This is a genomic window from Streptomyces sp. Root1310 (genome assembly GCF_001426425.1).
GTDB lineage: Bacteria > Actinomycetota > Actinomycetes > Streptomycetales > Streptomycetaceae > Streptomyces.
This window is the reverse complement of record NZ_LMEQ01000001.1, coordinates 1856353-1912634: the sequence shown is the minus strand read 5'-3', so window position 1 is coordinate 1912634 and position 56282 is coordinate 1856353. Positions and strand designations below refer to the sequence as shown.

Annotated in this window: 52 protein-coding genes, 1 tRNA gene and 2 pseudogenes (1 of these 55 running past the window's edge); 34 read left to right on the top strand and 21 right to left on the bottom strand. The window is 70.8% G+C overall.

All coding sequences use genetic code 11. The features are described from left to right. Nucleotides 1-48: 48 nt before the first annotated feature. Nucleotides 49-552: a glutathione peroxidase gene (locus ASD48_RS08265; RefSeq protein ID WP_057600702.1), complete on the bottom strand. Its 504-nt coding sequence runs from the start codon at nucleotides 550-552 to the stop codon at nucleotides 49-51. A 164-nt stretch (nucleotides 553-716) separates the two neighbouring features. Then, nucleotides 717-1688, bottom strand: coding sequence for a winged helix-turn-helix domain-containing protein (locus tag ASD48_RS08260; RefSeq protein WP_057600701.1), 972 nt, complete (start codon nucleotides 1686-1688; stop codon nucleotides 717-719). A gap of 96 nt (nucleotides 1689-1784) precedes the next feature. Between ASD48_RS08260 and ASD48_RS08255 the strand changes: the two genes are divergently transcribed. After that, nucleotides 1785-2987: an MFS transporter gene (locus ASD48_RS08255; protein ID WP_057600700.1), complete on the top strand. Its 1203-nt coding sequence runs from the start codon at nucleotides 1785-1787 to the stop codon at nucleotides 2985-2987. Between the two features lie 82 nt (nucleotides 2988-3069). On the opposite strand, the gene ASD48_RS08250 is transcribed toward ASD48_RS08255, so the two are convergent. Beyond that, a complete protein-coding gene (locus tag ASD48_RS08250; RefSeq protein ID WP_057600699.1) occupies nucleotides 3070-3504 on the bottom strand; it encodes a MarR family transcriptional regulator in 435 nt (144 codons plus the stop codon). Nucleotides 3505-3633: 129 nt separating this feature from the next. On the opposite strand from ASD48_RS08250, the gene ASD48_RS08245 reads away from it, so the two are divergent. Continuing rightward, complete coding sequence (locus tag ASD48_RS08245; RefSeq protein WP_057600698.1) at nucleotides 3634-4149, top strand: hypothetical protein; 516 nt, start codon at nucleotides 3634-3636, stop codon at nucleotides 4147-4149. Between the two features lie 87 nt (nucleotides 4150-4236). Here ASD48_RS08245 and ASD48_RS08240 read toward each other — a convergent pair whose 3' ends face one another. After that, nucleotides 4237-4782, bottom strand: coding sequence for a DUF4396 domain-containing protein (locus tag ASD48_RS08240; RefSeq protein WP_057600697.1), 546 nt, complete (start codon nucleotides 4780-4782; stop codon nucleotides 4237-4239). A gap of 127 nt (nucleotides 4783-4909) precedes the next feature. Here ASD48_RS08240 and ASD48_RS08235 point away from each other — a divergent pair. From ASD48_RS08235 to ASD48_RS08225, 3 genes and pseudogenes are all read left to right on the top strand, one after another. Further along, nucleotides 4910-5296, top strand: a pseudogene (locus ASD48_RS08235) (BlaI/MecI/CopY family transcriptional regulator); the annotation flags it as partial. Nucleotides 5297-5422: 126 nt separating this feature from the next. Continuing rightward, nucleotides 5423-6355 carry a M56 family metallopeptidase gene (locus ASD48_RS08230; protein WP_057600696.1) on the top strand — a complete coding sequence of 311 codons (933 nt, stop codon included), beginning with the start codon at nucleotides 5423-5425 and terminating at the stop codon, nucleotides 6353-6355. A 135-nt stretch (nucleotides 6356-6490) separates the two neighbouring features. Then, nucleotides 6491-7699, top strand: coding sequence for an acyltransferase family protein (locus ASD48_RS08225; protein ID WP_079073658.1), 1209 nt, complete (start codon nucleotides 6491-6493; stop codon nucleotides 7697-7699). Between the two features lie 6 nt (nucleotides 7700-7705). Here ASD48_RS08225 and ASD48_RS08220 read toward each other — a convergent pair whose 3' ends face one another. Together ASD48_RS08220 and ASD48_RS08215 are read right to left on the bottom strand one after the other, a co-directional pair. After that, nucleotides 7706-10090 carry an ABC transporter permease gene (locus ASD48_RS08220; protein WP_057600695.1) on the bottom strand — a complete coding sequence of 795 codons (2385 nt, stop codon included), beginning with the start codon at nucleotides 10088-10090 and terminating at the stop codon, nucleotides 7706-7708. Continuing rightward, nucleotides 10087-10770 carry an ABC transporter ATP-binding protein gene (locus ASD48_RS08215; protein WP_242432558.1) on the bottom strand — a complete coding sequence of 228 codons (684 nt, stop codon included), beginning with the start codon at nucleotides 10768-10770 and terminating at the stop codon, nucleotides 10087-10089. The genes ASD48_RS08220 and ASD48_RS08215 overlap by 4 nt, the downstream gene beginning before the upstream one ends. Nucleotides 10771-11010: 240 nt before the next feature. Between ASD48_RS08215 and ASD48_RS08210 the strand changes: the two genes are divergently transcribed. The 5 genes and pseudogenes from ASD48_RS08210 (at nucleotide 11011) to chvE (ending at nucleotide 17408) form a co-directional block, all read left to right on the top strand. Further along, on the top strand, nucleotides 11011-12411 hold the full coding sequence (locus ASD48_RS08210) for a histidine kinase (RefSeq protein WP_057600693.1): 1401 nt from the start codon (nucleotides 11011-11013) through the stop codon (nucleotides 12409-12411). Next, entirely contained in the window at nucleotides 12408-13112 is a 705-nt protein-coding gene (locus ASD48_RS08205; protein WP_057600692.1) for a response regulator transcription factor, read from the top strand. Before ASD48_RS08210 ends, ASD48_RS08205 begins: the two co-directional genes overlap by 4 nt. Nucleotides 13113-13255: 143 nt before the next feature. Beyond that, nucleotides 13256-14445: pseudogene (locus ASD48_RS08200) on the top strand (FAD-dependent oxidoreductase). A 104-nt stretch (nucleotides 14446-14549) separates the two neighbouring features. After that, the gene (locus ASD48_RS08195) at nucleotides 14550-15446 is read left to right on the top strand and encodes an RNA polymerase sigma-70 factor (RefSeq protein ID WP_057600691.1); all 897 of its coding nucleotides are present in this window, start codon (nucleotides 14550-14552) and stop codon (nucleotides 15444-15446) included. An 864-nt stretch (nucleotides 15447-16310) separates the two neighbouring features. Next, nucleotides 16311-17408, top strand: coding sequence for a multiple monosaccharide ABC transporter substrate-binding protein (gene chvE / locus ASD48_RS08190; protein WP_057600690.1), 1098 nt, complete (start codon nucleotides 16311-16313; stop codon nucleotides 17406-17408). A 102-nt stretch (nucleotides 17409-17510) separates the two neighbouring features. On the opposite strand, the gene ASD48_RS08185 is transcribed toward chvE, so the two are convergent. Beyond that, nucleotides 17511-19235, bottom strand: a complete 1725-nt coding sequence (locus ASD48_RS08185) for a phospholipid carrier-dependent glycosyltransferase (RefSeq protein WP_199875675.1) — start codon at nucleotides 19233-19235, stop codon at nucleotides 17511-17513. Between the two features lie 368 nt (nucleotides 19236-19603). Here ASD48_RS08185 and ASD48_RS45075 point away from each other — a divergent pair, with 368 nt between their 5' ends. Both ASD48_RS45075 and ASD48_RS45915 read left to right on the top strand, forming a co-directional pair. Next, nucleotides 19604-20635, top strand: coding sequence for a peptidoglycan recognition family protein (locus ASD48_RS45075; protein ID WP_057600689.1), 1032 nt, complete (start codon nucleotides 19604-19606; stop codon nucleotides 20633-20635). A gap of 58 nt (nucleotides 20636-20693) precedes the next feature. Next, complete coding sequence (locus tag ASD48_RS45915) at nucleotides 20694-20816, top strand: hypothetical protein (RefSeq protein WP_282438177.1); 123 nt, start codon at nucleotides 20694-20696, stop codon at nucleotides 20814-20816. Between the two features lie 90 nt (nucleotides 20817-20906). Here ASD48_RS45915 and ASD48_RS08175 read toward each other — a convergent pair whose 3' ends face one another. Continuing rightward, the gene (locus tag ASD48_RS08175; protein ID WP_057600688.1) at nucleotides 20907-21233 is read right to left on the bottom strand and encodes a GYD domain-containing protein; all 327 of its coding nucleotides are present in this window, start codon (nucleotides 21231-21233) and stop codon (nucleotides 20907-20909) included. Between the two features lie 475 nt (nucleotides 21234-21708). On the opposite strand from ASD48_RS08175, the gene ASD48_RS08170 reads away from it, so the two are divergent. Then, nucleotides 21709-22467, top strand: coding sequence for a hypothetical protein (locus ASD48_RS08170; RefSeq protein WP_057600687.1), 759 nt, complete (start codon nucleotides 21709-21711; stop codon nucleotides 22465-22467). A gap of 1217 nt (nucleotides 22468-23684) precedes the next feature. After that, complete coding sequence (locus ASD48_RS41630) at nucleotides 23685-24500, top strand: GTPase (protein ID WP_079073657.1); 816 nt, start codon at nucleotides 23685-23687, stop codon at nucleotides 24498-24500. Between the two features lie 448 nt (nucleotides 24501-24948). On the opposite strand, the gene ASD48_RS45070 is transcribed toward ASD48_RS41630, so the two are convergent. From ASD48_RS45070 to ASD48_RS08150, 3 genes are read right to left on the bottom strand one after another with little or no spacing between them, the layout of a single operon-like run. Then, nucleotides 24949-25332: a hypothetical protein gene (locus ASD48_RS45070; protein ID WP_057600685.1), complete on the bottom strand. Its 384-nt coding sequence runs from the start codon at nucleotides 25330-25332 to the stop codon at nucleotides 24949-24951. Next, entirely contained in the window at nucleotides 25326-25754 is a 429-nt protein-coding gene (locus ASD48_RS08155) for an ATP-binding protein (RefSeq protein WP_057600684.1), read from the bottom strand. The genes ASD48_RS45070 and ASD48_RS08155 overlap by 7 nt, the downstream gene beginning before the upstream one ends. A gap of 46 nt (nucleotides 25755-25800) precedes the next feature. Next, a complete protein-coding gene (locus ASD48_RS08150) occupies nucleotides 25801-26208 on the bottom strand; it encodes an NUDIX domain-containing protein (protein ID WP_057600683.1) in 408 nt (135 codons plus the stop codon). A 110-nt stretch (nucleotides 26209-26318) separates the two neighbouring features. Here ASD48_RS08150 and ASD48_RS08145 point away from each other — a divergent pair, with 110 nt between their 5' ends. After that, complete coding sequence (locus ASD48_RS08145) at nucleotides 26319-27107, top strand: GntR family transcriptional regulator (protein ID WP_057600682.1); 789 nt, start codon at nucleotides 26319-26321, stop codon at nucleotides 27105-27107. Nucleotides 27108-27143: 36 nt separating this feature from the next. On the opposite strand, the gene ASD48_RS08140 is transcribed toward ASD48_RS08145, so the two are convergent. Continuing rightward, complete coding sequence (locus tag ASD48_RS08140) at nucleotides 27144-27485, bottom strand: hypothetical protein (protein WP_242432527.1); 342 nt, start codon at nucleotides 27483-27485, stop codon at nucleotides 27144-27146. 177 nt (nucleotides 27486-27662) lie between these two features. Here ASD48_RS08140 and ASD48_RS08135 point away from each other — a divergent pair, with 177 nt between their 5' ends. From ASD48_RS08135 to ASD48_RS08095, 9 genes are all read left to right on the top strand, one after another. Then, nucleotides 27663-28019: a hypothetical protein gene (locus ASD48_RS08135; protein ID WP_057600681.1), complete on the top strand. Its 357-nt coding sequence runs from the start codon at nucleotides 27663-27665 to the stop codon at nucleotides 28017-28019. Further along, a complete protein-coding gene (locus tag ASD48_RS08130) occupies nucleotides 28019-29401 on the top strand; it encodes an FtsK/SpoIIIE domain-containing protein (protein WP_057600680.1) in 1383 nt (460 codons plus the stop codon). Before ASD48_RS08135 ends, ASD48_RS08130 begins: the two co-directional genes overlap by 1 nt. Nucleotides 29402-29484: 83 nt before the next feature. Further along, the gene (locus ASD48_RS08125) at nucleotides 29485-30111 is read left to right on the top strand and encodes a DUF2637 domain-containing protein (protein WP_057600679.1); all 627 of its coding nucleotides are present in this window, start codon (nucleotides 29485-29487) and stop codon (nucleotides 30109-30111) included. Between the two features lie 11 nt (nucleotides 30112-30122). After that, the gene (locus ASD48_RS08120) at nucleotides 30123-30314 is read left to right on the top strand and encodes a mobile element transfer protein (protein WP_010985414.1); all 192 of its coding nucleotides are present in this window, start codon (nucleotides 30123-30125) and stop codon (nucleotides 30312-30314) included. 16 nt (nucleotides 30315-30330) lie between these two features. After that, nucleotides 30331-30525, top strand: coding sequence for a hypothetical protein (locus tag ASD48_RS08115; protein ID WP_057600678.1), 195 nt, complete (start codon nucleotides 30331-30333; stop codon nucleotides 30523-30525). Between the two features lie 22 nt (nucleotides 30526-30547). Then, a complete protein-coding gene (locus ASD48_RS08110) occupies nucleotides 30548-30799 on the top strand; it encodes a hypothetical protein (protein ID WP_057600677.1) in 252 nt (83 codons plus the stop codon). Nucleotides 30800-30909: 110 nt separating this feature from the next. Then, a complete protein-coding gene (locus tag ASD48_RS08105) occupies nucleotides 30910-32238 on the top strand; it encodes a replication initiator (protein WP_242432556.1) in 1329 nt (442 codons plus the stop codon). Continuing rightward, entirely contained in the window at nucleotides 32231-32443 is a 213-nt protein-coding gene (locus ASD48_RS08100) for an excisionase family DNA-binding protein (protein WP_057600676.1), read from the top strand. Before ASD48_RS08105 ends, ASD48_RS08100 begins: the two co-directional genes overlap by 8 nt. After that, nucleotides 32443-33576, top strand: coding sequence for a site-specific integrase (locus ASD48_RS08095; RefSeq protein ID WP_057600675.1), 1134 nt, complete (start codon nucleotides 32443-32445; stop codon nucleotides 33574-33576). Before ASD48_RS08100 ends, ASD48_RS08095 begins: the two co-directional genes overlap by 1 nt. Before the next feature lie 105 nt (nucleotides 33577-33681). Here ASD48_RS08095 and ASD48_RS08090 read toward each other — a convergent pair. The 3 genes from ASD48_RS08090 to ASD48_RS08080 all read right to left on the bottom strand — a co-directional run bounded on the left by ASD48_RS08090 (nucleotide 33682) and on the right by ASD48_RS08080 (nucleotide 37107). Beyond that, nucleotides 33682-33754: transfer RNA gene (locus tag ASD48_RS08090), tRNA-Arg, on the bottom strand. 63 nt (nucleotides 33755-33817) lie between these two features. Then, nucleotides 33818-35434, bottom strand: coding sequence for a helix-turn-helix domain-containing protein (locus ASD48_RS08085; protein ID WP_057600674.1), 1617 nt, complete (start codon nucleotides 35432-35434; stop codon nucleotides 33818-33820). A gap of 347 nt (nucleotides 35435-35781) precedes the next feature. Then, nucleotides 35782-37107 (bottom strand): M6 family metalloprotease domain-containing protein, encoded by a 1326-nt coding sequence (locus ASD48_RS08080; RefSeq protein WP_057600673.1) that lies wholly within the window; start codon nucleotides 37105-37107, stop codon nucleotides 35782-35784. A 470-nt stretch (nucleotides 37108-37577) separates the two neighbouring features. Between ASD48_RS08080 and ASD48_RS08075 the strand changes: the two genes are divergently transcribed. Both ASD48_RS08075 and ASD48_RS08070 read left to right on the top strand, forming a co-directional pair. After that, entirely contained in the window at nucleotides 37578-38225 is a 648-nt protein-coding gene (locus ASD48_RS08075; protein WP_199875667.1) for a TetR/AcrR family transcriptional regulator, read from the top strand. A gap of 256 nt (nucleotides 38226-38481) precedes the next feature. After that, nucleotides 38482-40020 (top strand): MFS transporter, encoded by a 1539-nt coding sequence (locus tag ASD48_RS08070; protein WP_057600672.1) that lies wholly within the window; start codon nucleotides 38482-38484, stop codon nucleotides 40018-40020. 13 nt (nucleotides 40021-40033) lie between these two features. Here ASD48_RS08070 and ASD48_RS08065 read toward each other — a convergent pair whose 3' ends face one another. Continuing rightward, entirely contained in the window at nucleotides 40034-40543 is a 510-nt protein-coding gene (locus tag ASD48_RS08065; RefSeq protein ID WP_057601068.1) for a MarR family transcriptional regulator, read from the bottom strand. 433 nt (nucleotides 40544-40976) lie between these two features. On the opposite strand from ASD48_RS08065, the gene ASD48_RS08060 reads away from it, so the two are divergent. Further along, nucleotides 40977-41786 carry a class III extradiol ring-cleavage dioxygenase gene (locus ASD48_RS08060; protein WP_199875665.1) on the top strand — a complete coding sequence of 270 codons (810 nt, stop codon included), beginning with the start codon at nucleotides 40977-40979 and terminating at the stop codon, nucleotides 41784-41786. 161 nt (nucleotides 41787-41947) lie between these two features. Here the strand turns inward: ASD48_RS08060 and ASD48_RS08055 are convergent, their stop codons facing one another. Next, nucleotides 41948-42487, bottom strand: a complete 540-nt coding sequence (locus ASD48_RS08055) for a GNAT family N-acetyltransferase (protein WP_057600671.1) — start codon at nucleotides 42485-42487, stop codon at nucleotides 41948-41950. Nucleotides 42488-42672: 185 nt separating this feature from the next. Between ASD48_RS08055 and ASD48_RS08050 the strand changes: the two genes are divergently transcribed. Both ASD48_RS08050 and ASD48_RS08045 read left to right on the top strand, forming a co-directional pair. Continuing rightward, nucleotides 42673-43671, top strand: coding sequence for a sigma-70 family RNA polymerase sigma factor (locus ASD48_RS08050; protein ID WP_057600670.1), 999 nt, complete (start codon nucleotides 42673-42675; stop codon nucleotides 43669-43671). A 1143-nt stretch (nucleotides 43672-44814) separates the two neighbouring features. Then, a complete protein-coding gene (locus tag ASD48_RS08045; RefSeq protein WP_057600669.1) occupies nucleotides 44815-45654 on the top strand; it encodes a TetR family transcriptional regulator in 840 nt (279 codons plus the stop codon). 26 nt (nucleotides 45655-45680) lie between these two features. On the opposite strand, the gene ASD48_RS08040 is transcribed toward ASD48_RS08045, so the two are convergent. Next, the gene (locus ASD48_RS08040; protein WP_199875663.1) at nucleotides 45681-46721 is read right to left on the bottom strand and encodes a YafY family protein; all 1041 of its coding nucleotides are present in this window, start codon (nucleotides 46719-46721) and stop codon (nucleotides 45681-45683) included. A 173-nt stretch (nucleotides 46722-46894) separates the two neighbouring features. Between ASD48_RS08040 and ASD48_RS08035 the strand changes: the two genes are divergently transcribed. The 5 genes from ASD48_RS08035 to ASD48_RS08015 all read left to right on the top strand — a co-directional run bounded on the left by ASD48_RS08035 (nucleotide 46895) and on the right by ASD48_RS08015 (nucleotide 53522). After that, nucleotides 46895-48343 carry an MFS transporter gene (locus ASD48_RS08035; protein ID WP_242432555.1) on the top strand — a complete coding sequence of 483 codons (1449 nt, stop codon included), beginning with the start codon at nucleotides 46895-46897 and terminating at the stop codon, nucleotides 48341-48343. A gap of 219 nt (nucleotides 48344-48562) precedes the next feature. Continuing rightward, nucleotides 48563-49324, top strand: coding sequence for a DeoR/GlpR family DNA-binding transcription regulator (locus ASD48_RS08030; protein ID WP_054244058.1), 762 nt, complete (start codon nucleotides 48563-48565; stop codon nucleotides 49322-49324). Then, nucleotides 49321-50268, top strand: a complete 948-nt coding sequence (gene pfkB, locus ASD48_RS08025; RefSeq protein ID WP_057600666.1) for a 1-phosphofructokinase — start codon at nucleotides 49321-49323, stop codon at nucleotides 50266-50268. The genes ASD48_RS08030 and pfkB overlap by 4 nt, the downstream gene beginning before the upstream one ends. 535 nt (nucleotides 50269-50803) lie before the next feature. Beyond that, the gene (locus ASD48_RS08020; protein WP_057600665.1) at nucleotides 50804-52951 is read left to right on the top strand and encodes a fructose-specific PTS transporter subunit EIIC; all 2148 of its coding nucleotides are present in this window, start codon (nucleotides 50804-50806) and stop codon (nucleotides 52949-52951) included. 280 nt (nucleotides 52952-53231) lie between these two features. Next, nucleotides 53232-53522: a hypothetical protein gene (locus ASD48_RS08015; RefSeq protein ID WP_057600664.1), complete on the top strand. Its 291-nt coding sequence runs from the start codon at nucleotides 53232-53234 to the stop codon at nucleotides 53520-53522. A gap of 29 nt (nucleotides 53523-53551) precedes the next feature. On the opposite strand, the gene ASD48_RS08010 is transcribed toward ASD48_RS08015, so the two are convergent. From ASD48_RS08010 to ASD48_RS08000, 3 genes are all read right to left on the bottom strand, one after another. After that, nucleotides 53552-54298, bottom strand: coding sequence for a DUF6227 family protein (locus tag ASD48_RS08010; RefSeq protein ID WP_057600663.1), 747 nt, complete (start codon nucleotides 54296-54298; stop codon nucleotides 53552-53554). Nucleotides 54299-54475: 177 nt separating this feature from the next. Next, nucleotides 54476-55702, bottom strand: a complete 1227-nt coding sequence (locus ASD48_RS08005; RefSeq protein WP_057600662.1) for an Ig-like domain-containing protein — start codon at nucleotides 55700-55702, stop codon at nucleotides 54476-54478. A 144-nt stretch (nucleotides 55703-55846) separates the two neighbouring features. Further along, nucleotides 55847-56282 carry the final stretch of a P1 family peptidase gene (locus ASD48_RS08000; RefSeq protein WP_057600661.1) on the bottom strand. Its footprint extends 593 nt past the window's final position, so 436 of the gene's 1029 nt are visible here — the last part of the coding sequence; the start codon falls outside the window, past its right edge — the gene reads right to left on this strand; the stop codon is at nucleotides 55847-55849.

Sequence of the window (56282 nt, the reverse complement as noted above, 5' to 3'; positions counted from 1 at the left end):
GCCCCAGGGGCAAGGTCAAGCCGGACGGTCCCTTCGGCCGGGGACCGCCTAGCCCAGCTGGCTCTCGATGGCCGCGACGACCTCGGCGGCCTCGGGCTCGGTCTGCGGGGAGAAGCGGGCGACGACGGATCCGTCCCGCCCGATCAGGAACTTCTCGAAGTTCCAGCGGATGTCACCGTCGTGGCCCTCGGCGTCCGAGAACCCGACGAGCCGCTGGTACAGCGGGTGCCGCTCCGCGCCGTTGACCTCGACCTTCTCGGTCAGCGGGAAGGACACGCCATAGGTGGCCGAGCAGAACTCGGCGATCTCCTCGGCGGTGCCGGGCTCCTGCCCGAGGAACTGGTTGCAGGGCACGCCGAGCACCGTGAAGCCCTGGGCGGCGTACCGCTCCTGGAGCTTCTCCAGGCCCGTGTACTGCGGGGTCAGGCCGCACTTGGAGGCCACGTTCACCACGAGCACGGCCTTGCCCGCGTACTGGGAGAGCTCGGCGGAACCGCCCTTGAGGGCGTCGATCGAGACGTCGAGGGGAGAGGCACCTGCGTCAGTAGTCATGCTCCGGATGCTAGCCCCGGTCGGTGAACCCATCCCTTCCGGGGCCACCCCCCGGTTCCGGTTCCGGCCGGAACAGCCGGAACAGCCCGGCGCCTGCCCGGCGTCTGCCCGGGGCCTGCCCGGCGCCGGGCAGGGAGGTGCCCGGTACCGGCCCGGGCCAGGTCCTACCCGGCCGCGGCGCGGGCCAGGACCTCGCCCGCCGCGGTCCGCGAGTACAGCACCGACCGCCCCGCGCGCCGTCGCTCCACCAGCCCCGCCTCCAGCAGCACCCGCAGATGGCGGCCGACCGAGCCGAGGCCCTGGCCGGTCAGGGCGACCAGCTGGGTGGTGCTCAGCGGGCCGGCGAGGAGGACGAGCACCGCGGCCCGGCCGGGCCCCAGCAGGGCGCCCAGCGCGGCCGGAACGGCACGGGCCCGGTCCCGGTGGTCCTCGGCGAGCGCTCCCGTGCAGGGATAGACGACGGCGTACCGCTCCCGCTCGTCCCACGACACCCACCCCGCCTTCGGGGTGACCGGCACGAACACCAGCTCGGCGCCGGAGATCTCGCGGGGCGGATACTCGTGCAGGTTGACCTGAAAGCGACTCCCGCCGAGCCATCGCGTCCCCGGCCGCAGCGAGTCCAGTACGGCGGCCCAGCCACCCCGGCTGACCTGCGCGGTCCGCGCGACGACATCGGCCTCCAGGACGTGCCGCCGCCGTTCCCAGTACGGTCGTACGCCCGTCTCCCACACGTACTCCAGCAGCCCGGCCGCCCGGTCCGGCAGGTCGTCCCGGTCCAGGGCGGCGGGGAGCGGGCCGGCCAGGGACATCCGCAGATGGGCGCGGGCCGCCGCCGGATCGGCCGACCGTACCCGGGCCACGCCCTCCTCGAAGCTCTCGCCGTCCCTCGGGGTGGGGGTGAGGAAGTCGGCGACCCAGCTCCGACCCAGCCCCGCCCGTACCAGCAGCGCGGTCACCGGGTCCGCCGCCAGGACGGCGCGGTAGCCGGGGAGGTGGTCGCGCAGCCAGTCGCGCTCGCCGGGATGCGTCCCCACGCCCGCGTGCAGCAGCTTCAGGCTCGCGAAGGTCTCGGCGAGCGGCGAGAGCACGAACCGGCTGCGCGCCAGGGTGTCCGCGTTCACCTGCCACCAGCCCATGCCCAGGCGCCCCCTCCCGTGCCCGTCCGACCGACGACGTTTCGCGGTCCCGCGAAACAGTAACCACCCCTCCACGGCCCGTCGCAGACTCCGCCCATGACCGGCCACACATACCGACAGCTCTTCCGCACCCCCGAGTTCACTCCTCTCTTCCTCTCCGCCGCCGCTCAGACCGCAGCCGGGACGGTGAGCGGGCTGGCCCTCGGCACGCTCGTCTACCGGGCCACCGACTCCCCGCTGCTGTCGGCGGTGAGCATGTTCGGCCCGTCGCTCGCGCAGGTGCTGGGCGCGACCTTCTTCCTCTCGGGCGCCGACCGGTTGCCCCCGAGGTCGGCGCTGACCGGTCTCTCCCTCGCCTTCGCCGCCGCGACGACCGTCCTGGCGCTGCCCGGACTGCCGGTGTGGGGTGTGTTCGCGGTCGTGCTCCTCCAGGGGCTGATCGCCTCGCTCGGCGGAGGCGTCCGCTGGGGCCTGCTGAACGAGATCCTCACCAAGGACGGCTATCTGCCCGGGCGTTCGCTCTTCAACATGCTGAGCGGACTGATGCAGATCATCGGCTTCGCCGCCGGTGGCGCGCTCGTGACCGTGCTCTCCCCGCGTCCGGTGCTGCTGCTCGCCGCCCTGCTCTACACGGCCGCCGCCGTGATCACCCGCCTCGGCCTGACCGTCCGCCCGCCGCGGGCCGCCGGACCTCCCTCGGTCGCGGCGACCCGGCGCACGAACGCGGTGCTGTGGTCCTCCCGGCCCCGCCGCCTCACCTATCTGGGCCTGTGGCTCCCCAACGGGCTGGTCGTCGGCTGCGAGGCGCTCTTCGTGTCCTACGACCCCGACGCGGCGGGCACGTTGTTCGCGTGCGGGGCGCTGGGGATGCTGGCCGGTGACCTGACCGTGGGCCGCCTCGTCCCGCCGGCCATGCGCTCCCGTCTGGCCACTCCCCTCCTCCTGCTGCTGGCCACCCCCTACGCCTTCTTCGCCCTGCGCCCCGCACTGCCGCTCGCCGCGGTCTGCGCCGCCCTGGCCTCCGTCGGCTTCGGTGCGAGCCTGGTCCAGCAGGAGCGGCTGATGTCCCTCACCCCGCCCGAACTCAGCGGTCACGCACTGGGGTTGCACTCGGCCGGAATGCTCACCATGCAGGGCGTCGGCGCGGCGCTCGCCGGAGCGGTCGCCCAACTCACCTCGCCCGCGACGGCGATGACACTGATGGCGCTGACATCGATCGCGGTGACCCTGACACTGGCGGCAGCCGGACGAGCCGACGCGGAGCGCGAGGCGAAGGACTTCGGCCGGGTGAGTGGGTGAGCGGGTGAGCGCGTGACCGGGATGGCCGTGGGGGTCGGCGTGGGGCGTCGGGGCCGGCGTGGGGCGTCGGGGCGGGACCGGTTCAGGCGTCGGGGTCGGTGAAGACCTCGGGCACCTTGTTGTCGACGACGACGCGGGCGAGCAGCGCGGCGAGCCGGTCGCGTTCGCTCGTGTTCAGCCCCGAGGGCAGGTTCTCCAGGCGGCGGCACGTCTCGTCGTAGAAGCCGTGCGCCAGCCGGTCGCCTTCCTCGGTGAGTCCGACGCGGACGGCCCGTCCGTCCCGCGGATCCGGCTCGCGCCTGACCAGTCCGCGCTGGACCGTGCGGTCCACCAGTCCCGTCAGGCTGGACCTGGCGAGCCCGAGCATCTCGCCGAGTTCGCTCATGCCGTACGGCTGCGGCATCAGCACGCACAGCAGTTGGCCCTGCTGCGGTGTGATGCCGTGGGCGCGGCTCGACTCGGCGTACACGGCGTTCACGAGGAACGCCGACCGCACCAACGCGGCCACGACCGCCATCTGCCCACCTGCGGTTTTCCCCATGAGGGGAAAGACTAGCGGCGGGCGTGGGGACGGCTCGACCCTCTGCCGGACGAGATGTCCGGGCGGCCCCGGCGGTCCCGGCCGCCCTTGCCCTAGGTTGATCGAATGGGCTTTTTCGACAGGCTGACCGGAACCAGACACCCCCGAAGCGGTCTCGTGCCGCGCTCCGCCGAGGAGGTCCGGGCCGCGCTGTTCGCGGTCAACGGCCCGGAGGTTCCGTACCGGGTACGCGACGCGCTGCCCGAGGAACGTGCCGATCTGGTGGCGGAGTGGCGGGTCCGGGAGCCCTCCTGGCACGCGCACTTCGTCCGGGTGCGGATGCAACAGACGCTCACGACACGGATGCGGCTGCTGCCGGGGACCCACGAGGTGCGCAGTGTCGACGAGTTGCGTGAGGTGACGTGGGCGGGCGGCCGTCCCCGGCTCGCCGTGGCGCGGGAGTTCGGCCGCGGCCAGGTGACCATGGTCTCCCGCCGGTGGACGGTCGAACGCGGTCCCGACGGCCGTCGGCGACTCCAGGAGACGTACCGCTTCGACCCGGCGGAGATGAAGGATCCGCTGCGGGAGGCGGTGCTGGCGGCCGGTTGGACCTGGCGCGGGGTGGCGTTCGGCCGGCTGTGAGCAGAGCCGGGGGAGCGGCGAAAGGGGGAGCGGTGAAGGGGGAGGGGTGAAGGGGGAGGGGTGGGGCGAGGGTGGTGGCGAGGGGCCTCAGGCGTGCTGGGCGTGGGCGACGGCGTGGCCCTTGCCGCGGCCGATCATCCACTTGTTCACGGGCGTGGTGATCAGGAAGGCGATCACGAAGCCGCCCAGGAGGGCCGCCCAGAACAGCCCGTCCGACAACTGGGCCTCCATCGCGCCCGGGGTGAGGGCGACGACGGCGTTGTCGACCAGTTCCATCACGGCGATCGACACGGTGTCGGCGGCCAGCGCCACCTTGACCGCGGCCCTGAGGCCCAGGCCGGCCCGGCGCACCGCGAACAGGGTGAAGGAGTAGCCGAACAGGAACGCGAGAACGATCGCGACGATCATGGTCGGCACATTGCCCCAGCCGAGGGCGGTACCGATGACCATCCCGAGGATCTCGCCGATGGCGCACCCGGTGAGGCAGTGCAGCGTCGCCTTCATCGCCATGGCCCAGGAGACGCCCCCGTGCTGCGCCGCCGGTGAGGACGGGGAGGCGTGATCGTCGTGCCGGTCGTCGTGCCGGTCGCCGTGCCGGTCGTCGTGCGGAGAGTGGTGCTGGTCGTGGTCCATGGGTTCTGTATACCCCCTGGGGGTATGGTAGGCAAGGGTCCGGTCGAGCGATGAGGGGCGGGTGCGGCGGGCGGCGTCTATACGATGTCCGACCGGGAAACGGACGGCGGCGGAGAGGAGACGGGGCGTGACGGATCACCGGCAGCGTCCCCGGCGGCGCGGACAGGGCGAGCTGGAGGCGTTGGTCCTGTCGGCGCTTCGGGAGGCGGACGGTCCGGCCACCGCCGGATGGGTGCAGGAACGCCTGGGCGGCGGTCTCGCCTATACGACGGTGATCACGATCCTCACCCGGCTGCTCGCCAAGGGCGCGGTCACCCGCGAGCGCGGCGGGCGGTCGTTCGCCTGGCTGCCCGCGTCCGACGAGGCGGGTCTCGCCGCCCACCGCATGCGCAGGGTGCTGGACGCCGAGCGGGACCGCGAGGCCGTGCTGGCCAGTTTCGTCACCGGCCTGGGCCCCGATGACGAACGGCTGCTGCGCGAACTCCTGGGCCAGCCCCGCGGCGAAGAGGAAGACGAAGAGCAAGAGCAAGACGAAGACGAAGAGCAAGAGCAAGGCGAAGAAGAAGAGCAAGAGGAGCACGGCAAACGGGAAGGCGGAGAGACAGCCGCGGACCCGGACGCGGAGGGAGGCTGACCTCTCATGGGGGTCTTCGTGCTTCTGCCCCTGGTGCTGCCGCTCACCGCGTGGCCGGTCGCGCGGCTCGCCGAACAGCATCTGCATCCGCGCACCGCGACCCGGCTGCTGACCGGCGTGGCCGCGGTGATGGCCGTGTGCAGCACGGTGTGCCTGGGGCTCCTCATGGTCGTCGGCACCGCCCAGCTCCCCGGCAACCCGCTGCCCGACGGCTGGTCGGACCCCGAGGTGCGCCGCGCCGTCCCCTACGACGAGATCGCGGGCCGGGCCGCCATCCCCGCGCTGTGCGCGGTGGCCCTGGTCTGCGGCCGGACGCTGCTGCGGCACCGCCGGGTGCACCGCCGGGCCCACCGGGCGCTCGCCGGGCTGCCGGGCACGCAGGTCGTGGTCCTGCCCGACGGGACGCCGTACGCGTACGCCCTGCCCGGCCGCCGCCGCGACCGGATCGTCGTCACCACCGCCCTGCTGGACCGGCTCGAACCGGCCGAGCGGCGGGCCCTGTTCGCCCATGAGCGGGCCCACCTGGCGGGCGGCCACCACAGGCACCTGCTCGCCGTCCGGCTGGCCGCGCGGGCCAACCCGTTCCTGTGGCCGCTTCGTGCGGCCGTCGCGTACACGGCGGAGCGCTGGGCGGACGAGGACGCGGCCCGGTCGGTCGGCAGCCGCCGTACGGTGGCCCGGGCGATCGGCAGGGCGGCCCTGGTATCCGGACGCGCGCCCCTGCCGGGTCTCGCCGGTTTCGCCGCGCCGGGCCCGGTGCCGCGAAGGCTGACGGCCCTGCTCGGCCCCGCCCCGGCGGCGCGGCGCCGGCCGCCGGTGTTCACCACCGTCGGTCTCGCGGTCTGGGGTGCGGCGGCGGGAACGGCCGTGTCGGCGATGTCCTCGGTGAACTCGGCCGTCACGATGCTGTTCATCCTGCACGCCGCGACGCGCCTGTGACCCCTCTGCCGCGTCGGGAGGTTTATCCGGCCGAAAGCCGGTAAGCAGCGCCCGGGTAATGGTGTCGGAGCTTCCCCCCAGCCGGTCCCGGGGCAGGGAGCACGGTCGTGTGAGAGGTGTTCTGGTCTGTCCGGGTTGCGCCAGGAGGGCACAGGGCAGGCCACACTGCCCACGAGCGGCACCGAGCCGATCACCGAAGCGACACGGTCGGGGGTGACGCAGGCCGATCCTCCCCGGGGCGAACCGGCGCACGTCGGGCCGTCATCCGCGGAGCCTACGCACGTCGGGCCGGCACCCGCCGAGCCGGACCAGGCCGCGCCCGCGAAGAAGCGGGACGCCTTCTTCGACAACGCCAAGTACCTGGCGATCCTGCTCGTCGCCGTCGGCCACGCCTGGGAACCCCTGCGCGAGGGCAGCCGCACCGTCACCGCGTTCTACACGCTCGTGTACGCCTTCCACATGCCGGCGTTCATCGTCATCTCCGGCCACTTCTCCCGCGGCTTCGACGGCAGCCCGCAGCGCGTCAAGCGCCTGGTCACCGGTGTGGCCGTGCCGTACGTGGTCTTCGAGGTGGCGTACACCCTCGTCACGAGGTGGACCGACGACGCCCCGGGCCGCGACATCAGCCTGCTGGACCCCCTCTACCTGACCTGGTTCCTGGCCGCCCTGTTCATCTGGCGGCTGACCGCGCCGCTCTGGCGCCTCGTCCGCCGGCCGCTGCCGCTCGCGCTGGCCGTCGCGATGCTCGCGACCCTCTCGCCCGCCATCGGCAAGGACCTCGACCTCCAGCGGGTCCTGCAGTTCCTGCCCTACTTCGTCCTGGGCCTGCAGCTGAAGCCGGAGCACTTCCGGCTGGTGCGCCGCCGCGCGGTACGCGTCGCCGCGGTGCCGGTCTTCGCGGCCGCGCTGGCCGTGGCGTACTGGGCGGCCCCGCGCGGCCTCCACCGCTGGTTCTTCCACAACGACAGCGCCGTACAGCTGGGGGCGCCCGCCTGGTACGGCCCCGTGATGACCCTGGCCGTCTTCGGCTGCTCCCTCGTCCTGGTGGCCTGCTTCCTGGCCTGGGTGCCGGGACGCCCCACCTGGTTCACCGCCCTGGGCGCGGCCACGCTCTACGGCTATCTCCTGCACGGCTTCGTCAAGCAGGTCGCCGGCCCCGCCCACTGGTACGACCACCCCTGGATCCACCAGCCGCTCGGCGCCCTCGCCGTCACCCTCGTCGCCGCCCTCACCGTGACCCTGCTGTGCACCTCCCCCGTCCGGCGGGTCTTCCGGTGTGTGGTGGAGCCGAGGGCGGAGTGGGCGTTCAGGCGGGGCGGCGAGGGCGGGCGCGCGGCGGCGTAGGCACGGTCACTCGGCGCGCAGGGCGGTGGCCGTCCTCGTCCTGGCGGCCCAGCCGGCCGGGAGCAGGGCACCCGCCACCGCGATGACCAGCCCGCCCAGGGCGAGCAGGGCCAGCTCGGGCGCATCGTAGACGGCGATGTGCGCGGCGGGCAGGGTCATCCCCACGGCGTCGCCCATGAACGGCGTGACGTAGTGGTGCAGGGCCACGCCGACCGGGACGGCCACCGCTCCGGCCACCAGACCGATCCCGGCGACCGAGGTGACGACCATGGTCACGGTCTGCCGCGGGGCCATGCCCAGGGCCTTGAGGACACCGAGGTCGTGCACCCGGTCGCGGGTGTCGAGGACGACCGTGTTGAGCACCCCCAGGCCGGCGACCACGACGAGCATGAGGGTGAGGGTCCCGATCAGCGCGTCCATGGCGACGATCACGCTGGATTCGTCGCCGGTGTTCGCCAGGGCGACGGCGCCGAGCGGGTCGAGCCGGTCGTTGAGCGCGGTCAGGTAGCGCGGCAGATCCGTGCCCGGCTTCGTCTCCACGTCGTACCGGCCCGGCGTCGCGTCGAGCCCGAGCGCGGTGAGGGTCGACGCCGGGGTCAGCAGCTCCATGCCCTCGCCCTCGGTGAAGAACGCCTCGCCGACGATCCGTACCGGGACGTGCCGCCCCTGCTCCGTCAGCGTCACCGTGTCCCCGACCCGGACTCCGGCGGCCTTCAGGAACCGGGCGGTGACCACTGCCTGGCCCGGCCCGTCCAGCCAGTCGCCCGAGACCATCGGAGGGCCGGCCCACGAGGCGTCGCCCTGGTACGCGACCACGGTGGTGGCGCCGGTGATGCCGGACGCGCTCACCTCCGCCCGGGTCGTGCCGTAGAAGCGGCCGGTCCCTTGCTCTGCGCGGAGCGCGGCGGCGATCTCGGCCGGATCGGCCTTCGGCTCCTCGGGCCCGCCGCCCACGTGGACGGCCTGCGCGCCGGGCGGCGCCTGCCCGCCGCCCGTCCCCACGACGACCGACCCGCCCGAGTTCAGCATGCGGCCCGACTGGACGGCCCCGAGCGTGAGGGCGAGCCCGACCCCGAAGGTGACGGCGGCGGCGCCGAAGACCACCGCGGCCGCCATCGTCGCCGAACGCGCCGGCCGGGCGAAGGGGCCGGCCAGCCCGAGGCTGACCGCCCGCGGCACCGCCAGCCGCCCCGTGAGCCGCCGCGCCAGGCGCCCCCGGCCGGTGCCGGGCGTACGTCCTGTGGTGATCGCCGCCACGGTGCGCAGCCGTCCGGCGCGCAGCGCGGGCACCACAGCGGCGCAGGCGACCAGGGCGAGGGCCGCGGCGGGCACGGCGAAGTCGATCCACAGCGGGATCGACGCCGACGGACCGTCGAAGGCCTCGCCGACCTCGGCGAGCACGGGGACGGCCAGCAGATGGCCCGCCACCAGCCCCAGGGCGCAGCCGACGGCCGCGGGGACCAGCGCCTGCCCCACGTAGGCCCGTACGACCTGCGCGGGGGTGAAACCGAGGGACTTCAGGATCCCGATGCGCCGGGTCGCGGCACCCACCGCGCCGCTCACGACGATGCCGATGACCAGGACCGACAGCAACAGCCCGAGGACACCGAAGGCGGCCAGGAAGGGCACGAACGCCATCGCGTTGGCGGTCTCCTCCTGCTTGACCGTCAGATAGGACTGCGACCCGGTCAGCGCGCCCTCGGGCACCGCCGCGGTGACCGCGGCCCGGCCGGCGGCCACCTGGGCGTCCGTCCCGGCGGCGGCGAGGCGGTACAGCATCTCGTACTCGGGGGTGCCGCCCGGCGCGGCCAGCGACGCGGCCCGCGCGGGGGCCACCCAGGCGTCCGCGGTGCCGGTCACCGACCGGGCGACCCCGACCACGGTCAGCGTGGGGCTGCCCGGCGCGTCGGGGAACGTCAGCCGCGCGCCCGGTTCGACGGGCAGCAGGTCCTTGGCGACCACGATCTGTCCCGGGCCGGTGAGCCAGGTGCCGGCGACGAGATCGACCCGGTCGACCCCGCCTGCGGCGTCCGCCCGGCCGGCGACGGTCATCGGCGGCAGATCGACACCTTCCGGGAGGATGTCCGAGGACGAGGCGGTACGCGCGCGGACCGCGACGGTCCGGAACGGCCCGGCCGCGGCGGTCACGCCCTTCGCCCGGGCGGTCGCCGTGAGCTCCGCGGCCGTCACCTTCGCGCCGTCGAACCGCGCGGTGAGGTGGGCGCCGCGCTGCTGGGCGAAGGCGTGGTCGAAAGGCGCCCGGGACGCGACGAGCAGCCCGGCGGCGAGGAACGACGCCGTGACGGCCATGAGCGTCGTCATGATCATCACGGCGGTCTGCACCCGCCGCCGCCCGACCCCGGCGCGCACCACCCGGCCGAGGGCGCTCATCGGGCCACCGTCGTGCCCCGGGCGCTCCTGGTGTCCCGGACGACACGGCCGTCGACCAGCTCGACGGTCCGGGTCGCGCAGGACGCCGCGAGGCTCAGATCGTGCGTGACCAGGACGATCGTCTGCCCCGACGCGTTGAGTCCGGCGAGCAGTTCCCGGACGTCCGCGCCCGAGGCGGTGTCCAGCGCGCCGGTGGGCTCGTCGGCCAGCAGCAGGGCCGGACGGTTCATCAGGGCCCGGGCGACCGCGACGCGCTGCCGCTCCCCGCCGGACAACCTGCCGGGGTAGGCGTCGGCGTGCCGGTCGATGCGGAGGTCCGCCAGCAGACCGGCGGCCCGTGCGCGGGCCTCGGCCCGGGGCATCCCCGCCAACTGGGCGGGCAGCAGCACGTTGTCGGTGACCGTCAGATCGTCCAGCAGATTGAAGAACTGGAAGACCATGCCGACCTTCGTACGCCGGTACCGCGCCGACCCGGCCTCGCTCAGCTCGTCCACCCGCAGCCCGTCCACCGTGACGCTGCCCGTGCTCGGCCGGTCGAGTCCCGCGATCAGGTTGAGCAGCGTGGACTTGCCGCTGCCGGACGGCCCGAGAACGGCGAGCGCCTCCCCGGCGGCCACGCTCAGCGTCACCTCGGCGAGGGCCGGCGGCCCCTCCCCGTACGTCCTGCTCACAGCCCGCATGTCGATGACGGGCGCGGTCGCTGCCACGATGCCTCCAGGGTCGGCGGTCGACGGTTCGGTCCGAAGCTAGGGGCGGACCCCCGCCGGGGTCGTCGCCTGCTGTGCCGAGACCGGCTGCCGCCCCGGGATGACCCGCCGGGCATGTCATCCCTGCGATGTACGCGCCGGATGCAGGCCGTGCGCACCGCCGTCCGCAGCGGGACGGATGTGGGAGGCCACCCGGGTTGCCACACTGTGCGCATGGGCGGGGTGGGCGGGGCTGTGCGGGCGGAGATCGTGGAGCGGTGGCGGACGGGGGCCGCGGCCCTGCTGCGCCGGAGCCCGCTGCCCCGCCCGTCCCGGTGGATGTGGACGGCCGACGCGATCCTCGCCTTCGTCCTGGCCGCCTGCACGGTGGGCGCCGCCTACCGGCGGGGCGACGGCGCCGTGCACGTTCCGCCGGGTCTCGTGCCGGTGCCGCCGCGGCTGCCCGCGCCCGACGCCCCGCCGGTCGGCCCCTTCCCTGACGTCGGGGTGGGTGTGGCGCAGTTCGCCGGAGCCGTCCAGCCCTGGCAACTGGTGCTGGCCGCGCTGACCGCGCTGCCCCTGGTGGTGCGCCGCCGGTTCCCGCTGTCCGCGTTCTGGGCGGTGGTCGTCGCGAGCCTGCTGTTCAACCAGTATCTGAGCGGCGGCGACCCGACCCTGTACACGTTCCTGTCCTGTGTGGTCGCCGCCTACAGCGCGGCCGTGTACAGCCCGTACCGGGCGCGGGCGCTCGCCGGCCTGGTGGTGGGCGCCGCCCTGCTCGCCGTACTGCGCGACGAGAACTTCCCGTCGTTCGCTCCCGGCCTCGTGCCGTTCCTCGCGCTGCTCGGGGTGGGGCTGGGAGCCAACGCGGTCCACATCTGGAAGCAGCGGCTGACCGCGCTGGAGGGGGAGCACGAGGCCGCGATGCGGCTGGCCGTCGACCGCGAGCGTTCCCGGATCGCGCGCGAACTGCACGACGTCGTCACCCACAATGTGAGCGTGATGGTGATCCAGGCGGGCGCGGCCCGCAAGGTGATGGACACCGCGCCCGACCGGGCCCGCCAGGCGCTGCTGGCCGTCGAGGCGGGCGGTCGTACGGCGATGGCCGAACTGCGGCACGTCATGGGCCTGCTCACCATGACCGGTGCCGGGGACGACGGGACGGGGCACGAGGCGGGCGCCGGGGCCGGGGGTCCCTCCGATCCGGCCGCCGGGGCCGATCTGGCGCCGCAGCCGGGCCTCGCCCAGGTGCCCGCCCTCACCGACCGGGTCCGCGAGACGGGCGTACTCGTCGAGCTGACCGTCACCGGAACCCCGGCCCCGCTCGCCGCCGGCGCCGACCTGGCCGCGTACCGGGTGGTGCAGGAGGCGCTGACCAACACGGTCCGGCACGCCGTCGGCAGCCGGGTGCGGGTCGTCGTCGAGCACGTCCCCGGCGCGGTGCGCATCGAGGTGTCCGACACCGGCGGCACCTCGGCGGCGCCGGACGGCCTCGGTGGCGGCCTCGGTGGCGGCCGCGGACTGAGCGGCCTGCGCGAGCGCCTCGCCGTCTACGGAGGCACCCTCCACGCGGGCACCCGCCCCACCGGCGGGTTCGAGGTCCGTGCCGTCCTTCCCGTGGAGGAGATCGCGTGACCGAGGAGCCGCCGCGCGTGGTGATCGCCGACGATCAGGCGCTGGTCCGCACCGGCTTCGGCATGATCCTGGCGGCGGACGGCATCGACGTCGTCGCCGAGGCCCGCGACGGGGACGAGGCCGTCGACGCGGTCCGCCGCACCCGGCCCGACCTGGTCCTCATGGACATCCGGATGCCCGGGACCGACGGCCTGGAAGCCACCCGGCGGATCCTCTCCGGCGCCGAATCCGCCGAGCGGCCCCGCGTCATCATGCTGACCACCTTCGACCTCGACCGTTACGTGTACGCGGCCCTCACCGCCGGGGCGAGCGGCTTCCTCCTCAAGGACGTCACCCCCGAGCACCTGGTCGCCGCCGTCCGTCTCGCCCGCACCGGTGACGCGCTGCTCGCCCCGGCCATCACCCGGCGCCTGGTCGAGCGCTTCGTCGCCCGTGAGACAGCGGCCTCCGTCGCCCTGCACCGCGACCTGACGGTGCTCACCCCGCGCGAACTCGAGGTCCTGCGCTCGCTCGGCACCGGCCTGAGCAACGCCGAACTCGCCGCGCGCTTCCGGCTGAGCGAGGCCACCGTGAAGACCCACGTGGCCCGGATCCTCGCCAAGCTCCGCCTGCGGGACCGCGCCCAGGCCGTCGTCGTGGCCTACGAGACCGGCCTGATCGCCCCGGGAGCAGGCATCCGAGCGGACGACCACCGGCCCTGAACCTCCGCCGGGCTTCCCACCGGTCCCTCCCGGGCCTGTTTCCGGGTCCCTTCCCGCGAGCGGAGTGACCTGCCTCACGTGCTGTCACAGGGACCGACGACGCGGTGTCTTGAGGTCGAACCACCGAACACGGAGGAGACGACATGGCCGAGAACACCGAGGTTGTCGTGATCGGCGGCGGATACGCCGGCGTCATGGCGGCCAACCGCCTGACGCAGCGCGACGACGTGACCGTGACGCTGATCAACCCCCGCCGCACCTTCGTCGAGCGGATCCGGCTGCACCAGCTGGTCGGCGGGTCGGACGACGCGGTCGTCGACTACCCGAAGGTCCTGGCCGACCGCGTCCGGCTGACGGTCGACACCGTGACCCGGATCGACGCGGCCGGGCGCCACGTGGAGCTGGCCTCGGGCGGCACCGTCCACTACGACTACCTGATCTACGCGGTGGGCAGTGGCAGCGCCGATCCGCAGGTGCCCGGCGCGGCGGAGCACGCCCACCCGCTCGCCGACCTGGAGGAGGCCGAGCGGCTGCGGCGGCGCCCGCCGAGGCCGCGGTGACGGTGGTCGGCGCCGGCCCGGCGGGCATCGAGACCGCCGCGGAACTGGCGGAGAAGGGCCGCACCGTGACCCTGGTCTGCGGCGGCGTGCTCGGTCCGTATCTGCACCCCCGGGGCCGCCGCGCGGTCGCCGGGCGGCTGGCCGGGCTCGGGGTGAGCGTGCTCGACGGCCCCGACACCCAGGTGACGGAGGTGACCCGCGAGACCGTGCGGCTCGCCGACGGCCGCGAGCTGCCGAGCGAGGTGACCGTCTGGACCGCCGGTTTCGGTGTGCCGGACCTGGCCGCCCGCAGCGGACTGAGCACCGACGCCCTGGGCCGGCTGCGCACCGACGAGACCCTGACCAGCGTGGACGACCCGCGCATCGTCGCGGCCGGGGACTCCGCGGCACCGTCGGACCTGCCGTTCCGGCAAGGCTGCCAGTCCGCGGTCCAACTCGGGCCGCAGGCCGCCGAGACGGTGCTCAGCCGCATCGCCGACGAGGTGCCCGCCCGCCTCGGGGTGGGGTTCGCCGGCCAGTGCCTGAGCCTCGGACGGCGCTCGGGCGTCTTCCAGTTCTCCCGCAGGAACGACACGGCGATCGCCCTGTACATCGGCGGCCGCCTGGGCGGAAGGGTCAAGGAGATCGTGTGCAGGAGCACCGTCTGGCAACTGGCGTACGAGGCGCGCAAGCCCGGCGTGCGCACCTGGTGGAGCAAGGACGGCAGGCGCGGGGAACTGCTCCGGGCCAAGCAGGGCGCGGCCCCCGACACCGCCGGCCGGGTGGCCCGGTGAGCCGGGGAGCGTCCGCACGGGAAGAATGGCCCTCGCCGTGCGCGCGCGCCTGAAGACCGTCGGCGGCCAGAATCCGAACGCGAGGAAGAGGGAAAGGCAAAGCCATGGGCGACGACACCGCTGATCCGGCGACCGACACGTTCGTCGCCCACCGCAACCTCCTCTTCACGGTCGCGTACGAGATGCTCGGATCGGCGGCGGACGCCGAGGACGTCCTCCAGGAGACCTGGCTGCGCTGGGTCGACGTCGACCTGGCCCAGGTGCGCGACCGGCGCGCCTACCTGGTCCGGATCACGACCCGGCAGGCGCTCAACCGGCTGCGCACCATGACGCGCCGCAAGGAGGCGTACGTCGGCCCCTGGCTGCCCGAACCGCTGCTCACCGCCCCGGACGTGGCCCAGGACGCCGAGCTCGCCGAGAGCGTGTCGATGGCGCTGATGCTCGTCCTCGAAACCCTGTCGCCGACGGAGCGCGCCGTCTTCGTGCTGCGCGAGGCCTTCGACGTCGGCTACGACGAGATCGCGGCCGCGGTCGACAAGAGCCCCGCGGCCGTCCGCCAGATCGCGCACCGCGCCCGTAAGCACGTCGACGCCCGCCGTCCGCGCGAGGTGGTCTCCCCGCGCGAGACCCGGGCGGTGCTGGAGTCGTTCCGGCGCGCGCTCGACACCGGGGACCTCCAGAGCCTCCTCGACGTGCTCGCGCCCGAGGTGGTCCTGCTGAGCGACGGCGGCGGCGTCAAACAGGCCGCGCGGCGGCCCGTCGTCGGCGCCGACAAGGTGGCCCGCTTCATCATCGGCGGCGCCGGCAGGATCGATGCCACCCTCACCGGTGAACTCGCCCTGGTCAACGGCCACCCGGCACTCCTCGTCCGGCTCGACGGCGAGAACGACGGCGTCATGGCGATCCGCGTCGAGGGCGCCCGCATCACCGGCATCTATTACGTCCGCAACCCCGAGAAACTGACCCGGGTGGCCAGCGAGACCCCTCTCACACTGCACTGAACACCACGAGGGGCGGTCCTCGCCGCCTCCGGACCGTTTTTCATGGCGTATTCACAGCAAGGGCCGCAGCGCGCCCCGGTAGGGCCCGGCCCCGGTCGGGTCAAGGCGCTGACCAGGGCAAACGCGGAAGTCCGGCGGGGTTTTCCGGCGCCGCGACGAAGGTCTCGCCGCGCATAGAAAGCGATATCCACCACTTTCCGGAACCGTTTCTGTTCGGAGCGTTGACACCCCGCGCACCCCCTCTTATTGTCGCGCCACCATTCCGACCACGTGACGATATTTCGAACGGCTGAAAGGCAAGTGCCCTGCGCGCCACCGAAATCAGTACATACGTGGCAGGCGCGCCCCGGCGCCGCCCGGCGTCTGAACAGGTGCGCCCCGGTGACGCGATCACGGGAGCCGGCGAGGCCTGCTTACAGGTCCGTACCGCCGCACCGATCGACGATCCACCGGTCACCGAGGCGCCCGAGCGCCGGCCCGAGCGACGCGCCGGGCGATCCCCCCGCCGGTCGGTTCAGCGTGACCCTCCGCCCGTTCCCCGTCCACGAACAGGCGCGCCAGGCCCCTGACGGCCTCGCGGCCGCGCGCGGATCCATCAGGCCTCCGAGCGGATCGGCCCCGCGGGGCCTCCCGCTCCACCGCACGTCCGGCCGGTACGGAGCGCCCGAAACCCACCCGCGCGGCGCCCTCCTGAGGGGTCGTCACCCGACCCCGCACCGACACCGAGCGGAAGCGGACACGGCGCGCCCCCACCCCGGACCGCCGGCCCCCGCTCCTCGGCCGCCCGGCCCGCCCCACCGGTTCCCCACAGCCTTCCGACACCCCCCATCCTCTCAACGACGAGAAGAACGAGGAACGATCACCATGCGCAACCGAAGAGCCGCCCTCGCCGCCACCGCCGGAGCCGTCTCTCTCGCCCTCACCCTGTCCGCCTGCGGCAGCAACATCGGGGGCAGCTCCGAGGGCGCTTCCGGGGACGACACCATCGGCATCGCCATGCCGACCCAGGCCTCCGAGCGCTGGCTCACCGACGGCAAGAGCGTCGTCGACGACCTGAAGGCCGACGGCTACCAGACCAAGCTGGTGTACGGCCAGGACGACCCGAAGACACAGGTCGCACAGATCGAGGCCCTGATCAAGCAGGGCGTCGACGCGCTGATCATCGCGGCCATCGACAACAAGTCGCTGAACGGCGTGCTCCAGAAGGCCGCCGACGCGGACATCCCGGTGATCTCCTACGACCGGCTCATCCTCGGCACCGAGAACGTCGACTACTACGTGTCCTTCGACAACGAGCAGGTCGGCCGCTTCCAGGCCCGCTACATCGTCGACAAACTCGGCCTGGAGGACGGCGCGGGCCCGTTCAACATCGAGCTGTTCGCCGGTTCCCCCGACGACAACAACACCAAGTTCTTCTTCGACGGGGCGATGCACCTCCTCCAGCCGTACCTGGACTCCAAGCAGTTGGTGGTCCGCTCCGGCCAGACCGGGCTCAAGGACGTCACCACCCTGCGCTGGGACGGACCCACCGCCCAGAAGCGCATGGACGGCATCCTCTCCGACGCGTACGGCGGCAGGAAGGTCGACGCGGTCCTCTCGCCGTACGACGGCATCTCCATCGGCGTCCTGAACGCCCTGAAGGCGGACGGCTACGGCTCCGGCAACAAGCCCCTGCCGATCGTCACCGGACAGGACGCCGAACTCGCCTCGGTGAAGTCGATCATCGCCGGTGAGCAGTCGCAGACCGTCTACAAGGACCTCCGCCAACTCGCCGGTGTCGCGGCCGAGATGGCCGACGACCTGCTCAACGACAAGACACCGAAGGTGAACAACAGAAGGGCCTACGACAACGGGGTCAAGGCCGTGCCCGCCTACCTGCTGCAGCCGACGACCGTCGACAAGTCCAACTACGAGTACGTCCTGGTCGCCGGCGGCTACTACACCGAAGCCGAACTCAAGTAGCCACGGCCCGGATCCGCCGGAGCCGGGCCACGGCCGACGATGACCACGCCGACCGCGGTTCGCCGCGGTCGTCGTCGCGGGCGCGTCCGCCCGGCCGCAGCACTAGATCCACGTGTCCAGCCACATCCGTGCCCGCCAGTCGCCGACCGGGATCGCCTGGCCCGTGTACACGGGCCAGAAATAGATGAAGTTCCAGGCGATGAGCAGCACGAGCCCGCCCGCGACGACCGCGCCCAGCGTCCGGCGTCTGCCGTCCGCCCCCGGCGGGCCCAGCAGCGCGCCCAGCATCATCGCCACGGCCAGGCACAGGTAGGGCACGAAGGCGACCGCGTAGAAGGAGAAGACCGTGCGGTCCTGGTACAGGAACCAGGGCAGATAGCCGGCCCCCACCGCGCACAGCACGGCGCCCGCGCGCCAGTCGCGGCGCAGCGCCCACCGGTAGAGCAGATACACGAGTGCGCAGCACGCCGACCACCACAACAGCGGCGTGCCGAGCGCGAGGACCGCCTGCGCGCAGTCGGCCGTGGCGTGACACCCGTCCCGCCCGGCCTTCGGCGACCGGTAGTCGAACAGCACCGGCCGCCCGAGCACCAGCCAGCTCCAGGGGTTCGACTCGTACCGGTGCCAGGTGTGCAGCCCCACATTGAACTGATAGACGCCGTACTCGTAGTGCCACAGGCTGCGGAGCGGGGCCGGTATCCACGACCAGGTGCCACCGCGGCCGTCCGCCCAGTGCCGCCCGTAACCGCCGTCGGACCGGAACCAGCCGGTCCACGTCACCAGGTAGGTCACGACGGCGACCGGCACGACCGACAGCAGGGACAGGCCGAGGTCCTTGCGCAGCACCGCCCGGTACGGGCGAGCCGCCCCGGCCACGCGGCGGGAGCCGACGTCCCACAGCAGGGTGAGGACCACGAAGAAGGCCAGGAAGTACAGGCCGTTCCACTTGGTAGAGGCCGCAAGCCCCAGAAAGACGCCGGCCGCGAGCCGCCACGGACGCGGTCCCGTCCCGGCACGTTCGCCGGTGACCCGGTCCGGACGCGCCCGGCCGTCGCCGTCCACCGGGAGGGCCGCCGCGAGCCGGGCCCGCGCCCCGTCCCGGTCGAGCAGCAGACAGCCGAACGCCGCCAGCACGAAGAACATGACGACGAGGTCCAGCAGCGCGGACCGGCTCATCACCACGTGCAGACCGTCCAGCGCCATCAGCGCGCCGGCCAGACAGCCCAGCGCCGTCGACCGGAACAGCCGGCGTCCGATGCGGCACAGCATCAGCACCGACAGCGTGCCCAGGACCGCGGTCATGAAGCGCCAGCCGAACGGGGTGAGGCCGAACATCCACTCACCGGCGGCGATCACCCACTTGCCCGTCGGCGGATGCGCGACGAACGCCCCGGTGTCGGAGAGCGGGATCACCTGAGGGTCCGCGAGGATCCCCGGGTCGGCGGTCCTGCGGTCCGGCCAGGTGCCCTCGTAGCCGAGCCGCAGCAGCGCCCAGGCGTCCTTGGCGTAGTAGGTCTCGTCGAAGACGAGGCCCCGCGGCTGCCCGAGACGCCGGAACCGGATCGCTCCGGCCAGCACGGCGACGAGCACCGGCCCCAGCCAGCCCATCACCTTCGCGGCGCGGTACGCCCCGGCCGGACCGAGCCGTATGAGCTCCCCCCAGCGGGCCGACGGCCCGGGAAACGGCGGAACCAGACGTTCCCGGACGCCGGTCCCGGGACGCCCTGCGTATCCGAACAGGCGCAGCCGGCCCTGCCAGTCGCCGGACACCTTCGACGGACGGACCCCGTCGAGGACGGGGGAGCGCCGCACACTGCTACTCGTCACCGGACGACCCTAGACGCCGACCTGCGCGAACGACCGCGCGATCCCGACTTCCACCGCCCCTCGGTCCGGACACCGGGTGGGTATCCGCTGGATATCCATATCGAAACCCATACAAACACCCATACAAATGCTGGCACAGAGACCGACACGAAATATCAATACAAATATCAATGCAAATATCGATGCGCACACCGATGAGGAAACCGATGGCCGAGCCGTACCTTTCCCTCCCTTTGACGGGTGAGCCGGGAAAGGGGTGAACTGCCCTTCTATGGACGTCGGAAGCCGGGCGGCGGCGGCAATTTCGACGATGGCGAACCGATTACGGGGCACCCGGACATGCACGGCTTCTCCGAAAGGAAACCAGCATGGCAACTCCCCTGACCGCAGCCAGGGTTCTCGCCGCCCTGAGAGCCGAGGGCGTCACTGTCGTCGAAGTCGGCAGCTGGCGCACCCACAACAGGGCTGGGCACGGCGCGTGGGGTCCCGTCGCGGGGGTGGTCGTCCACCACACCGTGACCTCCGGGACGGCCGCCTCCGTAGCCATTTGCCGCGACGGATACGCCGGTCTCCCCGGACCGTTGTGCCACGGCGTCATCGACAAGCGGGGCGTCGTGCACCTCGTCGGCTGGGGCCGAGCCAACCACGCGGGCAGCGGCGACGGCGACGTACTGAAAGCCGTCATCGCCGAGAAGAGGCTGCCCGCGCCGAACGAGAACGACACCGACGGCAACGCCCGCTTCTACGGCTTCGAGTGCGTCAACCTCGGCGACGGCAAGGACCCCTGGCCGGCGGTCCAGCTGGAGGCCATGGTCCGCGCCTCCGCCGCGCTGTGCCGGGCGCACGGCTGGTCGGCCGCCTCCGTCATCGGCCACAAGGAGTGGACGAACACCAAGACCGACCCGCGCGGCTTCACCATGGCCGACTTCCGCGCCAGAGTCGCGGCCCGGCTGCGCAAGGCCCCCGGCGCCGACACACCGATCCCCACCCCGACCGACCCGAGCCAGGAGGACACCGTGCCCAACCCCTCGATGCTGAACGAATCGAACGTCATCGATGTGGAGCTGCCCTCCGGCGAATGGGTCGGCCTGGCGTTCAAGGACGCGGTCGTCCATGCCGGGCCGCGCCTGCACAACACCCTGGTGCACGTCTCACTCGAGGAGAAGGCCCCGGACGACGCGCTCGTCGAGGGACGCTTCTACCTGACGGACACCTCGGGCAAGAACCCCTCCGCGTTCCAGACCGTCACCCGCTACGGCGGTGGTGGCCACCAGTTCGCGCTGTCCGGCACGGTCCCGGCCGGGAAGCACCTGCGGTTCCAGCTCCGCGTGAAGACGGCCGACGCCGGCCCGGTCACCCTCCTCCACCGCACCGCGAGCGGGCCGTACTGGGCCGTCTGACCCACCCGCGGTCACCCGGTCACCCGAGAACCGAGAACCGAGAACCGAGAGGAACACCATGAGAGTCGCCGAAACCACCGGCCAGGCCGACCTGCCCGAGCCGACGCGCGACGGCAAACACCCCCTCGCCCCCGCCCCATGGGAGTTACGCATCCGCGCTGATGCCGACGGCAGGCGCTGAGACCCGGTCAGAGCGCCCCGCCCCGGCGCCCCTTGGTGCCGGGGCGGTCCACACCGACTCCCTCGACCCGGTGCCGTGCCCCGTCGGCCGCTACGCGCCAGGAGCCCGGTACTGAACCTGCCCGGCCGCGCGGAGGGCCTTGACGGTCTCGTCGACGGTCAGGAGAACAGTCGTCTCGAAAGAGCCGAGCGCGCCGCCTCCGCTGATCGCCAGCGCGACCGCCGCCATGGACACGTTGTCCGGTGCCTCCCACAGGTTGTAGCCGTCGTGCGTGCCGAAGGCGTACCAGAAACCGTGCAGCTTCCCGCCGACGGACTCGATGTACGACCGAGCGGCCTGCGCGCGGTCCTCCGGGTGGCCGATCAGCCGCGCCCAGGTCTCCGGCGTGTAGCTGAACCTCGACAGATAGAGCGGCATCGTGTCTCCCTTTCGTCCCGTCAAGGGATGCCCCCACGGCGCGGGAAGGGCGCACAGGACGACTCAGATGTCCCCCGAACGCCCGCGACGACAACCGACACGGCGGCGAGCCACCGGCCGGGAGGGCGAAAGAGATCCCTACCGCGAAGATGCGCGCCAGGTGATAGCACACCACCCGCGCGATCAACCACACGCGGAAGCCTCCTATCGCAGCAGAGGGCTTGGACGCACCGGTGCCGCCCCATCACCTCCACGCGTGATGGCGTCTCACGGAACGACGTCACAAGGCTGCTGACTTGTGGTCATTGCCGACCGGACTCCTGGGACGGAGGTACGCACGCTCGATGAAGTGGCACGACATGCGGAGGAAAAATACGCCACAGTTCAGCGTGCCGCCCGGTGAGATTTCCGATCAACAGGGGGAGGAACCACGGAGCGCCGCGCCACCGGCCTTCCATGATCGGAGTCCGTCTGGATGAGCAGTACCCTCCAAGACCTCGTCATCAACCTTTCTTCAGCTGTCATCGCCTTTGCGGCCGGCTGGTCATTCGACAAGCTGCGCGACCTATGGCGATTTCGCAATATTCGAGGCTTCTGGAAGCCGTTCTCCACCAGCGACCTCAGGGTTGTGACGTCGATATTCATCCAGGAAGAACACTACATATGGGAGCGATCGGGGCTTGTCGGTGTGGGGGACGTGCTGGCCTTGAACGAACTTCGACAACAACTGAAGCGAGCAGGAGTCGACCAGCTTCCACTGACGCCGAGCCACCAACTCACCGGGCTGGAACGTCAGGGCAACCTCGTGCTCGTAGGTGGGCCCCACTCCAACCGGGTGACCGCCGAGGTCATGCAGAGATTACCCGTGACCTTCACCTTTGGATCAGCCGAGGCGCATGACGCGCACATCTATGATTCCGTGACGGACGACGTCATGCGCTGCGTCATGAACGCAGAGGATCAACTCGTCGTCGACCAAGGCATACTCATTCGCGCGACGAACCCTTTCGACCGGGAGCGCAACGTCATCATCCTTGCCGGAAGTTTCGGTTTCGGTACGAGCGCCGCAGCACGTCTGCTCGCAAGCCCGGAGATCCTCGCTCATGGGATCGTCGCCCAAGGGCACCCATTTGAAGCCGTCTTCTCCGTCGAGATAGCCGGAGGCACGCCGCAACACATCGAACTGAAGAAATTACGGCAGCTGGATCCCACGATGCTTCGGGTGGGCTCATAACCGGCTCCCTGTCGCCGAGTGCTGCGAATGTTGCCGATTCAGTGCAGGAGCGGCTCTTGGGGCTCAGGTTCCACAGTGATCGAGCCAGGCGGGCGAGCCCACGGGCACGGCCCGGCGGTGTCCAGTGGCCGCCACCAAGCAATGGCACCCGCGTGGCACGACCCCGAACACGACGAAGGGCCGGCCCGGGAGGAAACCCTCCTGAGCCGGCCCTTCACTCTGTGCCCCCGGCAGGATTCGAACCTGCGACACCCGCTTTAGGAGAGAGGCTGGGGCTTTGTGCCGGTGACCTGCGGCTTCGGTGCCTGGCGAGATGCCCCGCAACTCAACCGCCAGGCACCCTCGTTGACCGTGGCTGACCGCTGCATCTGGCACGACAGTGGCACGAACCTCAGCCGACGACAGCCAGCCACGACGGCGGGTGCGCTAGCCGATCAGGCGCGCGTGTGCCCCGCTGCACCCCCACGGGCCTCCGCCACGCTGCCGCTGCCGTCAACCGGAGCAAGTCGCGACGACCGTCCCGTAACGACGGTGCCTAAGCCCGCAACTTGGGAGCTGCGGGCACTTTGGGGCGGCTTGTGTGCTGACCTGGGCGAAATTTAGCGGTGCGGCTAGCTAGAAGTGGCCCGATGCCTCGGCGACGGCCTGATACAGGTCGGGACCGTTTGCCCTGAAGCGGCCGAACTACGGGCGCAACTGTCGCGGCAGGACTCGAAGCGGAGTCGTACGGGACGCCGGAAGCGTCTCCGACCAGAAGACGGGAAGCACCCGCGGCCTGATCACTACTCGAACACGCTGGCTGCTCGCGGTACGAGCCTGCTCCTGCGATCAGCCGGCCTGGCTCGGTACGACATCGTTGCAGTGCTGTCGCACGAGGCCTTCCGCTGTCACGGTGGGTTCGAATGCGTACTGGTTCTGCCGCTCGGCCGGGACCGGCGCTCCAGCCCGGATGAAGGCGGCACGCCTGATGGGCGACATCGAACTTGGGAAAATCAACTGACTTGTTTCGGAGTGGCAGGCAAGGCCAATTCGTGCATACGCTGGAAGTCATGACGTTGTCAGATCCGGCTCAGCAGGCTGACGGAGGCGTTTTACATGACAGGGCGCTTCGATCTTGGTGAGACACAACTCTGCATATGACGGCGTGCAGCGCCTCTAGGATGACTTGGGCTTCGTTCGATGCCCTTCTGCAGTGATGGAATCATAGCGAGGATGCCATGGCGCGCTGGGGAAGCAAGCAGAAAATCGCTCGCAAGCGAAACGGGGTGGCAAATATTCCCCCAGATGTCGCAGACGAGGTAAGCAGTTCTGTGGCGTCCTATCTTAGCGAACACCCGCCCACGATAGGTGTAATTGGAGTCTCGGGGACGGGAAAGTCCTCGACTATCAATGCGATGTTCAAGACGGAATTGCCAATCAGCCATTCAGTAGCTTGCACCAAGGAGTTCCTCGATGTGGACCTGAATGTCACAGCGGTGCGTGCGTCAAGCACTGATGGCCACAGTCTGAAACTTCGTGTTGTCGACGCTCCGGGACTCGGAGAAGACCTAGTGCGCGATCCAGGCTACCTGGAAATGTATCAGAATCATCTAGGCCGCTGCGATGTCGTGCTATGGGTGATGGCTGCACGCCAGCGTGCCGTTGCGCTCGATCAAGGTTATTTGCAGCTGCTGGCCGATCATCATGAAAAGATTGTATTCGGAATAAACCAAATCGACTTGGTTGATCCAATGGACTGGGACTATCGTCTCAACTTGCCCAGTGAAGATCAAGAGGAGGTAATCGCAGAAATCATCCAAGATCGGTCCGCCAAAATTTCAATGACTTTGGGTCGAAATGTCGAGATGTACCCGTACTCTTCGAAAAATCTGTATGGACTTCAGGAGCTCTTTTCTGGGATGATTGCATCCTGCTCCGACGCACAACGAGCTTGGATCTTTGACCCCATTAAAGCGTTCGGTCCCTTTGACTTTATTCCTCAGAGTATCCGAGATGAAGTCGTAAGAGCGATAGGCAAGAAAACTCGTGATTAAGGGGGCACCCTGTGGCGGGCATAGATGACCTATCTGACGCAGAGGTTGGCCGAATCGTTCGGGCTGCCGAGAAGGCAAAAATTTCCCAGAAGAAGGAAAAGAGAAAGATTCTCGACGCCTTTCTTGCGTGGCTCAGCGCTGCGGGTTTCGCGTGGGTGACGGCATCTTTTAAGACTGCAGACCTGACATGGGACAGTGTTAAGTGGCTTTACCATAGGATTTTCAAGAAATAAGGCCACTGACGCCTATCCTTGCAAGGAAATCCCGGCTTATCAAAATTCCCGTGGGCGGCCTCCCCCCTCGGGCTTCAGGTGGCAGTGCTGTGCGCGCGGCCCGGGCGCTGGCCGGGCTGGAGCGGGGCGGAGACAGGAGCGCAGGCCCGGCCGGGGGCCGGGCCGCGCGCGGTGAGCGGAGCGAGCCGCCTTGAACCAGTAGAGAAAGTTGTAACTCAGTCGGCTCTGTGGGGCTTGAAGGCGTTCGTGCAGGCTGGGAGTTCGACGCCCTGACGGTGTGCCAGGGGCAGGAAGAGCGCTGGTCGGACTGTCCATGTGATGCGCGTGCTGGTGTGCGTGATGGACACCGTCCAGGGCTCCCGGCGCAACAGGGCTCGCCTTGTGTCGATGCGGTCGTCGTGGAGTCGCGTCCACGCCTCCTGGGAAGCGGCTGTGTCGAGTGCTGGTGAGATGGTGCGCAGGATCGTCGCCACCCAATTGTTTGCCTCGACCGCCGAGTACGCGTCGAAGGATCCGAAGAGGGCCGGCGGGCGTCGTCCGTCGAGCCGTTGGGTCCAGCACTCGCACCAGAAGCCCGGCCTGGTCGTCGTCCTCAGCACGGGTGCCCTCCGCGGTGTACGTCGGTGAAGAGCTCCGCCGTGATGGTGTGGCCGGCCTCGCTGCCGTGGACGACGACCCGGTGAGCGATCGCGCTGACCATGCCGAGTCCGCGGCCGTGCTCGGCGTCCTGGTCCTGGTGCTCGATCTTCGGGGCCGTGCCCATGCCTCCGGCGTCCGTCACCGATACGGCGACCACCTGCGCCGAGACGGCGACGGCCAGGTGGAAGCTGCCGGACTCATGGCCGCTCGCCGTGTGGAGGATTGCGTTCGCGCTGAGCTCGCTCACGATCAGCTCGACGTCCTCGGCAAAAGGGGAGCCGCGCAGGACGTCGCGCGTCCATCGGCGGGCCCGGCTGACCTCTTCCGGGAAACCTGGGCAAGACAGTCCCCAGACCCGGGCAGTACTCGTATACTCGTGCATACAAGTTCCTTCATGCTGGTAGGCCGCCATGTGCAGCGGGTTCGGACTAGACGAGTTTCACGCCGTCGTGGGCGCGGATGGCCGGCGGGGACGCCGCGTCCAGTGCATCTATGACGCGGATCGCGTACGCCTCGTCGGCAAGTTCGGAGACTTCTTCGCGGGTCACCCAGCGCAGTGCGCGGGTCTCGTCGCCGGTGGTCGGAGTGCCGTCGGCCGCCTCACAGCGGAAGACCAGCGAGACGATCAGGCCCGTCATGTTCTTGTAGACGCCGGTGAGGGTCGCGGGAAGCGCGATCTTGATGCCGGTCTCTTCGAGGACTTCGCGCTGAAGGGCTTCGGGGATGGTCTCCTCGCGTTCGAGGATGCCGCCCGGCGGTTCCCAGTGGCCGTTGTCCCGGCGCTGGATCAGGAGGGCCCGACCCTGGGCGTCAACGACGACCCCGGCCACGCTCACGGAGTGCGGGCGTTCTGTGCTCACGTTCCTTGGCCCTCTCGGATGGCTAGGCTCTCCACCGTAGCAACAAGCACTCGCCCACTCGTCTAGATACCTAAAGGAGTACACACGTGAGCCCTCTTTCTTCGGGCCTGCTCGGTGATCTCGACCCCACGAGTGATCGTGCGGTCTTCCGGCAGATCGCCGACCAGCTGCGTGAAGCCATCGACCGTGGGCGATTCCGGGAGGGCGAGAAGCTGCCCTCGGAAGCTGAGCTCGTCGACCACTACGGGGTCTCCCGGATGACGGTCCGCAACTCCTTCTCCATCCTCCAGGGGGAAGGCCTCGTCCACGCCGAGCACGGCAAGGGCGTCTTTGTCCGGCCCCGTCCTCCCGTGCGGCGTCTCGCCTCGGACCGGTTCGCCCGTCGTCATCGCGAGCAGGGGAAGTCCGCGTTCATCGTCGAAGCCGACGCGGCCGGTAGTCACCCCCAGGTCGACAGCCTTGAGGTGAAGGAAGAGAAGGCTAGCCAGGACATCTCCACGCGGCTCGGGTCCGTGCGGCGGGTCCTCGCACGTCGGCGCCGCTACCTCCTCGACGGGCGTCCGGTCGAGTTCGCCACGTCTTACCTGCCGCTCGACATCGCCCGCGGCACGCAGATCGCCGAACCCAACCCCGGCCCCGGCGGCATCTATGCCCGCCTCGAAGAGCTGGGCCACCGCCTCGACCACTTCGAGGAAGAGATCCGCGCTCGGATGCCCTCGCCGGACGAGGTGCGCACGCTACGACTGGCGGCCGGCGTGCCCGTGATCCACCTGATCCGGACCGCCTTCGACACCGAAAAGCGACCCGTCGAGGTCTGCGACACGGTCATGGCGGCGGACGCCTACGTCCTGGCGTACCAGCTCCCGGCGACGTGATCGCATGACCGGTGTCGGTGGGGTGCTAGGCCAGTGCTAGGCCTCCGGCGTGAACATGTCGCCGATGTTGTTCCACATGAAGCCCTCGCGCCAATCCGGCTTGCCGGTCGCCCAGCCGATGAGTGCCGTATGCACCTTCTCCTGCGAGACGGTCTGCGTCTGGTAGTGCTCGGCAGGGACGCCGTCCCGGTACTCCAGCTGGTAGGTGTTGTTGTCGCGGAACAGGACCTGGATGTACCAGTCCCCTTCGCGGTCCTCCTCCTGGCGCTCAAGCACCATGTGCTCGTTGCCGCGTCGCAGGTTGGCGAGCATCGTCCCGATGGCCGGCTTCGAGGGACGCTTCACCACATGGCCGTTGGCGCTTGTCGCTATCAGCATGGCCGGATTCTGACGGATGGGTCTGACAGTGGTCGGCACGCTCCTCGAACTCGTACACCCCAACACGCTTACTCGTATAGACGAGTGGGCAAGTTATGTGGCAAGGTGATCGTCGTGAGCCCGTGAATCGGGGTCGCAGATCGCATCTTGTATAGACGAGTAGATAGGAACGTGCCTGTGCGCACCATCCGTGTGGAGACCTCCGCCGCGACGATCCTCCTCACCGAGGCTCCCGAGCCGAAGGTCCGTGACCGGCAGACCGGTGAGATCGCCAAGGACGCCGTCAGCGGTGAGGCGCTGATGACCATCGGCGTCGTCTACATCGAGGACGGGGAGTCCTCGCTGATCAAGGTCACCGTCCCCGAGGGCGGTGTCTCAGAGGGGTTGAACCTCGGTGCGCCGGTCTCGCTGCCGGGGCTCGTTGCCCGGCCGTGGGAGTCCGTGTTCAACGGCCAGCAGCGTCACGGCATCGCCTTCCGGGCCGCTGCCGTCACCCCGGCCGCCTTCCCGGCCGTCATGGGGACCTCGGCCTGATGTCCGAACTCGCGACACTGCTGGAGGTGGGTGGTCCCGTCGCCGCGCTCGGCGGTGGGGCCGCCTACGCCCGGGCCAACCACCCGGCCTTGTACTGGTCGGCGGTCGGCGGGCCGATATCCACAGTCCGGCTGCTCAGCTCGTACGCCTCGGTCATGGAAGCCTGCGGCCTGACCGTCGCGCCGTCCCGGCTGCGCGTCCTCGCCGTCAAGGCCACCACTCGGCGGGAGGTGCGGCCCGTCCCGCCTCGTCGGGGCATCATCCGCCCTACGTCGACGGGCTTACGGCTGCGGCTGCGGCTCGCTCCCGGACAGGAACCCGCCGACGTCGCCGCCTCGGCCGAACGGCTGCGGCACGCCTGGGGCGTCCACGCCGTGTACGTCTCCACCGTCAAGCCTGGTGTCGTCGAACTGCGGCTGGTCGGCTTCGACGTCCTGCGCAAGGTGCGGATGCCCCGCAAGGTCGAGGGCGGCTTCCTCAAGGTGCCGGTAGCGCTGCGGGAGGACGCCATGCCCTTCGTGCGCGACTACCGGGCCGTTCCCCATCAACTCACGCTCGGCGCGACGCTGTCGGGTAAGTCCATGTACCTGCGCCATCTCGTCTCGGGCCTCGCACCGCAGGACGTCGCCCTCGTCGGCGTCGACTGCAAGCGCGGGGTCGAGCTGGCCCCGTTCGCCTCGCGCCTCTCCGCGCTCGCCACCGACCCAGACGAAGCCGCCGAACTGCTGCCCGTCCTGATCAAGGAAATGGAGGACCGATACGACCTGATCAAGGCCCGTCAAGGCATCGCCCCCGATCTCCCCGACGAAGAGATCACCTCCGACATCTGGGGCCTGCCTGAGAGTGAACGGCCCGTGCCGGTCGTCCTGTTCGTCGACGAGGTGGCCGAACTCTTTCTGACCGCCACCCGCAAGGACGAGGAACGGCGCGACGAGATGGTCACCCAGCTCATCCGCCTCGCCCAGCTCGGCCGCGCGGCCGGCATCTACCTCGAAGTGTGCGGACAGCGCTTCGGCGCCGAACTCGGCAAGGGCGCGACCATGCTCCGGGCCCAGCTCACCGGCCGGGTCTGCCACCGCGTGAACGATGAGGCCTCCGCGAAGATGGCCCTCGGTGACATCGCGCCGGAAGCGGTCCTCGCCGCCTGCGCCATCCCCGCCGAACGTCCCGGCCTCGCCGTCGCGGGCGACACCTCCGGCGGCTGGTCCCGCATCCGCACCCCGTATCTCTCCCTCGGTGACGCCGCCGACATCTGCCGGGACACGGCCCACCTCGTCCCGGGCCTCCCCGCGCTGGATCCGTTTCGGCCCTACGTGCCCGTTCCTCTGCCCTCCGTCGAGCGGCCAGGGCCCGCGGTCCAACCGCGCCCCCTCACGGACTGAGCCTCACCGCACCCCGGTCGGCGTGACCGTCTCGCGCCAGGTCCCTACCCCTCCCATGCCTGATCCAGAATGGAGACGCCCTCATGCGCGCCCAACTGGCCCGTATCGACGCGGTGCTCGTCCAGGCGCTCATCGCCGCCGCGCTGTCTTTCGCGCACATTCACGACGTCGCCGTGGCGGCCGGACAGGACGGCTGGAAGGCCTGGGCCTATCCCGTCTCCGTCGACCTGCTGCTCGTCGCCGCCTGGCGTCGACTGCGCTCCGGCTCGGCCAAGGGTGCGGCCTGGTGCTGGTTCGTCATCGCGCTCGCCGCATCCCTCGGCGCGAACGTCGCCACGGCCGGCCTGCTCGACCTCGGCGACGTCCCGGCCTGGCTGCGCATCCTCGTCGCGGGCTGGCCCGCCGTCGCCTTCCTCGGCGGAACCCTCCTCGCCCACTCCGCGCCCACGGCGGTTGACGACGCCGAGGTCATCGAGGACCAGGAGGACGAGCCCGAAACCGAACCCGAGCCGCCCACCCCGGCACCACCCGCCATCGAGGCCCCGCCGGAGCGCCCCGCCGTCCCGGTCCCAGCAGCCCTCATCGACCACGCCCGCAAGGTCGCCGCCGAACACCACACCCGGACCGGCACCCCCATGGACGTCACGACCCTGCGCGCCCGCCTCGGCGTCCCGGCGCCCATGGCCGAAGCCATCGCCGCCCACCTCTAAAGGGAGCTCTGATGACCGCCAACCGCCGCTTCCGCAACGTCACCCGCATCGGCCCCGTGCAGGTCGGAACCGCCTACGACCACCGCGGCCGCGAGAAGCACACCGCCGCCTGCACCGCCCCGCGCTGCAACTTCTCCGCCGACTACGACAGCCGCGCCGCCGCCGAGCTCGCCGCCCGCACCCACCGCTGCCCCGTCCGCTGAAAGGACTGCGTACCCCGTGACCGTCAGCCTTCCGCTCGTCGTCATCCTCGGCTTCTTCGCCTGGGGGGCGGTCAAGTTCCTCGGCGTCCGAATCTGGATCGTCGTCCTGATCACCCTCTTCGGCTTCTGGCTCTCGCGCACCTTCCTCGCCCCAGCCATCGAGTCCGGCACGCGCTCCGGCGTGGACGTCGTAAACGGCTCACATGACTAGACGAGTAGATAAGGACTTCGCCGTGTTCCTGCCCAAGTACCCGGACAACCCCACCCCGCCGCCCGCGCACACCCACACCCCGACCGACCCGGCCCCCGCCCCGGTCCGGCGCTCTCTCCCGTCGGTCTCCATCGATCAGAAGACCGTCGCGGCCGTCCTCGTCGGCGGAGTCGTCCTCACCGCGCTTCTGGCCGCGGTCGCCGTCACGGCCATCTCGGTCGCGGTCGCCGCCGTGGTCCTGCGCTCCCTGCTCCGCGACCACCACCGCCGCTGACCTGCGCCAGACCTCCGGGGCGGCGTGACACAGCCACGTACCCGCCGCCCCGGCGGCCCACTCCTCCCGAAGTGCCCGTCAGAAGGAGAACCGTCATCTTCGCCCGCGCCATCCCGCCCCCTCTCCCGGAACTCAGCAACCTCGCCGCAGGCGGCACCCTGCCCGGTATCCTCCGCCAGCTCTCCGGCCTCGGCGGCTGCACCCACCCCATTCGCCTCGACGGCCACCGCACCGAATACGACGTGGACACCGCCACCGGCGAGATCGGCCGTATCCTCCACCACCTCGACTCGGGCGACCTCCCGGCCGGCCAACTCCTCGTCCGCTGCAACAACCGCCGCACGACCCGCTGCCCGGCCTGCTCCGAGGTCTACCGCCGCGACACCTTCCAACTGATCACCGCAGGCCTGCGCGGCGGCAAGGGCACCCCGGAACACGTCGCCACGCACCCCCGCGTCTTCGCCACCTTCACCGCCCCCGGCTTCGGCCCGGTCCACAACCGCCGCACCGACGGACGCCCCTGCCGCTGCGGCACCCAGCACGACCAGGAGGACGAGCAACTCGGCACCCCGCTCAACCCGGACACCTACGACTACGAAGCCGCCGTCCTCTGGAACGCGCACGCCGGTCCCCTCTGGCGCCGCTTCTCGATCTACCTGCGCCGAGAGGTCGCCAAGCGTGCGGGCCTGTCACAGCGGGAGCTACGCGACTACGCCCGCGTTTCCTTCGCCAAGGTCGCCGAATACCAGAAGCGCGGCGCGGTCCACTTCCACGCGGTCATACGCATCGACGGCCCGACCGGCGGGGACACCCCACCCCCGGCCTGGGCAACCGCCGAGTTGCTGACCGACGCCATCGGCGCTGCCGCGTCCAAGGTCCGTGTCGACGGCCCGACCATCGACGGCCGCACCCACGAGTTCGTCTTCGGCCGCCAACTCGACGTCCGCACCATCCGATCCGCCGACTTCAACGACGGCCAGGAGCTCACCGAACGCGCTGTCGCCGCCTACATCGCCAAGTACGCAACCAAGGGCGCGGAGACGGCAATGGGAGCTCTCGACCGGCCGCTGAAGTTCGTCGCCGAACTCGCCCAGCTCGACATCAGCGAGCACGCGCGCCGCCTCATCCGAACAGCCTGGGCTCTGGGGGCCCGTAAGGACCTTGAACACCTTCGCCTGCGGGCCTGGGCTCACATGCTCGGCTTCCGCGGCCACTTCTCCACCAAGTCCCGCCGCTACTCCACCACCCTCGGCGCACTCCGCGACGCTCGCGCCGAATGGCGACGAGCCCAAGCCGCCACCCCCGACACCGGGCCCGAGACGACGTACGTCCTCGCGCACTGGGTCTTCGCTGGCACCGGCCTCTCCGACGCCGAAGCCTGGCTCGCCGCATCTCTCGAACCCGCCCCCGGAACGGAAGGAGAACCCACTCGTGGCTGACCGCTACCTCACCGTGGCGCAGGTGGCCGAACTTCTCGGCACCTCGGAGCGCTTCCCGCGCCGTCTGATCGCCGAACGACGCATCGCATTCGTCAAGGTTGGCCGCCACGTACGTATCCCCGAACGGGAGCTGAGCGCATTCATCGACGCCAACACAGTGCAGCCGATCGGCCACCGGCGAGGCTCGCTGCGGAGGGTTGCCTGATGGCCAACAAGAAGGGTCAGCGCAGAAGCTTCGGCTCGGTCCGACAGCTCAAGTCCGGTCGCTGGCAGGTTCGCTACCGCGACCCCGAGACGGGGCAACTTCGTCCGGCCGAGACGACGTATGCGACCAAGAGCGACGCCCAAGTCGCGCTCACCCACATCGAGGCCGACATCACGCGCGGCCAGTGGTCGGACCCGGACGCCGGGGCGGTGAACTTCGCGGAGTTCGCCACGGCATGGCTGCGGGACCGGAAGCTTGCCGACCGCACCCGTGAGCGGTCTGAGTCCGTCATGCGGCTGCACATCCTGCCCACCTTCGGAGCCGGGACCGTGGCTGACGTGACGACGGCTCGTGTGCGTAGCTGGAGGGGGAAGCTCCTCGCGGCCGGCGTTGGTGAGCCGACGGTGGTCAAGGCGTACCAACTGCTGCGGGCCCTGATGAACACGGCCGTGGACGACGAACTGATCCGGCGCAACCCGTGCCGTATCAAGGGCGCCGATCGCTACGACGTGCCCGAGCGGCCGATCCTGTCGGCTGCCGAGGTCTTCGCCGTCGCCGACTCCATCGCGCCGCGCTACCGGCTGCTCGTCCTCCTGGCCGCGTTCACCACTCTGCGGTTCGGCGAACTGGCCGCCCTCCGCCGTCGGGACGTCGACTTGGAGAGGCTGACCGTCAGCGTCCGTCGGTCTCAAGCCGAGTTGCAGGACGGCCGGCTCTTCGACAAAGCGCCGAAGTCCGCCGCCGGCGTTCGTGCCGTCTCGTTCCCCGCCGAGCTGCTCGACGACGTGACACGCCACCTGGATCACTTCGCCGCGTCTGGCCGCGACGGGCATGTCTTCGTCGGTCCGCAGGGCGGCCAGCTCCGGCGGAGCAACTTCCGCGACGACTGGGTGTCGGCCAGGAAGGCCGCGGGGGTCACGTCGGAACTCCACTTTCACGATCTCCGCCACACCGGCAACACGCTGGCCTCGACTGCCGGTGCCAGCACCCGTGAGTTGATGACCCGCATGGGCCACAGCAGCTCACGCGCCGCGCTGATCTACCAGCACATGACCAGCGACCGTGACCGGGCCATCGCTGATCGGCTCGGAGCGATGATCCGTGAGGGTGGGGGAGAGGCCGTCTCGGACTAGAGGATCCGGCCTCCACACAGCCGTAGTGGCACGCGTGTGGCACGACCCCGAACACGACGAAGGGCCAGCCTGGGAGGAAACCCTCCTGAGCTGGCCCTTTCTCTGTGCCCCCGGCAGGATTCGAACCTGCGACACCCGCTTTAGGAGAGCGGTGCTCTATCCCCTGAGCTACGAAGGCGGGATGGTGGCCCTGTGGGTCACTGGCGTCAGCGTACCGGATTCGGGTTGGCGGGTGTGGGGGTCAGGTCAGGGGGACGTGGGTGAAGCGGGCGGCTGTGTGGAGGTCTGTCTCGATGTGGGAGGCGGTGGAGAGCAGGGCCGGGAGGATGTCGTGGACGCACTCCTCGGCCGTGCGGCGGGCGACGTGACTCGCCGCGTTCAGGGCGGCGATCACCCGGCCGTTCCGGTCGCGGACCGGGACCGCGATCGCGCGTACGCCCTGTTCCAGTTCCTCGTCGACCAGGGTGTAGGAGCCGGAGCCCGCCGCCGTGGGTCCGGCGAGCAGGAGGCGGCCCAGTGAGGTGGAGGGGGCCGGGAGCCGTGTGCCCACGGCGATGTCCACGCTCATGACGTGCCGCGCGGTCGACCGGGCCGTGTACTGGATCTCGTCGCCCCGCTCGGTCAGGACTGCCAGGGAGGTCGTCTCCTGGATGGCGTCCGTCAGCGTCGCCAGGTGGGGGGTCGCGATCCGGGGGAGGGACGTGCGGGATAGGGGCGGGAAGCCGAGGGAGAGGACCTGGGGGGTGAGCGCGAACGCGCGGTGGGGGGTGGGGGTCACCAGGCCCAGGTGTTCGTAGGTGATCAGGGCGCGGCGGGCCGTCGCCCTCGCCAGGCCGGTCGCTTTCGCGACCTCCGTGAGGGTCAGCTCCGCCCGGCCCTCGTCGAACGCCGCCAGGACCGTCAGGCCCCGGGCGAGGGACTCGATGAACTCGCGGCCCAGTTCCTGCTTCGACGCGCCCGTCCAGGTCGCCAGTCCCGCGGGGGGCGGACCCGGCTCGGGCTGCGGTGCCCGGCGCAGGTCCTCCTCCATCGCCGCCACGGCCAGACGAAGGCGGGGGAGGAGCGTCTCGCGCAGGTCCGCCGACGTGTGCCGGCTCGTATGGCTGACGACGCTCGCCACGCACGCGATCCGGGCGGTGCGCGGATCCCGTACGGGGACGGAGACGGCCACCAGGCCCGGTTCGATCAACTGGTCGTCCAGGGCGCAGTTCTCCGCCGCCGCCCGCGCGGTCCTCCGCGTGAAGTCCTCGTCGCTCCAGGCACCCTGCGGGGGCGCCGGCACGGTCGGGAAGTCGCGGTTCTGCGGATCCCTCGTCCGGCGGGCGCGCCAGGCCTGCCACTCCTCGTCCGTCCACTCGGTCGCGAACAGCTGGCCGGGCGCGGTGCGTTCGGCCGGGAGCAGGTCGCCGATGCGGAAACTCAGGGACATCGCGCGGCGGCGCGTCGCCTGGTGGATGAAGCGGATGCCGTCGCCGTCGGCGACCGCCAGGGAAACGGACTCGTCCAGTTCGTCGGCGAGGCGGTCCGCGCGCGTGGACAGCAGTGCGGGCAGGCGCAGCGCGGCCAGGTAGGCGTTGCCGAGTTCCATGACGTGGGGGGTCAGGACCGCGTCCCGGCCGTCGAGACGGACGTATCCCATGCGGGTCAGGGTCGCGGTGATGCGGTCGACCGTGGAGCGGGCGAGGCCGGTGGTCCGTTCCAGGGCGCTCAGGCTCATCGTGCCGCCCGCCTCGGTCAGCTGCCGCAACACGGCGACCCCCCGGATCAGCGGCGAGACCGCCTCCGCCGGCGCCTGCCCTACCTCCGGGTTCGGGACCGGAGCCGGGACCGGGGCGGATGCGGTCGTCTTCGCGGACATGGCTGCTCGGTTCTCCGATACGGCGGCGGAACTGACGGTGGCGGGGTGCGGTGCGTGGTGTGCGGTGGGTTGTGTGCGATGTGGTGCGGTGCGTGCGTGGTGTTCGGCGGCGGGTGTGCGGTGGCGGTCCGTGTCGGGCGGAGTGCCTGCACGCGCGCGTGTACGTGCGTGCGAGCGTGCGTGTAGGTAGGTAGGTGCGTGCGTGGCTGTGTGGTTGTACGGCGTCGCGGCAGGCCTACGGTAGCCCCGGTCGGCCTGCGGACCGCACGCCCCCGCCCGGCCGACCGCCCCTACACCCCCCGCGTCCCGCGTCCCGCGCCTCTCAGGTCCGTCTCTCCTCCGGTCGGCTACCCACGGCTCACCCGTACGCGGTAGTCGCCCTTCAGGTCCGCTCCCACCACCGAGATGCGGATGTCCCTCTTGGGGTCCTCGAAGGTCTCGCCCGGTGCGAAGGGGGCGTCGGAGAGTTCCGCGTGGACGTTGGGGCTGCGGGTGCAGCCGCCGCTGTCGGTGTGGGAGTCGTAGACCGTGACCGGGCCCATGCCGGTGTCCACGTCCGCGTCGACCTTGTAGATGAGGACGCCCGGGCGGCACACCGTCTCGTCGTTGCCGCCGCGGGCGCGCAGTTCGACGGCGTACCCGGTGCGGTCGCTGAGCGGGACGAAGACCAGCTTCGGGCCGGCCGTGCGGGAGAGGGGGGTCAGGGGGTATTCCGTCGTGCCCGGTGCGGCCGCGCAGGAGATCTGGGAAGCGTCCAGCCAGCCCAGTTTCCACTTGTGCCAGCCGAGCAGATCGTTGTTGGCGCCCCAGTCCTCGCTCATGATGTCCCAGTGGCCGACGGCGCCCCCGCCCTCCTGGGTGTACAGGTCGGGCAGGCCGAAGACATGGCCGTTCTCGTGGGGGAGGACGCGATAGCCGGTGCGGTCGTAGGAGCCTGAGCCGTCGTCCTGGCGGGAGTAGACGAAAGACGCGTTCGCCACGGTGACCCCGTCGGCGACCGGGGCCTCGGCGTTGCCGGCGAAGGTCACCGAGAGGACCGTGTCGAGGGCGGAGGGGCCCGCGTTCGGGGTGACCAGCACGTTCAGGAGGTCGTACGAGCGGAAGTCCACCGTCGGGTCGGCGGAGGCCACGATGTCCTGGACGAGTTCGCGGTAGCCGGGGTCGAAGGGCGCGCCACGCTCTATGCCGTACTCGCGGAACGGCTTGGGCATGCGCAGCCAGCGCCGGATCGGCGTCTCGGCGCGGTAGTCGAGGCGGCCGTAGGAGGCCGTGCGGAACCATTCCTCGGTCTGCGGGAAGAACTCGCGGTAGCGGCTCAGGGCGCTGCCCCGGCCGGGCGCGTCGGAGAAGTCGATCATCAGGGTGAGGGCGCGGACGGTGCCGGTGGAGCGGGAGTAGCCGCCCGGCGTGGGCAGGCCCTCGGACATCTGGACGGTGGTGCGGCCGCTGATCATGCAGGGGGCGAGGGCGGAGGAACGGGCCAGGGAGACGGGGCCCGCGCCGGCCGTCGTCGCACCGGGGGCCGGCGACAGGTGCCCGGATCCGGCCGACGTGCTGACCGCGAGCGTCAGCACGGAGACGGAGGCGAGGGCGGCGACGCGGCGCGTGCGTATCCGACGGCGGAGTGGCTCGCCTGCGCGGGCCGGGGTGGTGCGCAGGGGCTGCGGCTGCATGCAGGGGCCTTTCGCTCCAGGCAGCCACCGATCACCGGCTGCACCCTTTCGATCACCCTCCGACGGGGTGCACGCGGGCGCGCGCTGGAGGAGACCGATCGTGGATTACCGATCGGTACGGCCGCGGCGGTCCCGCTCGGGCGCACACATCCCCTGGTCACGCCCTGAAGGGCCCCTGGATGTCCCCTGGAGGTATCGCTGCTCCCGGCGCTTCCCTGCCACCCCGGGTTCGGCCGTGCGGCCCGTCTTCGTTCGCTCCGGCCAGGGCGTGATCCAGGTCACACCAAGAAAGTTCTGGGTTTGGGAAATAACCGGGGACGCCATCCCCGTTTAGCCATGTGTCCGAGCGAAACGGGGAGTCGATCCCCGGATCGTCTTCGGTCGCGAAACATCCGAAACATCCGAGACAGCCGAGACGTTCGAGACATTCGATTCGTCCGAAACATCAGACACGTCAGAAGGAGTGCGCCGTGCAGACCGCGACCGCTACCCCCACCGTGCGCAAGGTGACCCGGCCCCGTGCCGACGCTCTGCGCAACCGGGAGCGGATCGTCACCGCCGCCCGCGAGATGTTCGTCGAGTTCGGTGCCGATGTGCCGCTCGACGAGATCGCCCGCCGGGCCGGCGTCGGCAATGCCACGGTGTACCGCAACTTCCCCGACCGTGACGCGCTGGTGCGCGAGGTCGTCTGCTCGGTGCTGGACCGCATGGTCCAGGCCGGACAGGTCGCCCTCGCCGAGAGCGACGCGTTCGGGGCGCTGGAACGGTTCGTGCACGCCTCCGCCGAGGAGCGGCTCAGCGCGCTGTGCCCGATGATCTCCAGCACCTTCGACGAGCACCACCCCGACCTCGAAGCCGCGCGCGAACGGGTCGAGCGGATCATCGGTGAAGTCATGGACCGTGCGAAGGCGGCCGGGCAGCTCAGGCCCGACGTCGGCGTGGGAGACGTGATGATCGCGGTGGCCCAGCTCAGCCGGCCCCCGGCCGGTACCGGTTGCCTGAACGCCGACCGCTTCGTCCATCGCCACCTGCAGGTGTTCCTGGACGGACTGCGGGCCCCGGCCCCCTCCGTCCTGCCGGGTTCGGCCGTGACCCTGGAGGATCTGCGCCAGTCCTGAACGAGCGGTGCGCGGAACCGCGCAGCAGTCGTCATCACCCTCACCGGTGGTCACCGGTTCCGGTGATCCTGGTGGCCTCGGTCGCCCTCACGTGCCGACGGTGACCTTCGGTGACCGTCGTTGAACCTCACAAGTCGTCACGCCCACCACGCCCAGCACGCACCCATCACGCCAGAGCGCAACGGTCCGTCAGAGCCGACGAGCCGCCCTTTACCTCACTTCTTTTCCGTCACGAAGTCCCGAAGCGGGTATTCCCATGTCTGAAACAGCCCTGAAGGCCCCCGGTAAGACGGGTGGTCCGGACGCCAACCGCTGGAAAGCGCTGGCGTTCATCGCCCTCGCCCAGCTGATGGTCGTCCTCGACGCCACCATCGTGAACATCGCGATGCCCTCCGCCCAGCAGGACCTGGGCATCTCCGACGGCAACCGGCAGTGGATCGTCACCGCCTACGCCCTCGCTTTCGGCGGTCTGCTGCTCTTCGGCGGCCGCATAGCCGACCTGTGGGGCCGCAAGCGCGCCTTCGTCGTCGGTCTGGGCGGCTTCGCCGCGGCCTCCGCGCTCGGTGGCGCCGCCGCCAACGAGGCGATGATGTTCGGTGCCCGCGCCCTGCAGGGTGCGTTCGGCGCCCTGCTCGCGCCCGCCGCGCTCTCCCTGCTCGCCGTGATGTTCACGGACGCCAAGGAGCGCGCCAAGGCCTTCGGCATCTACGGCGCGATCGCCGGTGGTGGCGGCGCCGTCGGCCTCATCCTCGGCGGTTTCCTCACCGAGTACCTGGACTGGCGCTGGACGTTCTTCGTGAACATCCCGTTCGCGATCATCGCCGCGGCCGGCGCCTACTTCGTCATCCGTGAGCCCGAGGGCGGCCGCAACCGCTCCGCTCTCGACATCCCGGGCGTCATCCTGTCCACCCTCGGCCTGGTCTCCCTGGTCTACGGCTTCACCCGCGCCGAGTCCGAGGGCTGGAGCGACTCCGTGACGATCGGCATGTTCGTCGCGTCCGCCGTGCTGCTGGCCGCCTTCGTGATCGTCGAGTCGAAGGTCAAGGCCCCGCTGCTGCCGCTGCGCGTGATCACCGAGCGCAACCGTGGCGGGATCTACCTCTCCCTCGGTCTCGCGATCATCTCGATGTTCGGTCTGTTCCTCTTCCTGACCTACTACCTGCAGATCGTGAAGGGCTACACGCCGGTCAAGACCGGTTTCGCCTTCCTTCCGATGATCGCGGGCATGATCACCGGCTCCACCCAGATCGGCACCCGTCTGATGACCCGGGTCGCCCCGCGTCTGCTGATGGGTCCCGGCTTCCTGGTCGCCGCCCTCGGCATGCTGCTGCTGACCCGGCTGGAGATCGACACCTCGTACGCGGCCGTGCTGATGCCGGCGATGCTGCTGCTCGGCCTCGGTATGGGTACGGCGTTCATGCCGGCCATGTCCCTGGCCACGTACGGCATCGAGCCGCGTGACGCCGGTGTCGCCTCCGCGATGGTCAACACCTCGCAGCAGGTGGGCGGCGCGATCGGCACCGCCCTGCTGAACACGATCGCCGCGTCCGCGACGACCTCGTACATCAAGGACCACGTCGCCGGCGCCACCTCCAAGCCCCAGCAGCAGCTGGTGCAGCTGGAGGGCATGGTGCACGGCTACACCAGCGCCATCTGGTTCGCCGTCGGCATCCTGGTCGCCGCCGCCGCCATCGCCCTGACCCTCGTCAACGCCGGCAAGCCGGACATGGGCGCGGTCGCGGGCTCGGGAGCGGAGGACGGCGAGGACGCCGCGGTGCCGGTGATGGTCCACTGACCCGGCTGGGGATTTAGCGGAGCCAGGGCAGGTCCGCACCCGCTTCATCGGGCTGAAGTCCCTCGGCGACGATCTGCATGATCTCGCCGAGGGACTTCTGCTGTTCGGGGGTGAGCCGGTCGAACACCGCGTGGCGAACGACGGCGACATGGCCCGGCGCGGCGCGCTTCAGCACCTCCAGGCCCTCGTCGGTCAGTACGGCGAACTGGCCGCGCTTGTCCGAGTCGCACTCCTCGCGGCGCACCCAGCCGTTCTTCTCCAGCCGGGCGATGGCGTGGGAGAGGCGGGAGCGGGTGATCTTCGCGTACTTGGCCAGCTCGGTCATCCGCAGGCGCCGGTGGGTGGACTCGGCGAGCTTGACGAGGAGGCCGTAGTAGATGTGCGGCATGCCCGCTTCACGCTGGAGCTGGCGATCCATGTGATCTTCGAGGAGGGTCGTGGCGTGCACGTAGGAGCGCCAGATGAGCTGCTCCTCGGCGGTGAGCCACCGGGGCTCGGCAGCGGATGCGGGTGCCTTCGTCATGTACTCCACTGTAGACGTCTGCTCCTTGAAATTTAAACCAATCGGGAATATGCTGAGCGATGTTGACGTTTTAGATTTCAATCAAGTGTCACGAGGCACTCGGAGCCGGGCACTCGGAGCCGACGGTGTTCGAGCCTGCGGTGTTTCGAGCCGGCGGTGTTCCGAGCCGGAAGTGTTCGCAGCGAGATGCGCTCGGTGCCGGAGGCGTTCGACGCCAGAAGTGATCGGTGTCGGAAGCGTTCGGTGTCGGAAGTGGCCGGTACCGGAAACGGTCGGCGCCGGAAGCGGTCGGTGTCGCGAGTGTGCAGTGGTGAGTGCCACGAGTGCGTGAGCGCTACGAGTGCGTGAGCGCCACGAGTGCTCGGTGGCAGAAGCGTCCGAAGCTGGATGTATCCCGAAGTCAGGGGCCGAGGTCCCGGAAGGAGCAGTCGCCATGTCCGCCGCATCCCAGGAGCGTGCCGTCCCCCAGGAGCGCATGCCCGCGCTCTACCTCAGCCATGGCGCGCCGCCCCTCGCGGACGACCCGATCTGGCCCGGCGAACTGGCCGCCTGGTCCGCCGACCTGCCCCGCCCCAAGGCGATCCTGATGGTCTCCGCCCACTGGGAGGAGGCCCCCCTCGCCCTCGGTGCCGTCGACCCGGTCCCTCTCGTCTACGACTTCTGGGGCTTCCCCGAGCACTACTACCAGGTGAAGTACGGCGCCCCCGGCGCACCCGAGCTCGCCGAGAGCGTACGGAAGCTGCTGCGCGCCCCCGGTGTCCCCGTGCAGGACATCCCCGACCGAGGCCTCGACCATGGCGCCTACGTGCCGCTCGTCGAGATGTTCCCGGCCGCCGACATCCCGGTCCTCCAGATCTCCATGCCGACCCTCGACCCCGTGAAGCTGATGGAGATCGGCCGCAAGCTCGCGCCGCTGCGCGACGAGGGCGTCCTGATCGTCGGCTCCGGCTTCTTCACCCACAACCTGGCCGCGCTGCGCCACACCGGCGGGGGAGTGCCGACCTGGTCCTCGGAGTTCGACGACTGGGGCCGGAACGCCCTGGAGACCCGCGACTGGGACGGCCTGCTGGACTTCCTCCACAAGGCCCCGGCCGGCCGGTACGCCCACCCGCGCACCGAGCACTTCGCCCCGCTCTTCGTGACCATGGGCGCGGCGGAGATGTCCGGCGAGCTGGACGCGCAGAAGTCCGTGATCGACGGGTTCTGGATGGGGATGGCGAAGCGCTCCGTGCAGTTCGGCTGACACGCCTGCCGGGGCTCCGGGCCGCCGGGGCTCCGGGCCTGCGGGCTTCCGGCCCCCGGGCCCTCGGGCCTCCGACCGACCCCCGGGTCCCCGGGTCCCAGGCGTGGCCGGGATTCCCTGCAGGGCCGGGGATGCGTCCGGAGGCAGGGCTCGGTCCGGGGTCAGAGCTCCTTCTCGTACCAGGCCACGTCCCAGTAGCGGCCGAACTTGCGGCCCACCTCGCGGTACGTGCCGACGTGCCGGAAACCGAAGCGTTCGTGCAGCCGCGCGGACGCTTCGTTCGGTTGCGCGATGCCCGCGTAGGCGCGGTGCAGGTCCTCGCCGGCCAGCGCGTCGAAGAGCGCCTGGTAGAGGAGCGTGCCGATGCCGCGCCGGGCGGCGTGCGGAGCGACGTAGACCGTCACCTCCACGGAGGTGGAGTAGGCCGCCTTCGGCCGGTAAGCGCTGGATGTGGCGTAACCCAGGATTTCCTGTGAGATCCCCTGGGTGCCCTGTGAGTCCGTTTCCGTGGCAACCATCAGGCGGTGCGGCCCGTCTTCAGGGTGGGAGAGCAGCCAAGGACGGCGCTCTTCCGCAGTGAACGCCACGGTGTCGAACGTGATGGGCGTCTCACGTACGTAGTGGTTGTAGAGGCTCGTGAGGGCTTCGAGGTCACCCTCGACTCCCGGCCTGACCTGCACCTCTGTACGTTCCGACAACATCGCGCCTCCTCGGTGGCCGGACAGGGTACTGCAAGATCATAAAAATCGGGGTGCGGGTTGGGAATTCTGTCCTGATTCCAGTCGTTGTTTCCATCAGATGCAGGGCACCCGAGGAGAGTCCGAGTCCGAAGAGCGCCTGGTGTCTGAAGGGCCACCCGCTGAACCTCCATCGCAAGGGAGCACGCATGGCAACCCGTGCCGTCGCCCGTCGCAAGTCCGCCAACGGCGAGACGACCGACGCGGCCCGCAGTGTTCGCGCCCATGGCGGCGAGATCGCCGACCGCGACCTGGTCGGCATGTACCTCGACGAAATCGCGCGCACACCTCTGCTCGACGCCGCCAAGGAAGTCGAGTTGTCACAGATCATCGAGGCGGGCGTCTTCGCCCAGCAGGTCCTCGACGGCGACGAGGAGTCCCGCTCCGTCGCCACGCGCGAAGAGCTCGAGACACTGGTCGCCGAGAGCGAGCGGGCCAAGGATGTCTTCATCCGCTCCAACCTCCGGCTGGTCGTCGCGGTGGCCCGCCGCTACCCCCGCAGCGGTCTCCCGCTCCTCGACCTCATCCAGGAGGGCAACGCGGGTCTGGTCCGCGCGGTCGAGAAGTTCGACTACCGCAAGGGCTTCAAGTTCTCGACGTACGCGACCTGGTGGATCCGTCAGGCCATCACCCGCTCGATAGCGGACCAGTCGCGCACGATCCGCCTGCCCGTCCACCTGGTGGAGGAGCTCGGCCGGATCCGCCGTGTCCAGCGCGAGTTCAACCGCGAGAACGGCCGTGACCCGGAGCCCGCCGAGATCGCGACCGAGCTCGGTTCCACGCCGGCGCGTGTCACGGACGTCCTGGACTGGGCCCGCGACCCGGTCTCGCTGAACATGGCGGTCGACGACCAGGGTGAGACCCAGTTCGGCGACCTGCTGGAGGACACGTCCGCGGTCTCGCCGGAGCAGTCCGTCATGACCCTGCTGCGCAGCGAGGAGCTGGACGGCCTGATCGACCGTCTCGAGCCGCGCACGGCTTCCATCATCAAGATGCGGTACGGGATCGACGACGGCCGCGAGCGCACCCTGACCGAGGTCGGCAAGGAACACGGCCTGACGAGGGAACGCATCCGGCAGATCGAGAAGCACGCCCTGCTGGAACTGAAGAAGCTGGCCCGCGACACGGGCTTCGAGGCAGCGGCGTAGGTCGCCTGAACCTCCGCCGACCGACCGGAGCGTGACGCTCCGTCGGGCGGCGCGGGGCCTCGGCCTTCCGATGGTCGACCGACGGTGGATCGCCGCTGGTCGCGCTCGCCGGTCGATCGCTCCTGGTCGTCGGCCGCTGGTCGGTGGCCGATCGGGGTCCGTGCCGAGGGCGGGCGCTTGGGCGCTTGAAATGGGACGCGGGCGGGACTTCGCCCGCGTGCCGGCCCGACTCGTGAGGGCTTGCGAGGGCGGGGTGCCGTCGGTGTGGGCGACTGCTGCCGGCCGTCAGCTGGGTCGGTGGGCGACAGCGGGGCAGTGGGGTCAGGTCCATCACCCCATCGGAAGCCGGGGGTTGGCCGACGAGAGGCACGGCGTGCGGTCATTCGACCGACGTGCGGCGAGCCTCTCGTGCACATCGAGTGCCTGTCGCGCATGCAGTGCCGCACATGCGGTGCCGCAGATGCGGGGCGGCCCATGAAGTGCCTGGCGGTGGCTGAAGTCGGCCTTTTCGCCGAGTTGTTGCGGAGATCGAGTCGGAATCGCCGCTGGGCTCGCGGCCGGACGGGCGCCTGCGTCACGGCCCGGAGGTGCGGCTAATGGGCTTGAGGCGCCTGGTGGTTCCGGGTTCCCGCCCGCGTGCGCCGGGTGGTGGACAGCCGCGCAAACATGGCGGAGGAACGCCGCTTCAATGACGAGAAGCGCGGGAACAAGACTCCTGGGCACGGGAGTCCTAGTCGGCGCAGGAGTTCGGGCCGACCGGACCTCGCAGCCTTTCCGAGATCCTCGCCGCACGTGATCCCCACAACACATGAGCCAAGTCCCGACGCACATCCCCCCGGCGCCGGGACTTTCCCCGAGCCGGGCTTCGGCGCCTCTCCCCCCAGGCGCCGGGGCCCGGCTCCTCTTCGTACCCGGGCCGTCCGGCTTCCGGTCCGGGCGGGGGATTGCGGACGCACATGCCCGCCGGGCATATGACACGGCGGACGGGCACGCTGAGAGGGCGGGGCACCCCGTACCTGAACCACGGGGTGGCCCGCCCGAATGGCAGATTGTGCCACATGGGCATAGCCTGCCGACGTGATCAGCTCGACCCCCCACCCCGCTTCGGCTTCGCTGACCGAGCGGCGCAAAGCGGCGACCCGTATGGAGATCGCCCGTGCGGCGGCAGGCCTCTTCGTCAGCCGGGGTCTGAAGGCCACCCGCGCCGAGGACATCGCCCTGGCCGCCGGTATCGCCCCGCGCACCTTCTACCGGTATTTCGCGACCAAGGAGGAGGCCGTCGCCCCGCTCTACGCGGCGGGCGCGCAGCGCTGGGCGGAGGCGGTACGCGCCGCCCCGGCCGAACTGACCGTCGCGGAAGCCCTGGAGCACGCGGTACGGCACACCCTCGTCCCCGGCCGTGGAGTGTCGGCGGCGTCCTGGGAATGGGTCCGCACCCTGATCAGACTCGCCGGAACCAGCCCCGCCCTGGGCAAGGTCTGGGCGGAGGTCTGCCACAGCTCGGAGGCGACGCTCGCGCAGGTACTGGCGGAGCGGACGACGGCGTCGCCCCGTATACCCGCCTCCGAGAGCACTACCGAGGCCGCTTCCGCCGCTTCCACTGCTGCTGACGCCGCTGAAGTCGTTTCCGGCGCCGCTGCCGACGCCCCTTCCGCCCGGGAGCCATCCTCGGCCCCCACCCCTGCCTCCGCCCCTACATCAGCCTCTGATCTGACAGCCACCCCCACCCCCACACCTACGCCCCCGGCCGCGGCGCCCCCCACCCCCACCCCCACCCCCGCGCCCGCCTCCGACAACGTTGCCTCGCCCTATCAGCGCTTCACCGCGGCGGTGGCCGGGGCCGCGGTGCGGGTCGCGGTGGAAAGCTGGGCGGTGACCGACCTGCCTCCCATCGGCCGACAGGGCCCGGCAGAGCTGGCGTTGCGCAATCTGCGGGCCTTGCGCGGGTTCGCGTGGGAAGAGAGCCCGGCGGAGGAGCCCTAGCCCGCGTCCGCCGGGCCTGCCGCGTCCTATGCGCCTGCCGATTCCTCCGAGCCTTCCGATTCCTCCGAGCCTTCCGTGCCCGCCGATCGGCTCAACCGTCCGCCCAACTCCCTCACGCACCGGACCAGTTCGGGCGGTCCCTGGACCGAGAACTCGCAGCCCAGCGCCGCCAGTCGCATCGCCACCCACTCGACCGGGTGGTTGGTCGTCCCCCGCAGCCGGCATCCGCTCCCGCCGCCGGTGCCCGTCGTCGTGGCAGGGTTCGCGACCGGCGTTCCCAGCCACGTCGGCAGGCGGGTCGTCACGAACTCCGCGGGTGCCTCGAAGGTGACGTCGAGTTCGTAGTCGTAGGCGTCCGGGCGGAGTTGGATGGACCGACGAAGGTATTCCGCCGCGCTCCCCGTCGGCAGCTCGCGCGGAGTGAAGCGGGCCCCGGTCGCGAACGGGTCCTCGACCCGGTCCACCCGGAAGGTCCGCCAGTCCTCGCGGTCGAGGTCGTACGCCACGAGGTACCACCGCCGGCCCGTGGACACGAGCCGGTAGGGCTCGGTCAGACGGCGCGACTCCGTGCCGTCCTTCGTGCGGTAGGCGAACCGCAGCCGCTCCTGCCCGGCCACCGCCGAGGCGATGACGGTCAGCGTCTCGGGTGCGATGCGCGCGCCGTCCCCGCTGGTCAGCGGTGTGGTCGCGGCCTGGAGGGTGGAGACGCGGTGACGCAGCCGGGCCGGCAGCACCTGCTCCAGCTTGGCCAGCGCCCGTACGGACGCCTCGTCGACGCCCTCCAGCGCGTGACCCGCGCCCGCCCGCAGCCCGACGGCGATCGCCACCGCCTCCTCGTCGTCGAGCACCAGCGGCGGCATGGCCTTGCCCGCGACCAGCCGGTACCCACCGTCCGAGCCCAGGGTCGCCTGCACCGGATACCCCAGCTCACGCAGCCGGTCGATGTCCCGTCGGACCGTGCGGCGGGAGACCCCGAGCCGGTCGGCGAGCTCGCCGCCGGGCCATTCGCGGGGCGTCTGGAGGAGGGAGAGGAGCTGGAGCAGCCGAGCCGGAGTGTCCGTCGTCATGCATCCGAGGATGCCGTAGAACTAGGACACGATCTGACCTATTGCGGTCCTACTGTCCCACCATGACCTCCACGGAGACCTCCCTCGAGACCTCGCCCGAGTCCTCGTCCGACCCTCGAACGGCCCAGGCGCCGCCGGGTGACCGCCGTCGCTGGCTCGCGCTCGCCATCGTGATGACCGCGGCCTTCATGGACCTCGTCGACGTCACGATCGTCAACATCGCCATCCCCTCCATCCGGCAGGACGCGGGCGCCTCCTGGAGCCAGATCCAGTGGATCACCGCCGGTTACGCGCTCGCCTTCGCCGCCGGGCTCATCACCGGCGGCCGGCTCGGCGACATCCACGGCCGCAAGCGGCTGTTCCTCCTCGGCATCGGCGGCTTCACCCTCGCCTCCGCGTTGTGCGGTTTCGCCGCGAACCCGGAGATGCTGGTGGCCTCCCGCATCCTGCAGGGAGCCATGGCGGCGATGATGGTGCCGCAGGTGCTGTCGATCGTGCACGCCACCTTCCCGGCGCACGAGCGGGGGAAGGTCTTCGGACTCTTCGGCGCGATCGTCGGACTGGGCGCCGTCTCCGGGCCGCTGCTCGGCGCGCTGCTGACCGAGTGGAACCTCTTCGGTCTGGAGTGGCGGCCGATCTTCCTCATCAACCTGCCCGTCGGCATCGCGGGACTGATCCTCGGCAGCCGCTTCATCACGGAGTCCAAGGCGCCGAAGGCGCTGAAGCTGGACCTCGTCGGCGTCGTCCTGGTCACCCTCGGCCTGCTCATGCTGCTCTACCCGCTCACCCGCGGCCGCGAGCTGGACTGGCCGGTGTGGGGGTTCGTGTCGATGGCCGGCTCGATCGGTGTCTTCGGGGCGCTGGTGGCGTACGAGCGGCGCAAGGGCGCGCGGGACGGCTCGCCGCTGATCGAGCTCTCCCTCTTCCGGGTGCGCAGCTTCGCGGCGGGCGTCGCGGTGCAGACCGTCTTCGGCGTCGGCCTCGGCGTGTTCTTCCTGGTCTGGACGCTGTACATGCAGACCGGCCTGGGCTGGAGCCCGCTGCGGGCGGGTCTGACCGGGGTCCCGTTCTCGCTCGCCGTCTCGACGGCCGCCGGGCTGTCCGTGCAGAAGCTGGTCCCCCGCTTCGGGCGCAAGGTGCTGCAGACGGGCGCCCTGACCATGGCCGCCGGAGTACTTCTCTACATCTGGGAGTCCGAGCGTTACGGCCTCGGGATCGCCCCGTGGCAGATGGCGCTTCCGCTGGTCGTGATGGGCGTCGGCATGGGGCTGATCGTCGCCCCGCTGACGGACGCGGTGCTGTCGGACGTGCCGCGTGAGCACGCCGGTTCGGCGTCCGGGCTGATCAACACGGTCCAGCAGATGGGCAACGCGCTCGGGCTCGGTCTGGTCGCGGTCGTCTTCTTCGGTCGGATCGGCGACCGGCTGACCCCGGCCGAGATGGGACCCGCCTTCGTGAACGCCTTCGAGCACGCGCTCGGCTGGGTGGCCCTGGTGATGTTCGCGATCTTCCTGCTGATGTTCGCCCTGCCGAAGCGGCCGGCCCAGCACGTGGAGGGCGGCGTCGAGGACACCCCGGAGGCGGCCCCCTCCGGGGACCGGGAGCGCGAGCTCGTCGCCTGAGCGGACGTTCCCGCGCGAGGGGCCCGTCACCCGACAGGTGGCGGGCCTCTTACGTGTGTCCGTGGCGTGTGTTCCGGGACAGTCCGAAACAGAGAGCGGAAGTCCGTTCATGCCCGAATCACGCCCGAACCTGTTTACTTTCCGGAAATCCGGGCGTAGCCTCCGAGGCGAAACCACAGGTTCGGGCATAAACCTGGTAACGGCCGGAGGGAAACGGACATGTACGCACCGGAGCGGCAGCAGGAGATCCTGCGGCTCGCCCGTGACGGCGGCCGGGTGGACGTCCTGTCGCTGGCCGAGGAGTTCCAGGTCACGGCGGAGACGATCCGCCGCGATCTGAAGGCCCTCGACCGGGCCGGCCTGGTGCGCCGTGTCCACGGCGGTGCCATACCGGCCGGACGCCTCGACTTCGAACCGGACCTCGCCGAACGCGAAGGCACCTCCGCCGACGAGAAGGACCGCATCGCCAAGGCGGCCCTCACGGAACTGCCCACCGAGGGCACGGTGATCCTCGACGCCGGCACCACGGTCGCCCGCCTGGCCGCCGCCCTCCCCCTGGAGGCCGAGCTCACCGTCGTCACGCACAGCCTGCCCATCGCGGCCCGCCTTGCGGACCACCCTGGCATGCAACTGCACCTCGTCGGGGGGCGCGTACGGCACCGTACGCGCGCCGCCGTGGACGCGTGGGCGCTGCGGGCGTACGGCGAGATCCGCGCCGACGTCCTGTTCGTCGCCGCCAACGGGTTCTCCGCCGAGCACGGTCTGACCACCCCCGACCTCGCCGAGGCCGCGGTGAAGCGGGCGGCCGTCGCCGCCGCGCGCCGCGTGGTGCTGCTCGCCGACTCCGCCAAGCACGGCCAGGAGCACTTCGCCCGCTTCGGCGACCTCAGCGACGTCGACCTGCTGATCACCGACAGCGGGCTGAGCCCCGACGACGCGGCCGCCATCGAGCGCGGCGGCACGGAAGTAGTACGCGCATGATCCTCACCGTCACCCCCAACCCGTCCCTGGACCGCACCTACGAGGTCCCGTCCCTCGACCGCGGCGAGGTCATCCGCGCCACCGGTGAGCGGATGGACCCGGGAGGCAAGGGCGTGAACGTCTCGCGCGCCGTGGCGGCCGCAGGACGGCGCACCGTCGCCGTCCTGCCCCTGGGGGGTGCGCCGGGCGCGCTCGTCGCCGACCTGCTCGACGCGCAGGGCATCGAGGTCGCGCCGGTCCCGGTCACCGGAGCCACCCGCTCGAACATCGCCCTCGCGGAGTCCGACGGCGTCCTGACGAAGATCAACGCACCCGGGCCCGAGCTGTCCCCGGAGGAGCAGGAACTGCTCCTGGAGACGGTCCGTGAGCAGTCCCGCGACGCCGACTGGATCGCCTGCTGCGGCAGCCTGCCCCGCGGGCTCGCGCCCTCCTGGTACGCCGAGGTGGTCGCCCGAGCGCACGCCGGGGGAGCGCGCATCGCTCTGGACACCTCCGGGCGTGCGCTCCTGGAAGCGCTGCGGGAGCGGCCCGACGTGGTGAAGCCGAACGCCGAGGAGCTCGCGGAGGCCGTCGGGCGCCCCCTGGCCACCGTCGGCGACGCGGTGAAGGCGGCCGAGGAACTGCGCGAAATGGGCGCCCGTGCCGTGCTCGCGAGCCTGGGCGCCGACGGACAACTGCTCGTCGAGGCCACGGGCACCTGGTTCGCGAGCGCCCGCGTCGACGTCGTACGCAGCAACGTGGGCGCGGGCGACTCCTCCCTCGCCGGCTTCCTCGTCGCAGGCGGGAGCGGCCCCGCTGCGCTAGCCTCCGCCGTCGCGCACGGAGCGGCGGCCGTCCAGCTGCCCGGCAGCGTGATGCCGACCCCGGACGACCTGGACCCGGCTGCGGTGACGGTCACGGCGCAGGTGCCGGTGGACCGTGAACTGAAGGAGCCGGTGTCATGACGACGAGCCCCACGGTGTCCCTGGTGACGAGGGCTTCTACGGTTTCCGTGGTGAGGCGGACCTCCGCGGTTTCCGTGCTGAGGCGGACTTGTGCGGTTTCCGTGCTGAGGCGGACTTGTGCGCAGTCCGCCCTGACCGGGACTCCTGCGCGGTTTGGGCTGACGAGGACTCTCACGCGGTCCGCGCTGACGAGGACTCCCGCGCAGTCCGTGCCGGCGACGACCGTGGCGTCCTCGTCCTCCGTGCCGACGACGGCTCCCGCGTGTCCCGCGCGGTCCGGCGAACCGGTCGTCGAGAGGCGAAGTTCCTCGTTACTCGCCGTTCGACATGGTCGGCGGGTGCGCCCGAGGCGGCCTGCCGATCAGGGGAGGCATGGCCCGAACCCGCCTGCCACCCCGCGGAGGCGGGGCTTCCCCGGCCCCGCCTCCGCCCCCCTCACCTCCCCTCAATGCACCGCCGCAGCAACCCCCGTCCCCGTCCCCACCCTCGCCCACCACCCCACGCCCCGGGCGATACGCGTGCGAAGGAGCCCGCGATGAGCGACATGATCACCGCGGACCTGGTCGATCTCGACCTGTCCGTCGAAACAAAGGAAGCGGCGGCGCGATCCCTCGCCGAGCGTATGGTCGCCCTGGGCCGGGTGACCGACCTGGAGGGCTTCCTCGCCGATGTGGCCGCCCGTGAGGCCCAGATGCCCACCGGCCTCGACGGAGGCATCGGCATCCCGCACTGTCGCAGCGCCCACGTCACCGAACCGACGCTCGCCTTCGGACGCAGCGCCACCGGTATCGACTTCGGCGCCCCCGACGGCCCCGCCGACCTGATCTTCCTGATCGCCGCCCCCGCCGGCGCGGACGACGCCCACCTGACGATCCTGTCGTCGCTCGCCCGGCAGCTGATGAACGCCGAGTTCACCGACGCGCTGCGCTCGGCCGGCGACGCGGCGGGCGCGGCGGCGCTGATCCGCGGCGACGCGGCCCCGAGCGCCGACGCCCCGGTCGCTGAGCCCCCGGCCACCGACACCCCGGCCACCGACGCCCCGGCCACCGACGCCCCGGCCACCGACGCCCCGGCCACCGAAACCGTTGGCGCCACCCCAGACTCCGTGTCGGCGTCGGCGGCGGCCTCCGCCGACGCCGACACGGCCACCCGCGCGAACACGGACGCCGAGGCCGCGCCTCCCTTCCGGATCGTCGCCGTCACCTCCTGCCCGACCGGCATCGCCCACACCTACATGGCGGCCGAGTCCCTGGAGAAGGCGGGCCGCGAGGCGGGCGTCGAACTGGTCGTCGAGACGCAGGGCTCGGCCGGCTTCACCCGGCTCGACCCGGCCGTCATCGCAGCGGCGGACGGCGTGATCTTCGCCCACGACGTCCCCGTACGCGAGAAGGACCGCTTCGCCGGCAAGCCCACAGTGGACGTCGGCGTGAAGGCGGGCATCAACCGGCCCGCCGCACTCATCACCGAGGTGCGCGGGAAGGCGGCGCGCGGCGAGGTGAGCGCGTCGGCCAAGGGCGGGACACCGGTCGAGCGGACCGGCGAGTCCGGCGACAGCTACGGCACCAAGCTGCGCAAGTGGCTGATGACGGGCGTCAGCTACATGGTCCCGTTCGTCGCCGCCGGCGGTCTGCTGATCGCTCTCGGCTTCGCGATCGGCGGCTGGGAGATCAACAAGGCGCCCTCGGTCATGGAGCACTTCTCCTGGACCCAGGTCGACAGCTGGGGTGCTCTGCTGTTCCAGATCGGCGGGGTCGCCTTCGGCTTCCTCATCCCGGTCCTGGCCGGCTACATCGCCTACGGCATGGCGGACCGGCCCGGTCTCGTGCCCGGCTTCGTCGGCGGCATGATCGCCTCCAACATCGCCGCCGGATTCCTCGGCGGCCTGGTCGCCGGTCTGCTGGCGGGCGGCATCGTCCTCGCGATCCAGCGGATCAAGATCCCGCCGGTGCTGCGCGGCATCATGCCGGTGGTGGTGATCCCGCTGATCTCCTCGCTGGTCGTCGGCTTCCTGATGTTCGTCGTGATCGGCAAGCCCATCGCCGAGGCCCAGAAGGCCATGACCGACTGGTTGGCCGGCCTCTCCGGCACCAACGCCGTCCTGCTGGGCGTGCTGCTCGGCCTGATGATGTGCTTCGACCTCGGCGGCCCCGTCAACAAGGTCGCGTACGCCTTCGCCACGGCCGGCATCGCCGTCCAGGATCCCAGCGACTCCGCGATGAAGATCATGGCAGCCGTGATGGCCGCGGGCATGGTCCCGCCGCTGGGCATGGCGCTCGCGACCACCGTCCGCAAGAAGCTCTTCACCCCGACCGAGCGCGAGAACGGCAAGGCCGCCTGGGTCCTGGGCGCCTCGTTCATCTCCGAGGGCGCGATCCCGTTCGCCGCGGCCGACCCGCTGCGCGTCATCCCGGCCTCGATGGCGGGCGGCGCGGTCACCGGCGCCCTGTCGATGGCCTTCGGCACCACGCTCCGCGCCCCGCACGGCGGCATCTTCGTGGTCCCGCTGATCGGCAACCCGTTCCTGTACCTGGTCGCCATCGCGGCGGGCGTGTGCGTGACGACGGCGGTGGTCGTCCTCCTCAAGGGCCTGCGCACGCCGGCCCCCGGCGCCGTCGAGCCCGGTACGGCGGAGGAATCCGCCGCCGCCACCGCGACGGAGGCGAAGCAGCCGGTGGCCGCCTAGCCTGTGACGGCCGCGGCCGACTCCGGCCGCGGCCTCCCGCCACGGGTTGAGGCCGCCTGTCGCGGGCTTGAGACCGCCTGTCACGGGTGAGAGTTGCCTGCCGCACGGCGAAGCCGCCTGCGGCAGGTTGCGGCTACCGGTGACCATCTGCGGTGATTCATGGATCTCCGCACCGAACAGGCCTAACGCGCGGTCTGAGTGATCTGCGTGATGTGTGTGGCATGCGAGATACGTCACGGTCCGGGACACAGGTCCCGGACCGTGGTGTCTACTGGTCGGTATGCCCGTGCACCTAACGTTCCCTCAGCTGGCGGTCCTGACGGTTCTCGCCGTTGCGTCCATCGCCTGGCTGATCTTCGTGACCCGCATCCTGCGGCGCAGCCGCTCAGGCCGCGAGGCCCGCACCGTGCTCCCCGCCCCGCCGGTGCCGCCCGTCCTGCCGGTGCTTCCCGTCCTGCCCGCCCTTCCGCGCCAACGGCAGTCCGGTCCCGGCCGTGAGACCGTCGAACTGACCGCGGCCGAGCGGGACGCCTTCGCCGGCCTCGTACGACAGCTCGGCGGGGGCCGCTGACCCGACGGCCCCCAGGGCCGCCGAACGGCTCAGGAGACCTGCGCCGCCCGCCGTTCCATCGCGTCCCGGGCCGCGGCCTCGGACACGTACACCTCGCACATGTGCCGGCCGTCGGGTGTCGCCGTGTGCTCGACCTCCCACAGGGAGATCTCCCGGCCGTCCGCCAGCAGGAACGCGTGCTCGTAGAGCGAGTAGCCCAGCCCGATCCTGCCCGCGCGGCAGGGGCGCCCGAAGGCCTGGGTGATCTGGTGCGCGAACGCCGACTTCAGCAGCGCGGCCGTGTCCGCGTCGGGCTGGTCGGGGTTCTCCGCGCGGCGCAGCAGTCTGCGCGCGTGATCCGCCGAGTCGTCCGGCACGTACACATGCCGGGGCCCGGGGATCGGCGACAGCTGTACCAGCACCGGCAGTTCGAAGTCCGGAGTGTCCGACGGCAGTGGCAGCCGGGCCGTGGCGGCCCGCAGCTCCTCCTCGTCGACGTACACCTCGTGCTGCGGCTCGCTGCCCGGCGCGGTGTTGTGGACGAGCTCCCACAGCGTGAGCGCGCAGCCGTCGGCCAGCAGCCAGGTGTGCCGGTACGTCTCCCGGTGCAGGCCCGCGCTGTGGTGCGCGGAGTGCAGGGAGCTGTCATGCGCGAGTGCGCAGTCGAGCCGCCGCAGTGCTTCGTCGGGCAGCTCGAACGAGTTCAGGGCGCGACCGAGCAGTCGCGCGAGGTGCTCCTCCGGAGACTCGGGCGACTCGGCTGGTTCGTACGCTGTTGTCTCGTACGGAACGCTCAAGGTTTCTCCCGGCGTTGCTGCATGTCACCTTGTGGGTGCATACCGTAGCCCCTCGGTCGGACATCATGTCCGGGAACCGAGAAAACGTACGCCGTCAAAACGTCGGGGCCGCGCGAAAAATTCCCGCACGGCCCGACGGCCCATCAGAAATCGCCGGTCAGAGGGCATCTCCGGCGATCAGGAGGAGCTCCCCGCGGTCCACTCGGACCACGACAGGTTCCACCCGTTGAGCCCGTTGTCCGGCGACACCGTCTTGTCGGGCGAGTTCTTGACGATCACCACATCGCCGATCAGCGAGTTGTCGTAGAACCACTTGGCGGGCGTGTCACCCTGCGCGCCCTGCGCGTCCGCGAGCCCCACGCAGCCGTGGCTGGTGCCCGTGTTGCCGAAGGGTGGATTGCCCCTGTTGTACCAGTAGTTGCCGTGGATGAAGGTGCCGGACTGCGTCAGGCGCATCGCGTGCGGCACGTCCGGGATGTCGTACTCGCCGCCCAGGCCCACCGTCCGGCTGTTCATCCGGGTCTGCGTGAACTTCTCGGAGATCACCATCTGCCCGTTGTAGGTGGTGTGATCCGGGCTGCCCGACGAGATCGGAACCGACTTCAGGGTCTGTCCGTCCCGCACCACCGTCATGGTCTGCGTGTTGACGTCGACCGTGGACACCTGCGACCGCCCGACGGTGAAGGTGACCGTCTTCTTCTGCACCCCGAACACGCCGTTGGCGCCCTCGACCCCGTCCAGGTCGATCTTCATCGTCACCTTGGAGCCGGCCTTCCAGTACTCCTGGGGACGGAAGTCGAGCCGCTGCGCCCCGAACCAGTGCCCGACCACCTGCTGGCCGCTGCTGGAGGTCACCGTGATGTGCGACTGCACGGCCTTCGTGTCGCTGATGGCCTTGTCGAAGGTGAAGGACACCGGCATTCCGACGCCGACCGTGGTGCCGTTGTCCGGCGTGTACGTCCCTATGAAGCTGTTGGCCGAAGAGACGGTGGTGAAGATGGAGTTGGCGGCGGCGGTCTTGCCGTTCGCATCCTTCGCGGTCGCCGATATCTGGTACTTCGTCCCGCGCTCCAGCTGCTCCTTCGGCTTCCAGGTGCTGCCGTCGGCCGACAGGGAGCCTTCGACGGCCTGCCCCGACCCGGCCACCGTCATCTTCACCTCGGTGAGCCGGCCGTCGCTCACCTTCACGCCGGTCGCGTTGATGGACGCGCTCGTCGAACCGTCCTTCGCCGAGATGACGATCTTCGCCGTGGACGTCTTGACGCCGTTCTTGCCGCCCTTGGCGTCGCCGCCCTTGTCCTTGGCGTTGGCGCTGCCCCCGCAGGCGGTCAGGGTCAGGGCACCGACCACCAGGACGGCACAGGCTCCGACCGCGCGCCGCACCGCTATGTCCGCCGTTGTCACGGGCTGCTCCAGCTTCGTGTGATGTGAGTGATCCGCTCTGGTACGTGGAGAAGGAGGGATCCGGCGGCCGGTGGGGTTCCCTCCGGTCGCCGTTGGCACCATCACGTGACGGAACCGGGACAATCGCCTTCCCGGTCCGCGGGGTCACCGTCCCCCGTACAACTCCTCGTACGACGGCCACACCCCGCCCGGAACGGACACCGACTCGGCGGCGCGCACGGCCCGCACGATCGCACGCGTCACCACCTCCGCGCCCGCCGCGAGGATGTCGTTCAGCGCGAGCGGGTGGACGGGATCGAGCGGGCGCGGGCCCGTCGCGAGGGTGAAGACGGTGTCCCCGTCGTTGAGCAGATGCACGGGACGCACGGCCCGCGCGATCCCGTCGTGCGCCGTGCCCGCCAGCTTCTGCGCCTGTGCCTTCGTCAGGTCCGCGTCGGTGGCGACCACCGCGAGCGTGGTGTTGAGCAGGGGAGGCGCGTTCTTCGCCGTGATCTCGGCGAGACGCCGGCGCGCGCTCTCGTGCACGCGGGATTCCGGGTACTCGGCGCGCCCCTGGAACAACTCCCCGTACAGCACGCCC

Coding starts and splice junctions, on each gene's coding strand:
- ASD48_RS08175 (WP_057600688.1), bottom strand. CDS start 21,233: ATGCCGCTCTATCTGTCGAGGTTCAGCTACACGCCGGAGACCTGGGCG.
- ASD48_RS08085 (WP_057600674.1), bottom strand. CDS start 35,434: ATGTCCGCGAAGACGACCGCATCCGCCCCGGTCCCGGCTCCGGTCCCG.
- ASD48_RS08255 (WP_057600700.1), top strand. CDS start 1,785: ATGACCGGCCACACATACCGACAGCTCTTCCGCACCCCCGAGTTCACT.
- ASD48_RS08140 (WP_242432527.1), bottom strand. CDS start 27,485: ATGCTGATAGCGACAAGCGCCAACGGCCATGTGGTGAAGCGTCCCTCG.
- ASD48_RS08120 (WP_010985414.1), top strand. CDS start 30,123: ATGACCGCCAACCGCCGCTTCCGCAACGTCACCCGCATCGGCCCCGTG.
- ASD48_RS08070 (WP_057600672.1), top strand. CDS start 38,482: ATGTCTGAAACAGCCCTGAAGGCCCCCGGTAAGACGGGTGGTCCGGAC.
- ASD48_RS08250 (WP_057600699.1), bottom strand. CDS start 3,504: ATGGCGGTCGTGGCCGCGTTGGTGCGGTCGGCGTTCCTCGTGAACGCC.
- ASD48_RS08265 (WP_057600702.1), bottom strand. CDS start 552: ATGACTACTGACGCAGGTGCCTCTCCCCTCGACGTCTCGATCGACGCC.
- ASD48_RS08030 (WP_054244058.1), top strand. CDS start 48,563: ATGTACGCACCGGAGCGGCAGCAGGAGATCCTGCGGCTCGCCCGTGAC.
- ASD48_RS08215 (WP_242432558.1), bottom strand. CDS start 10,770: ATGCGGGCTGTGAGCAGGACGTACGGGGAGGGGCCGCCGGCCCTCGCC.
- ASD48_RS08240 (WP_057600697.1), bottom strand. CDS start 4,782: ATGGACCACGACCAGCACCACTCTCCGCACGACGACCGGCACGGCGAC.
- ASD48_RS08230 (WP_057600696.1), top strand. CDS start 5,423: ATGGGGGTCTTCGTGCTTCTGCCCCTGGTGCTGCCGCTCACCGCGTGG.
- ASD48_RS08220 (WP_057600695.1), bottom strand. CDS start 10,090: ATGAGCGCCCTCGGCCGGGTGGTGCGCGCCGGGGTCGGGCGGCGGCGG.
- ASD48_RS08020 (WP_057600665.1), top strand. CDS start 50,804: ATGAGCGACATGATCACCGCGGACCTGGTCGATCTCGACCTGTCCGTC.
- ASD48_RS08060 (WP_199875665.1), top strand. CDS start 40,977: ATGTCCGCCGCATCCCAGGAGCGTGCCGTCCCCCAGGAGCGCATGCCC.
- ASD48_RS08210 (WP_057600693.1), top strand. CDS start 11,011: ATGGGCGGGGTGGGCGGGGCTGTGCGGGCGGAGATCGTGGAGCGGTGG.
- ASD48_RS08055 (WP_057600671.1), bottom strand. CDS start 42,487: ATGTTGTCGGAACGTACAGAGGTGCAGGTCAGGCCGGGAGTCGAGGGT.
- ASD48_RS41630 (WP_079073657.1), top strand. CDS start 23,685: ATGGCGCGCTGGGGAAGCAAGCAGAAAATCGCTCGCAAGCGAAACGGG.
- ASD48_RS08095 (WP_057600675.1), top strand. CDS start 32,443: ATGGCCAACAAGAAGGGTCAGCGCAGAAGCTTCGGCTCGGTCCGACAG.
- ASD48_RS08245 (WP_057600698.1), top strand. CDS start 3,634: ATGGGCTTTTTCGACAGGCTGACCGGAACCAGACACCCCCGAAGCGGT.
- chvE (WP_057600690.1), top strand. CDS start 16,311: ATGCGCAACCGAAGAGCCGCCCTCGCCGCCACCGCCGGAGCCGTCTCT.
- ASD48_RS08155 (WP_057600684.1), bottom strand. CDS start 25,754: ATGCACGAGTATACGAGTACTGCCCGGGTCTGGGGACTGTCTTGCCCA.
- ASD48_RS08050 (WP_057600670.1), top strand. CDS start 42,673: ATGGCAACCCGTGCCGTCGCCCGTCGCAAGTCCGCCAACGGCGAGACG.
- pfkB (WP_057600666.1), top strand. CDS start 49,321: ATGATCCTCACCGTCACCCCCAACCCGTCCCTGGACCGCACCTACGAG.
- ASD48_RS08035 (WP_242432555.1), top strand. CDS start 46,895: ATGACCGCGGCCTTCATGGACCTCGTCGACGTCACGATCGTCAACATC.
- ASD48_RS45915 (WP_282438177.1), top strand. CDS start 20,694: ATGAGAGTCGCCGAAACCACCGGCCAGGCCGACCTGCCCGAGCCGACG.
- ASD48_RS08040 (WP_199875663.1), bottom strand. CDS start 46,721: ATGACGACGGACACTCCGGCTCGGCTGCTCCAGCTCCTCTCCCTCCTC.
- ASD48_RS08130 (WP_057600680.1), top strand. CDS start 28,019: ATGTCCGAACTCGCGACACTGCTGGAGGTGGGTGGTCCCGTCGCCGCG.
- ASD48_RS08015 (WP_057600664.1), top strand. CDS start 53,232: ATGCCCGTGCACCTAACGTTCCCTCAGCTGGCGGTCCTGACGGTTCTC.
- ASD48_RS08195 (WP_057600691.1), top strand. CDS start 14,550: ATGGGCGACGACACCGCTGATCCGGCGACCGACACGTTCGTCGCCCAC.
- ASD48_RS45075 (WP_057600689.1), top strand. CDS start 19,604: ATGGCAACTCCCCTGACCGCAGCCAGGGTTCTCGCCGCCCTGAGAGCC.
- ASD48_RS08260 (WP_057600701.1), bottom strand. CDS start 1,688: ATGGGCTGGTGGCAGGTGAACGCGGACACCCTGGCGCGCAGCCGGTTC.
- ASD48_RS08045 (WP_057600669.1), top strand. CDS start 44,815: ATGGAGATCGCCCGTGCGGCGGCAGGCCTCTTCGTCAGCCGGGGTCTG.
- ASD48_RS08170 (WP_057600687.1), top strand. CDS start 21,709: ATGAGCAGTACCCTCCAAGACCTCGTCATCAACCTTTCTTCAGCTGTC.
- ASD48_RS08065 (WP_057601068.1), bottom strand. CDS start 40,543: ATGACGAAGGCACCCGCATCCGCTGCCGAGCCCCGGTGGCTCACCGCC.
- ASD48_RS08125 (WP_057600679.1), top strand. CDS start 29,485: ATGCGCGCCCAACTGGCCCGTATCGACGCGGTGCTCGTCCAGGCGCTC.
- ASD48_RS08080 (WP_057600673.1), bottom strand. CDS start 37,107: ATGCAGCCGCAGCCCCTGCGCACCACCCCGGCCCGCGCAGGCGAGCCA.